Genomic DNA, 57671 nt, shown 5'->3' on the forward strand with positions numbered 1-57671 from the left:
TCGTTGAAACAAACTGCGTTAAAGAACGCATCGTTACCGAACCAAGCTTGGTTTGATTGAGGGTCGTTTAGGTTCGCATGCAGCTCTTCCAAACCTTTTGGTGTGTAAGGCTTAAGAAGACCTTCATCTTTAAGCAGTGCCATTGACGAGCCAGCCAGACCCCAAACCACTTCCGCTTGAGGGTTGTTCTTTTCGGCCAGCAATTTCGCCGTCATGATACCGGTGGAATCGCGAACCCACTTAATCTTGATATCTGGGTTATCTTTCTCAAACGCAGACTTGTATTTAGCAAGAATGTCAGTTTCGAAAGCGGTGTAAACCGTGACTTCCTGTGCTGCCATTGCATTCGTAGCTAGCAGAGAGACAAGTGCAGCCAGCGATCCTTTCATCAAACGGTTTTTCATCATTTTCTCCAGTTAATTTGGCTAAGTTTCAATTTGGTCTGTACCAGTTGACGATAACCACCCTACTGAGCCTTTGTGACGAAATCATGACCATTAAATGGCAGTTTTACGAAAATTTGCGATGAATAATCGTTCAATTGATCCGCCATTTTCTGGATATTAAAGTTTTATGAAATTGGATATTCGCCTATTTACTGCCCTTTTCTTCCTCGCTAGAGTGAACTCGAAATTTGGTGTAGACCAATTAGCCTATTCTGATGGAAATCGAGATGAAAAACGAATACCTACTACTGACTCCAGGTCCTCTATCTACTTCTGAAACGGTACGTGAAGCCATGCTTAAAGACTGGTGTACTTGGGATGATGAATACAACAAAGACATTGTAGAAGTGATCCGCACTAAGCTTGTAAAACTGGCGACGGAGCAAGACGGCTACACCAGCGTACTAATGCAAGGTAGCGGCACCGCATCAGTGGAAGCAACGATTGGCAGCGCCATTGGCAAAGGTGGAAAGCTGCTGGTTGTCGACAACGGTGCTTACGGTGCGCGTATCGCTCAGATCGCTGATTACCTAAATATTCCATGCCATGTAGTTTCCCCAGGCGAAACATCACAGCCACACTTGAACGAGGTGGAAACTGCATTGGCATCGGATCCTGCTATCACACACGTGGCGATTGTTCATTGCGAGACAACCACTGGCATGCTCAACCCAATTGAGGCATTTGCTTCTGCGGCAAAAGCACACGGTAAAGTCGTGATTCTCGATGCCATGTCGAGCTTTGGTGGCATTCCTATCGATATCGCAGAGCTAGGCATCGATTTTATGATCAGCTCTGCAAACAAATGTATTCAAGGCGTGCCGGGTTTTGGCTTTGTGATTGCGAAACAAACTGAGCTAGAAAAGTGCCAAGGTCAGGCGCGTTCTTTGAGCCTTGATCTTTACGACCAATGGCATTGCATGGAAGTGAACCACGGCAAATGGCGTTTTACGTCTCCAACGCACACGGTTCGCGCTTTCTATCAAGCATTGTTAGAACTGGAACAAGAAGGCGGCATTGAGGCTCGTCATCACCGTTACCAAACTAACCAGAAAACACTGGTTGCAGGTATGCGCTCTTTGGGGTTTGAGCCACTACTGAGTGATGACCTTCACTCGCCAATCATCACTTCTTTCTATTCTCCGGCGCACAGTGATTACCAATTCAAAGCGTTCTACACACGTTTGAAAGAGCAGGGCTTCGTGATTTATCCGGGTAAGGTATCGAACGCAGATTGCTTCCGTATCGGCAACATTGGTGAAGTTTACCCAGCAGATATCGAGCGCTTAATCGGTGCGATTGAAAAAGCAATGTATTGGCAAGTTGCGTAAAGCAGCCTTCTGATTGAGAGAGCGTTATGACTCAGAATATCAAACCGACCCATTTCCGCAGCGAAGGTGATGTCAACACGACACCAGCGCGCCAAGCTTGGAATGCATCGATGGACGACGAACGCACGCAAGCATTATTGAAGCGTGATTCGGAAGTCTTTCTTCATCAAGCCATGTCGACGCCTTGCTTAGATACCTTGGAAGCAGCAGAAGGCATCTACATCCAAGATGCTACGGGCAAAAAGTACGTGGACTTCCATGGCAATAACGTCCATCAGCTAGGCTACGGTAATCCGCATGTGATTAAACGTGTGCAAGAGCAAATTGCCAAACTGCCGTTTTCACCACGTCGTTTTACCAATGAAACTGCGATTGAATGTGCCGAAAAACTCACCCAAATCTGTGGCGGCGAATTGAACCGCGTGCTGTTTGCTCCGGGTGGCACATCTGCGGTTGGTATGGCTCTTAAATTAGCACGCCACATCACGGGCAACTACAAGGTGGTGTCTCTGTGGGATTCCTTCCACGGTGCATCGTTGGATGCCATCTCAGTAGGTGGCGAAGCGTGTTTCCGCCAAGGCATGGGACCCTTAATGGCAGGTGTTGAGCGCATTCCACCAGCCGTATCTTACCGTGGCGCTTTCCCAGTTGCGGACGGCAGCGACGTGCATTACGCCGACTACCTTGAATACGTGATTGAGAAAGAAGGCGGCGTGGGCGCATTTATCGCAGAAGCGGTTCGTAATACCGACGTACAAGTGCCAAGCAAAGCCTACTGGAAACGCATTCGAGAAATCTGTGACAAACACAATGTCATGCTGATCATCGATGACATCCCTAACGGCATGGGTCGCAGCGGTGAATGGTTTACCTACCAAGTCTACGACATCGAGCCAGATATGCTCTGCATCGGTAAAGGCTTGGGCGGAGGCTTAGTGCCTATTGCAGCCATGGTAACCAAAGACAAATACAACACTGCCGAGCAAATCTCAATGGGTCATTACACTCATGAGAAAAGCCCTATCGGTTGTGCTGCAGCACTGGCAACCATGGAAGCCATTGAGCATGACGGCTTGCTAGATAAAGCCAAAGCCGACAGCCAGTTCATGCGTGAAAAGCTGCTAGAGATGAAAGCCAAGTACCCTGTGATTGGCGATGTTCGTGGCATCGGCATGTTATGGGGCATTGAACTGGTCACTGATCACGAAAGCAAAGCACGCGCGTATGACGAAGCGGAAGCTGTGCTGTACCAATGCCTCAACAACGGAGTGAGCTTCAAGGTATCGCAAGGTAACGTGATTCAGCTCAGCCCACCGCTGATCATTACTCGCGAACAACTAACAGAAGCGTTGGCAATCTTCGAAGAAGCCATCGCCAAAGTGTGCAAAGACTTTAACTACTTTTAGGGTCAATAGACCTCAACAAAAACCAATTTATCCTGAGCGCAGTTCAAACGTGTAGGCAAGCGCTCTCGCAAGCAAGAAAGAAAAAGGATTGAACATGAGCAACTCACCAATTCAAGCAGTGATCTTTGACTGGGCTGGCACTATCGTCGATTTCGGCTCTTTTGCGCCAACCAGTATCTTTGTGGAAGCGTTCAAACAAGGCTTTGATTTTGAAATCGACCTTGAAGAAGCGCGCGAACCAATGGGGCTTGGTAAGTGGGATCACATTCAAGCTGTGGGTCGTATTCCTGCCGTTGATAAGCGCTGGAATGAGAAGTTTGGTCGCTCAATGACCAGCGAAGACATCGACGCTATCTACGCAGCATTTATGCCGCTGCAAAAAGCAAAAGTGGCAGACCACGCAGAGCCAATCCTTAATGCGATTGAAGTTGTAAACGATCTGAAAGACAAAGGCATAAAGATCGGTTCTTGTTCTGGTTACCCCCGCCAAGTGATGGACGTGCTGATTCCAGTGGCGGCGGATTACGGATACAAACCGGATTACGTAGTAGCAACGGATGACCTGCCTCAAGGTGGTCGCCCAGCACCATTTATGGCACTGAAGAACGTGATTGAGCTGAATGTAACGGACGTTAACGCGTGTATCAAAGTGGATGACGCAGCCCCAGGCATCGACGAAGGTCACAACGCCGGTATGTGGACCGTTGGTTTGCTGCTTTCTGGTAACGAAGCAGGTCTAACGTTTGAAGAATACCAAGCTGCGGACGAAGCAACGCTTAATGCTGCTCGTGAAAAAGCGCGTGCAAAATTGCTCAAGAGCTCGCCGCACTACCTCATCGATACGATCGCTGACTTCCCTGAAGTGGTGGCAGATATCGAACGTCGCCTAGCAGCAGGTGAACGTCCGTAATCTTCATCTTCCACCAATAAGTGAAAACAAACGCCCCTCACGTGAGGGGCGTTTTTCTTTTTGACGCTATCTTAAGGAGGTTTGGCTTATTGAAGCGTGGTTCCGTTAGATAGCAGCTTTCTTGTCGGCTCTTGCTCGGTGTATTCGACCGTATCGTGATCCGCGAGTTTATCGACTTCTGCCTGTTCGCCCACCACAACCAACACGTGCTGTTTCACCAGAGCGTCGACTACTTCAATGTTGTGCTGACGAAGAAGCGCTCTCACTTCGCTCTCTTTCCCTTCATGATACTTAACAAAGTAACGTGCAGGTTGCTGCTCGGCTTGATCTTGGCGTTCATCCACGAGAGGAAATCCTTGATTGTTTGCCAAGCTGCTTGAGCTCAGTCCGATTGCCAATAGTGCGGTAGCGCCTACCACAGACAAAGAAAGTAAGGTCAACTTCTTCATAGTCACTCCTTATTGAAAGGTCAGAGTCCAACTGTTGATGGTACCTGTGTCTCTTCTGGCATTGTCCACCGCTTTAAGTTCCCATGTGCCTTGTGATTCAAAACCAGAGAAATCCGCTTGGAAACTGGTTTTAATGTCGTTCGCACTGCCGCCCGCGTTGTCGTGCAGTACCACTTGACCACCATCTGGCGACGTTAATGTGACATAAAGATCACCAATGTAGGTGTGAGTGATATCCAAATCGATAGTCACTGAACCTGCATCGCCAGAGCGAGCCACATCTAATGAGCTTACAACGCCAGACGCTTTGTTATCAGGAATCGCTACCGCATCCGAGTTGGTGTAGCTAGAAGGTGTAGAGCCGCCACCAGATGAATCACCCGAACCGTTATGCGTCGCGACAAGAGAAACACCAGAGTACGCGCTGTAGCCGTAAACCAATACTTCATATTGCCCTGCGCCAGATACGTTCAAGCTACAGCTTTCGCCATTACCGCCCGCCCATGAACGACAGTCGTAAGTGCTGGTGCTTGGTGTGCCATTAAAGCGCACGTAAAGGTCAGCATCACCAGAGCCACCACTCATGTTGAATGTCGCTTGCGTTGCATCCGCAGGGACGTCAAACACAAATACTGTGCTTGATTTGCTGCCGCCAGAAAGCTGTGTTTTCGCTACACCGTTTTCTAGAACGTTGTCGTTGCCAGAGCCGCCGCCATCCGGACCATTACAGCCAGCGTCTAGGTATTGTTTCGCAGCCTCAGCATTCACAAGACCATGACCAGTGCGGTTATCACGACCTGTTACGTCAATGTCCGTTGCTGTCTTGATCAGCGCGTTACGTACTTGAGCTGCGGTACAGGTTGGATGGTAACTCCATACCAAACCTGCAACACCGGTTACGTGTGGCGTCGCCATCGAAGTACCGTTGTAATACTCGTAGTCTTCACCCTTAGTGGTCGATACCGTGATGTCTTGACCAACGTAGCCCAATAGCTCCTGACCAAAAGCACGATCAACTGTCACCGACACAATACGCGCCGCGTTGTTTTGATCGACAAGGAAAGGATTCTGCAATCCCGGTAGCTCAGAGTTACTGTACACAATCGCTGCACTCGCACCTGCGTTGTAACACGCTTGAACTGCATCGATTTCTGGGTAATTACCAGATGATTGGTTGCCCACACGCTCGGTCAAACAGATCTTGCCCGACATATCGCCACAGCTGAAGCTGCTACCGGATACGTCACAGCTTGCTAGTGTCGCCGTAATAGAACCGACAACAGGATCAGGACCGTAACTGCCGCCCGATTGGATCAAGCGGTTGTGAGGAACGATGCCACGATCGAACTGGCTAGCACCGTTCAAGCGAATGTCTGAAAGCTTACCTTCGCCAACTGTCACCGTAGACAGAATTGCTACACCCGGACCTGCGATTTCAACTTGGTCTGTCGCTTGAGAGAACGCCGCGTGATCACGCTTATCATCCACCGCCGCAACAGACATTACCGAATCGTAAGACGCTGGGTAGCTGTGCGCAGTATTCCCGCTATTACCCGCAGCAGCAATCAGCAGCACGCCTTGGTCGTAAATGGTTTGCAACGCGTTTTTCTCCGTCACACTCGACTGGCTACCACCAAGGCTCATGTTGACGACGTTCGCGCCGTTGTCAGCACAAGTTTGTACCGCTTTCACCAAGCTGGATGAGTAGCCCCAACCCGCTTCATTGAACACCTTTACGATGTGCAAATTCACGTTTTGGTTTGGCATAACGCCTTTGATGCCCTCTGTGTTGGCAATCGCGGCAATCGTACCCGCTACGTGTGTACCGTGAGCGTTGTTGTTCCCCGGAACACTCCAAGAGCCTGTACCGCTGTCGTTTGTACCCGACACTCGGTTACCACTCAGATCGTTGTGTGCGAGGTCGTAGCCTGAATCGATGATACACACAGTGCGGTTGCCTGCACTCGAGTCATCCAAAAGCTGAGCGTTCACCGCCTCATAGCCCCATGGGATAGTCTCACTTAACAGATAACGCGGTGGGTCAATCTCCACGTATTCCACATCACTACGGTTACGTAATTGCCCTAACTCGGAGTCTTCCATCTCCACGCTGTAGATAGCGCGGTTTCCTAGTTTTTCCACTTTACGCGCCTTGAGCTGATCTAAAACCGACTCTTGCGCGATGCGTGGCCCCCAGAAAGAGTTTCCACCTAATGCTGAAGGACTGGACGTATCTTCTTTAAATTTGACGATGTATTTGGTCGGCAAGTTAGATTCGTCGAACCCCGTCAGAGGAGCCGCATGCGCTGACATCGAAAATGTCATCGCAACTGCAACGGCAGACAATGAAAACAAGCCATTTAGTTTATTTGTTGTGTAGTGCATTTGCTCTATTCCTTTTTGAGCTGATTTTTATTCACTTTATGCTCATGAAAAATCATAACCATGAGTTATACATGAGCTAATCAGCTATAGAGCATCTGTTAAAAAATCCAAATAATTCATTTTATAAATATATGATTATTAATAAAGGATCATTTAATCAACAGTTATAGTTAACATTAAAAATTAACAATTTTACTTATAAAGCAATTACTTAATTACACAAAAAGTGCATGTTAAATTAATGTTAGTGAGTAATTATTCTATTTTTTATAAAATTATACTATTTACCAAATCTATTGAAATTCGATTGCGGTACCAAAATTGATAAAATGAATAATTAGATATTTGACTGAATGGCGTATTTACCCAGAATGAGGAGAGTTGATGAGATAAATTCTCATCTAAATCATGACGATTATCATTAAAGAGAGTGAATCATGAATAAGACCATTACGTTACTTAGTGCATTATTACTACCATTAAATCTTGCTCACGCAGCCGACTCATCAGAGCCTTCTTACCAGCTAAATGCCTCAGAAGTGAGAAGCGCACAACAAAAGCAAACATACACCTACGTACGATGCTGGTATCGAACTAGTTATTCACATGATGACCCAGAAACCGACTGGGAGTGGGCAGAAAATCCAGATGGCAGTTATTTCACTATCGAAGGCTATTGGTGGAACGCACTCTCGTTTAAAAACATGTTCTATACCAATACACCACAAAGCGTGATCAAGCAGCGCTGTGAACAAACACTCGATCTTGCGAACGAAAATGCGGACATTACCTACTTCGCTGCCGATAACCGTTGGTCATACAACCACTCGATTTGGAGTAATGATCCTGTAATGCAGCCAGATCAAATCAACAAGGTCGTGGCATTGGGTGACAGCTTGTCGGATACCGGTAATATCTTTAACGCATCGCAATGGCGATTCCCGAATCCAAACAGCTGGTTCTTAGGGCATTTCTCTAACGGGTTTGTATGGACAGAATACATTGCTCAAGCGAAGAACTTACCGCTATACAACTGGGCGGTGGGTGGCGCTGCTGGCGAAAATCAATACATCGCGCTAACAGGCGTTGGAGAACAAGTCTCTTCTTACCTTGCTTATATGCAGCTGGCGAAAAACTACAACCCTGCCAATACCCTGTTCACTCTTGAGTTTGGTTTGAATGACTTCATGAACTACAACCGCAGTGTTCCAGAAGTAAAAGCAGATTATTCGGAGGCCTTGATAAAACTAAGTGATGCTGGCGCAAGAAACTTCTTACTCATGACCCTACCTGACGCGACCTATGCGCCTCAGTTCAAATATTCTAGCCAAGAAGAAATCGACACAATCCGTGCAAAAATCCTTGAGATGAACGAATTTATCAAAGCGCAAGCAGCTTACTACACAGCACAGGGGCTCAACATTACGTTGCACGACACCCATGCACTCTTTGCTAGCTTGACAGCTAACCCTGAGCAACATGGCTTCAGTAACGCAACGGAAGCATGCCAAGACATCAACCGCTCGTCTGCTGCTGATTACTTGTACAAACATTCGCTGCGTTCTGAGTGTGCGTCCGTTGGTTCAGATAAATTTGTATTCTGGGATGTTACCCACCCGACCACAGCAACACATCGCTACGTGGCTGAGGATATGCTAGAAACCACTGACCAACTTTCGAATCATCCATTCTAAGCGGTCTATTAGAACCTAGAACCTCTCAACATTTGAGAGGTTCTATCAATAGCAGTTAGAGACAGACCCAAGCAAAAACGTTCGGCTTGGGTTTATCTTTTTTATCGAGGGGTTACCATCACTTATTGTCAGTCTTGCTATGATGATTTGGTAAACCTATGAGGAGCTACAAATGAATCTAAAACGCTGTGTGTTCTTACCGTTAATGGCTGCAACGCTATTTGGTTGTGCTCAACATCAGTCTGATGACTCCGTGAACATAATGACAATTAACATTGCTCCAGAGCTCGTAGACTGTGTCGGTGTGGCTCCGATGAAATGCATGGTAGTAGATGGTAACTACTTCTATGAACAAATAGACGGTTTCGAGTTTGAACCCGGCTATGAGTACACCTTACAAATAAAGCGCATCCAGCAGTTCACTCCTGAAAATGTGCCTGCCGACGCTAGCTTATATCGATATGAACTCATTGAAGTACTAGAGAAGCGATAACAATACGATTCATCGCCCATTGAAAGGAAACTCCTATGTTTGGAAATTGGAAACGAAACCGCCAAATTCGAGAAGTCGCAAAAGATATCACGCCGAAATTAGCGCTTAAGTATGGTGAGAAAGCAGATTACTCGAAGGAAGAGATCGATTGGGCGCTGAAAGAAAATGGCAAGACAGATGATGCCTTTGCCCTGATCGCATACGGCATGTTGATTAGCCAAGCCGCTTACGTGCCGATGGGCCTAAGCCAAAAGCTAGGTGAGCATGCTGAGTTTCAATCAGAAGTCTCACTTGCCTTATTTGACCAAGCGACGGATCTTGTGAGCGTCAGTGCTTTACTGACTTACGCAGAGATTCAAGACTGCCACAAACAACAGCCCGCTACCGATTCGGATGATTTCGATGCTGATGGCGGAGACTTTGGAGGAGACGGCGGTGGAGATGGTGGCGGTGAATAGCAATTAAGCCAGCATCTGTGGCGATAAGCATCTGAGGCAACAAAAAGCGGCGCTAATTCATCCCTATAATAATCACGAAAAGGCTCATCACGAGCCTTTTACCCTATCACCTGAGTAACTTAAAAGCTTCCTATTGCTTACACCAAGCCTTTCAATTTCGCTAATCCATAAGCAGCGATAGTGACGCAGTCTTTGATTTCACCATCGATCATCATGCGCTCGAACGCTTCAACTGAGAACGAACGAGTGATCAAGTCTTCTTCTTCACTGTCTAGCTGATTGCCCACTTCGGCTAACTCACTCGCGAAATACACATGACAAGTCTGGTTTAAGAATCCATAAGCGATGAACTGCGCACCAACGTACTCCATCTTATTGGCCTGCATACCCGTTTCTTCTCGAAGCTCACCTTTTGCTAACTCAAGATGATCCGCATCTGGATTTGATTCCCAAGCACCTTGTGGGATTTCCCAACAACGTTGACCTACGGTGTAACGAAACTGCTGTACTAAGTGAATCACGCCGTTATCGACCGCCAGAATCGCTGCACAGTCTGGCTTGTCGACCACACCGTAGATGCCTTCTGCTCCACTAGGGCGTTGGATTTTATCTTCACGTACCGTCATCCATTTGTTTTGATACACCACTTTGCTGTCGAGCTGCTTGATGTCTGCCATGAGAGTCCTTACTGCTTGATTCTTCGAAATTAGTTATTGGATTAGAAGCCATTCTAACGCTGTTTGCATGTCAGTTTGTAGACGGTTTTCAAATTCAATACGCTTATTGATGTTCAATATATCCCGTCAAAACAATCATTCATCGCAATGATTACGATGGCGCAAAATGGCAAGTTTTCAATTCGAGGAACTCATATAGTTAACCCATCGACGCAAGGCATGGCTTTGCAAACTTGTTCACTATTGATTGAGGGTTCTTATGAGCGCATCGGATAAAGTCTACGGTTTCAACACTCCACAACGTCTGTTTGTTGGTTATACCTTGGCGGTATTGGTAGACCTTACGGTTCTGAACTTCTATGACGAATACTGGGATTTCGTAACCATTGACTCGTTTACGATTTCTTTCGCCGCGGCATTGCTGCTTCAGTTGCTTTTGAAGCTGTCTATTAAAGCGGAACAAAAAATTGCAGAGTACTTTAAATCGAAGCCGGGTACGGCACCTAAGATTTACCGTGGTATCTCGACTTACATTATCTTGGTCGGTTCGAAGTTCGTGATGCTAGAAGCCATTAACATTATGTTCGGTGACAAGGTTGACTTTAGTGGTCCTTGGAACGGTGTCGTCGCCTTCTTTGCGGTGGTGTTTACCATCCTGATTTCAGAAGTCATCGTCGGTAAGGTTTACTTCAAGCTTGGTGAGAAAGAGCAACAGGCACAACGTGAATTAGCTGAAAACAACGCTAGCTAATAAGCAAGGTCGATGAATACAAAACAGCATCGATAGAAACCAAAAAGCGCGGAGAAATCAGCGCTTTTTTCGTTTGTTTGTTCACATAAGCTTAAGCGACGAGGATGCTCTTAAGCTCGTTCAACGATTCCACCGTGTAGCTTGGTGAAATACGCTCATCTACACTTGCACCTGTGGTGTTCAGCCAACATGTTTCAATGCCAAAGTTGTTGCCACCCAAGATATCAGAATGCAGGTTGTCGCCCACCATCAATACGCGCGTCTTACATGGGTTGCCCATTTGCGTCATCGCATATTCAAAAATACCCAGATCCGGCTTGGCAATACCAACTTGCTCAGAAATCACCACATGTTCGAAGTAATCGCTCATACCTGTGCGCTCTAGGCGAATCGCTTGCAGCTCGGTAAAACCATTAGTGATGATGCCCATTTTGGCTTTACCTTGTAGCGCTTCCATCAGTTCTTTCGCGCCCGGCAACAAAGTACAGATGTCTGCCATCGCTTCTAGGAATGCACTGTTGAGATCCGCCGTTGTGGTGTTGAGCTTTTCTGCCCACTCCGTAAAGCGTTTGTGCTTGAGCTCATCTGCCGTCACTTTACCATCTTGGTAATCCACCCAAAGTGGCTTGTTCACCGTTTGGTAGTGCGCAAAATCTTGCTCGGTAAAATCTACGCCTTTGCGAGAAAACATCAGCTGTAAACCTTTGAAGGCATCAAAGTGAAACAAGGTTTCGTCAGCATCAAACAAGATCCAATCGTATTTCATTTTCTTCTTTCCAATATCCAGGTCGTTTTCTGCCGCATAGTCTAATTGTTTTCTTCTTTAAGATAATCTCTATAATTGGAAAATGATTGTAGCGTTTTGCTCAACAATATAACTAATAATAGATACCCCAATAACCTAGGAGCACACCGTGAATGCCATTGCGTCACTGCCAGTATTTGTCGCTGTCGTCGAATGCGGCAGCTTTTCCCTTGCTGCCAAGCAGTTGAACCTCACCAAATCGGCGATCAGCAAACGCATTAATCAACTCGAAGATGACCTCGGTATTCGCTTGCTTAATCGCACCACAAGAAAGCTCAGCTTAACCGAAGCTGGACGTCGATACTTCGAGTACGCTTCACAAGCAGTGAACCTTGCTCAACAAGGTGTCGATGCCGTTTCCGAGTTGCAAGGCTCACCGCAAGGTAGGCTCAAAATCACTGCACCGATGTCTTTCGGTGTTTTGCACGTTGCGCCACTTATCAGCGAATTTCTTGCACGTTACCCGAAAATTGAGGTCGATTTACAGCTAGAAGACGCCATGGTGGATTTGGTCGAACAAGGCTTTGACTTGGGGATTCGCATTGGCGAACTTGCGACTTCTAACCTTGTTGCTAAACGCCTTGCTCCGTGTAAAAGCGTACTTTGCGCCTCTCCCGAATACCTAGAAGAATTTGGCGTACCAACCAAACCAAGCGATTTGGTGACGCACAACTGTTTGCGTTATTCGTATTTCCGAGGCGGCGTCGAGTGGATGTTTATCAACAGCGGTAGCGAGTATAAAGTGCTACCCAAAGGCAACTTTGTGGTCAACAACAGCGAAGCGATTCGCCAGTTGCTTTTGAGAGGTTCTGGTATCGCTCAATTACCGACTTTTATTGCAGGGAAAGACTTTGCTGCTGGTAACTTAAAACCACTGATGGAAGAGTTCGCATTACCAGAGCATGCCATCTATGCCGTATTCCCCGAACGCAAACACATGCCATTGAAAGTACGTGTGTTCATCGACTTCATCAGCGAAAAGCTTGGCACTGATACACCGTATTGGGATCGCTACTGACAGGTTCTGACACTCCATCACGTTAACCTTATTTCGAACTTAACCAACCCACAGAAATAAGGAAAAAACATGGAAACTGTGATTGAAACTGTACAATTTCGTCTGACCAATGGCGCAACAGAACAAGACTTTATCGCTGCGGCAGAACAGTCACAAAACTTCGTGAAACAACAGCCAGGTTTTTTATACCGCTCATTGAGTCACGAGGCTGCAAGTAATACGTGGACTGATATCATTTACTGGCGGTCACAGGCAGACGCAACGAATGCAAGCAAACTGTTTACTCAATGCGAAGATTGTAAACCGCTAATGAACCTGATTGAGCCCGAAAGTGTTGAGATGAAACATCACAGCGTGAAGATGTGCAGCGAATTAGAAGACTAACCGAGATAGGAACACCATGAGCAAATCAGAGCGACTGTTTGAACTACTGACTTTGTTACGTGCTAAACGTTATGCGGTGACAGCAAAAGAGCTGGCAGACACCATGCAAGTCAGCGAGCGCACTATTTATCGTGATATTCAGTCGTTGCTGAACTCTGGAGTTCCCATTCAAGGAGAAGCTGGAGTCGGTTATATGCTACAAGCCGGCTCTCATTTACCGCCATTAATGTTTAGCGAAAAAGAGATGATGGCTCTAGAGCTCGGTATGCGTATGGTACGCGCTTGGTCTGATGCCGAGCTCGCCGATGCCTCGCGATCCGCTTCTGCGAAAATCCTTTCCGTATTGCCCGACAAACTCAAACAACAAGTGGAAGACTGCCCACTGATTGTACCTGAGTATCACATCCAGTCAGAAAGCGCGAAACGCGGACAATTGCTGCGTCATGCCATCGATAACAACTTTAAAGTCAGCTTGGATTATGAGGACGAGAGCGGGCAAGTGACCGAACGTAAAATCCAACCGTTAGGCCAGTTCTTTTGGGGCAAGGTTTGGACACTCGTCGCATGGTGCGAACTACGCCAAGATTATCGCCAATTCCGCCTAGATCGAATCCAAGCGATGCGAATGCATGATGAAGAATTCTTTGTAGAAGAAACCAAATCTCTCAAGCACTATATTGCACAGTATAAGCCGAGGGATTGAATCTCATGCATTGTACAAAAATGCCTCTGAATGGGGATGTAGTGCAAATCTAAACGCCTTATTAAAGAAAAGCCATTTATTATCTGACACTTAGAGTCCGTGCATATTGCTACACTACGCACATGAACATTTGGTTAATCTAATGTTTCATTTTTAACAGGTGCGCAACCACCATAGGAGCGCTAACTTAAGTAGCACGTCAACCACACCGGAGTGTGAAGCTATGAAAGTACTGATTCAATACACCCAAGCGGGTAAATATCGTGATCAAGCGTGGGAATCTCTGGCTCTTAAGGCAAAAGGCGAGATGCAAGCCGTGACGCCTTCTTATGCCGCGCAGCTTATTGAGCAAAACAAAGCGACGCTTGTAATGACGGAAGACGAGCAGGTGATCTTCCATTCTTAAGTAACAGATATCGATAAAAAATGAGCTCAAATTAGAGCTCATTTTTGTTTGATTGGTGGGTGAGCTATGACGATCAATCTTGAATGATCTTGTTACCGCAGTTTTCGCAGATTAGATGACGAGAGAAGTCATCCATAGACGCAAGGAAAGCACCAAAGACTGTGCTTTTTAGAAAACCAGAAATGAACTCCTTCTTACTGCGATTCTTATCTCCCTCAAAAGCACTTTTCTTTCTGACCAACACCACAACATGATGCGTTTCCACACCACACGAAGGGCACATAACAACTTCCGTCTTATTTGACATATCAGCTCCTGAACTCGCTCTGGTGAATTCATTATTGTTAAAAACGTCATAGCTTTCGATGTAAGTACATGAGATTTATAAATTAATGGAATTGATATGTAAATGAGCGCTTATTGATTATGAGAATAAGCGCCGTGGATATGTGTGATTACTCGTCCTCGTTTAGGCGACGAATCAATTTGGCAGGCGTACCGCCATATAGACAATCTGGTGGAACGTCGCTGTTTACCACTGAGTTAGCGGCAATGACTGAGCGAGCACCAATAGTTACCCCTTGGTTGATGACCGAATTGCCACCGATCCAGACGCTATCTTCAACTGTGATTGGCTTACAAAAGGTTTCCCACTTGAGTCGGCTACGGTAATCCAGAGAGTGCGAAGCGGTATAGAATTGAACACTAGGGCCGATAAGAACGTGGTTACCAATGGTGATTTTAGCGCCATCCAACATGACGACATTCATATTGATGAAGGTCTCTTCGCCGATTTCAATCGTCTTACCAAATTCACAATGCAGCGGAGCTTGGATAATGCTTCGCCCAACTTTACCAAATAGATTCTTTTGCAACGCATCGCGTTGAGATTCATCGGTATTGTTATTAAACGCCATCAACGCATGAGTAGCACTAGAACGCATTGCTTCGATTTCTTTATCAGTACCATCAAATATTTGGCCCGACATCATTTTCTCTAATTCGGTCACTGGATCATTCCTACAACTTTTGACCAAGCTAGATTAGCGTAAAAGAGGAATAAAAAAAGAGAAAAGCACGGGCTTTTCTCTTTCCTATTTTGTCGTTGTGTCACGTCGGAGTTATACGATTTCCCAGCTGTGAGTCATCTCAACACCTTCACCTAGCATTAGGCACACTGAGCAGTATTTTTCCAATGAGTCCGCCGCCACTTTAGCTACGATTTCTGGGTCTAGTGCTTCACCAGAAACTTCAAAGTGAATGTTCACCTGAGTAAAGATGCGTGGCGCGGTTTCACGACGTTCCGTGGTTAACTTCGCGTTAACAGAAGCCACTTTCTGGCCTGCCGTTTTCAGACCATCAACAACGTCTACAGAACTACAACCACCTGCGGCCATAAGAACCATTTCCATCGGACTTGGCGCTGTTGCACCGCCATTACCATCCATCACGACTGAGTGACCAGATTGAGACTGACCTAGGAATTTAAAGTCTTCGACCCATTTTACTTCTGCTTGCATGGTTTCCCTCATTAATGCTTCTGCCTCACCGATGATTGTCTTCCGATGAGCGTGTATTTTATGCCGTTACTGTAGCCCCCTTGAAAAAAAGGGCAAAGAAATTTTCATCTTCACTGTAATTTTTTCGCTCTTCAGTCTGTCCTGTTACGTAAGATTCATTGAGAAAATGACGTTTGAGGAAGTTATGAAGAAAGTATCTAAGTTGTTGGTGGGATTCTCATTCACACTCCCTGTACTGTTCATCTTGTTAAGTAAAACAGGTACTGCCGATACCATGGATAAGATGAACGCATCTGGTAAAACTGACATTGCAACACTTGCAGGTGGTTGTTTCTGGTGTACCGAATCGGATTTAGAGCAATTACCGGGTGTGTTAGACGTGGTTTCTGGTTACTCAGGTGGTGATTTAGAAAACCCAACTTATCGACAAGTCTCTTCTGGCAAATCCGGCCATATTGAAGTGATTGAGGTGAAGTACGATCCTGCTGTCGTGAATTACGAACAAGTATTGGATTACTTCTTCCGCCATATCGACCCGACTGACGACAAGGGCTCATTCGTCGACCGTGGTCCCCAATACCGCCCGGCGATCTTCTATCATAATGCGGAGCAAAAGCAGATCGCTGAGCAGTTTATGATGGAAATCGACAAGGCGATGATCTATCCAAAACCGTTGAAAACAGAGCTGATCGAGTTTGAGAAGTTCTACCCTGCGGAGTCATACCATCAGGATTACTATAAGAAGAGTAGCCTGAAGTACAAATACTACCGCTACGCATCAGGTCGCGATAAGTACCTCGACGAAGTGTTTGGTGAAGACCGTAAAGACAACCCAAAAACGCTGCGTGAACTTATCAACGAAAAAGAGTTGGTGACGAAAGTGAAGGTGTACGAGAAACCTTCAGACAAAGAAATCAAAGCGAAATTGACTGAGCTTCAATACTACGTGACACAAGAAGAAGGTACGGAGCGTCCTTTCAACAACAAGTATTGGGACAACAAAGAAGCAGGCATTTACGTTGATATCGTCACCGGCGAGCCTTTGTTTTCATCAACCGATAAGTATAAATCCGGCACAGGGTGGCCAAGTTTTACCAGACCAATTAACCCCGGCTACATCGTAGAGAAAACCGACTTTAAACTGGTTTATCCGCGCACAGAGATCCGCAGTAAGTTTGGTGATTCGCATATTGGCCATGTATTTAAAGATGGTCCAAAGCCGACGGGATTACGTTACTGCATGAACTCAGCCGCAATGGAGTTTGTACCAGTTAATAAGATGGCGAGTTTAGGCTACGGCGATTACCTGTACCTATTTGATAAGTAGCTAGACAACTGTTTTAACCAAATTAGGAGTGAACATTCAGCGCGATGAAAGGTTTTAAATCCAACCTTCCCATGAAAGTCTGTCCGGTCTGTCAGCGCCCGTTTTCTTGGAGAAAGAAGTGGGCGCGAAATTGGGAGGAAATCGTTTATTGTTCTGAGCGTTGTCGAAGAAATAAATCAACGAAAACGTAGGTCACTCCGAACCTATCTGGAGATCGTTATTTCCTTTGTATCAACGTTTTTACGCGATCTCTTACCAAGGCAATAACGTCCCATCATAAGCCCAAAACGCCCCGCTATCTTGCGGGGATGCTTTTTCTATCAAGCCTAATAAATCCTTAGCAACTCGCTCTGGCGTGAACAACTTTCCTTCTGGCACATTGGTTTGAAAAGGTGCCGACAAAGCGGTGTCCGTAGTACCTGGATGAAGTGAAAGCACCGTGCCATGTTTCACCATTCTTTGCCATTCGATCGACATGGTTTTGAGGAACATGTTTAATGCGGCTTTCGATGCTCGATAGCTGTACCAACCACCTAACTGGTTATCGCTAATACTGCCAACTTTAGCCGAAATGGTCGCAAACTTAGGTGCAGTACTGCGCTTTAGCTTGGGCGTGAAGTATTTCGCCAACAGCAAACTTGGCAAAGTATTAACCATGATGGTTTGCTGAAAAAAGTCTGCGTCGAGCGAGCTAAGATTCTTCTCAGGCCCTTTCTCTTGGGTGTGCAACATACCAACGCAGTTCACCAACCAATCAACGTGTTCAATCTGCTCACTGAACGCTTTTACCTGCTCGTCTTGCGATACATCCACTTGATGCCAAACGACATTTGGATGTTGCCAATCTGGTTGCTGCTTACGATAAGTGGCATGCACGTGCGCTTGAGGGAACCGAACTGCGGCTTCTTGCACCATCGCCAAACCAATTCCACCATTACCACCGATGATGAGTATTTCCATCACAAGTTCTCCACGTTTTCTATGTAATGCTCTGCGGTATCAAGTATCGCTTGGCGTTGCTGTACTTCCATGTTATCCCAAGAGCGGAAAATCATCCCGATTCGTGGATTGGTTGCGAGACGCTTGTCGTGCTTGTTCATAAAACGCCAATACAAGCTGTTAAACGGACACGAGCCTTCGCCACTGCGCGCTTTATTGTCGTAATGGCATCCTTTGCAGTAGTCGCTCATCTTGTTGATGTAAGAGCCACTCGCCGCGTAAGGCTTGGTACCAACAATACCGCCGTCCGCAAACAACGCCATGCCACGAGTGTTTGGCATTTCTACCCACTCAATTGCATCAACATAGATACCGAGATACCACTCATCAACTTGATCTGGGTCGATCTCGGTTAGCAAACAAAAGTTACCAGTGACCATCAAACGTTGGATGTGGTGTGCGTAGGCGTAATCGAGAGACTGACCAATCGCATTGCGCATACAGGCCATTTTAGTTTCGCCATTCCAAAAGAAGTCTGGCAGCTTTCTTTCTGCGCCCAACTCGTTCTTTTTCGGGTAATGAGGCATGTTCGCCCAGTAGACGCCTCGGATGTATTCTCGCCACCCTAAGATTTGGCGAATAAACCCTTCGACTTGAGAAATGTCGATGTCCGCGTTGGAATGAAATGCCTTGAGTGATGCATCAATGACTTCTCTCGGGTGTAGCAATTTGCTGTTCAGCGAGAATGAAATTCGGCTGTGATACAAGCTCCACTTAGCATCGTGCTGACCTGTCATGGCGTCTTGAAAACGTCCGAACAGCGGCAGACAGACTTGGCAGAAATGCGCGAGTAAAGACAAGCTTTGCGCGCGATTAATTGGCCACAACAAGTCTCCTTCGAGATTTCCGATGGTTTTGATGTCATGTCGTGCCAACCGCTCAGTAATATCGCGCACGTCGGTACTGAACATCAAAGGTTGTGGCAGTTGTTCGATGTCTTTGACTTTGAGCTTGTTACGGTTGTTGGCATCGTAATTCCATTTTCCGCCGACGGGCTTTCCGTCTTGCATCAAGATGTCAAAGCGCTTGCGCATACGACGGTAAAAGTGCTCCATCATGATGTGTTTGCCTTGAGGAAACTGCGATTCTATTTCTTCAAACGGCAACAAAAAGTGTTCCGAATCGACACAACGCGTCACGACCCCATCAAGCTTTAGTTTGGCTAACTGCTCTAGTAAACGGTATTCATCGGGGCGTTGATATTCAAACTTACTTGCACCAACTTCGCTCACGTAGTGTTGCAAGACTTGCTCAAGATCGTCGAAGGATTGTGTGTCATCCAATGTGAGGTGCAGAACTTGGTGACCCTTACTCTGACGCTCTTTCGCAAACTGTTCCATTGCAGAAAAGAACGCACACACTTTCTGAATATGGTGCGTGACGTAAGTATTCTCTTGCTTGAGCTCCGCAATCAGGTAAAGCACTTTCTCATCCGGTTGCTGAAACCAAGAGTGCTCACTGTTAAGTTGATCGCCCAAGATCAATCGTACGGTTTCAAATTGCATTACGGTTTCTCCGATGACGAAGCTTTGTCACTGCTGCCCATTACGATAGGCCAATCGACCATGTCTACACTATCCAAATGCGCACCAGCACAACGGCCTTGCCACCTATCGATGAACTCCATGTGCGGATCGTACATTTCAGTTTGCTTTTCAAGGTTGAATTGTCGTGAACCACGCGGATCCGCACCGACGCCCGCTAGGTACTGCCAATTTCCCCAGTTCGATGCTACATCGTAATCAACCAATTGTGATTCAAAGTACGCTGCGCCATAACGCCAATCGAGACCAAGTTCATGCACTAAACAACTGGCGACTAACTGTCTGCCACGATTCGACATATAACCGGTTTCATTAAGTTGGTGCATACACGCGTTCACGATAGGAAATGGCGTTTCACCTTTCTTCCATTGCTGAAAACGATGAGCATAAAAGCTGGTGAGTGGTGCTTGATTTTGGATGCCACCGAATCGGAAAAGCTGTCGTTTGTGTCGACGGGCATACCAATAAAAGTACTCCCGCCATAAAAGCTCGAAGTAAATCCAGTAGGTCGACTCGTTTGCTCCCTTCAAACGTTCATAACGCTTGAGCATGGCATAAATAGTTTTTGGCGAAAGGCAGCCATGAGCTAGCCAAGGTGAAAACTTAGTCGAGTAATCCATACCATCCAAGCCATTGCGCGTCTGCTTATATTCGCTGGCCAATGTCGAGGAAAAATACCGACGAGCGTGCTCAAGCCCTGCTTGCTCGCCACCGGTAAATAGGCAAGGCTTAACGTCGCGAATCAGTCGTAAGGTTGGCAAGGCAAGTCCTAAGGGGGTTGGTGGTAAGGCCGTTACTGTGGCGAATGGTTCCTCCAGCGATACGTTCTCCGCCTTTTTACGAAACTTAGTAAAAGTGTCAGGCAAGTCTTCAAGGGCAAACGGCAGGTCTTCAACGGTAAGTAGGCTGCGCACTTCCTGCTGACAAATCGTTAAATGCTCTGATTCTTGGCGGATATGATCAACCACGTCTTGCTCTTCTGAGCCAGGGAACGCATCACAATACAGATGTGTCACGCCAAGCTTCTCTACAGCATGTTTGATGGCTTGATAAGGATGTAAGTCAACAACCTGTAAGCGCTGATCGAATGCATTCAAGGACAGATTGAGGCAGTGTAATGACTCATCTAAAAATTGCTGCTTGGCCGACCCAAACATCGATTCCTGTGCGAAGTGAGCTAAAAATGGAGACAGTTTCGGATAGCAATAGACACATATTAATGCGTCGACTTCCTCGCTGGCTCGGGTTAGCAGCGGATTATCATGCATCCTCAAATCGTTGGTAAACCAGTACAGTCCGATTGTTTTATTCAAAAGAAGCGTTCCATGTGTCTTTTTGCTTATACAAGTTCTTACGCACAATGCTGCATCACGATCAGACAGTAAGTTGTTATGTTTACAAATTGTTCCGCAAAAGTCCTTGGTAAACAATTTGTTAAAATTAATTCTATAAATTATTTAGTCAAACTCTAATATTCATAGACGTATTTGATTTTTTGCTCATTTTTTTTAAGAAAACCAAGCAAAAATGACAAAAAATAAAGCGATATTGTTTTATATCCGTTACCCTTAACCTAATTCCATTTTGCTTGCCACATTGCAGAAATGACCGACGAATTTAAAAAATCAACCGCGAATCTAAAAAAAGCGGTACCACTAATGATCAAGAACCACGTAGCAGCGACACCAGCAAACTACGCCTTGTGGTACACCTACGTAGACAAAACCATCCCAGAGCTTAACCAAGAGTTAGATATGGTTCTGGAGAATTATGACGTCTGCCCACCAGCGATGCACAAGCAGCTCTACAACAGCTACGTCGCGAGTAAAGCCGAAACCAGTTTAGAAGAACTCAAAACCAACGTAGAAGTACTGTTGGGGGAAGTATCTAGCTCGATGAGTGACACTATTACGGATACCTCCTCCTTCTCTGATATGGTGGACAAAAGCTTTAACAAGCTCGAAAAGGTTGAAGATAATAGCCTGAGTATTGAAGAAGTGATGAATGTGGTTCGTCAGCTCGTCGCGGAATCTCGTGAAATTCGTCACTCGACTCAGTTTCTAAATAGCCAACTAACGACGGCTAGTGAAGAAATTTCTCGTCTAAAAAACCAATTGGCTGAAGTACAAAAAGACGCTCTTTTCGATGGTCTTTCCAACCTGTATAACCGCCGTGCTTTCGACAGTGACCTCCAAATGCTGATCGACAGCAATCAAGCAATGACCTTGGTTATGCTGGATATTGATCACTTCAAAGCATTTAACGACAACTACGGTCATTTGTTTGGCGATACGGTGATTAAAGCCATTGCACGCCGTCTGCAACAAAGCTGCCGTGATGGTATCAGCGCTTATCGTTTTGGTGGTGAAGAGTTTGCTTTGATCGTACCGAATAAATCTTTGCGCATCGGTCGCCAATACGCCGATACGTTACGCCGAATGATCGAAAAACTGCGTGTCCGTGACAAACGTTCGGGCAGCCAAGTGCAAAGTATTACCGCTTCTTTTGGTGTCGCAGAGTATGAAGTTGGCGATACGTTGGATAGCTTGGTGAATAAGGCTGATAAACAGTTGTATGAAGCAAAACAACTGGGCCGAAACCGAGTAATGCCGCTGTAAAGCTTGCTCACCTACTCATACCGTCCCTTTTAAAAGACAAAACCCCAAGCATGTACTTGGGGTTTTGTCTTTCTTGGGCTGGCTCGTTATTAATGATGCTTCCTAAACGATTAATCAATGCTGTAGCAGTAGCTAAGGAAGTAGTCGTCGCCGTTTTTCGCGGTGTACTCTTTGTCTTCACTACACGCCATCGGTTTTCCTTTCTTATCACCTTTAATTAGGCTGATCCAATGACGCATTGCGGTCGGTGCATTACCAATTAGCTCAGGGCTGAAGGTCGTACGTGTTTCCAGTTGAATATCATCAATGTCCATCAACTCCACACACCCCGTGCCTTTATGACAGCCAAACATCACTTCCACGTGGCTGCCTGACTCATCTTTAAATAGGATCGATTTCGGATCTTCTTTCTCACCAGTGTACGCTACAAAATGTTTTGGGCTTTTCAGACCGCTGTGTGTACCGTCTTTGAAGTAGGCCATCACATGACGGTAATCAATCACATAGCTTGATACGTCTTGGTGTGAACCATTCTCCAGTGGGAACATACGGTCCAGTAGTTGCTTCGCCTTAACTTGCTTCTCGCTTTGCTGCTCAGCACTTACCGCCTCGACGGCAAATACGGCTTCAGCGATAAATGGGCGTTCTTGTTGTTGGATGTCTTTTTTATCGAAATTCAGCATATTCATCGTCGTTTCCTCGCACTTAAACACTCTTCCTAGAGTAAAAACTTAAAACCCTTGTTTAAGTTTCAGGCAATTCTGTGAAGTGGATGGTTAATTTCCTTGCCTGCTCATTATGTAGACTAGCGAATTATTGACTACAATTTCACAACAAAAATTTTACAATGTGAATTTTACAAAATGTCTGTGTCAAAAAGTCTTATCCGCCAATCTCATTTTCTCGGGACGAAAATTCGTAACCTGAGGAAGAACAACCATTTAACGATGGAAGATTTGTCTGCACGTTGCGTTAGGATCAATCCTGAGTACGCGCCGTCGGTTTCTTACCTATCGATGATCGAACGTGGAAAACGCGTTCCAAGTATCGATATGCTGGAAGTGATCGCCGAAGTTTTCCAAAAAGAGCCTGCATGGTTTTTAGATGATGAGCCAGAGCTGGAAGCGATCACACCGAATAAAGGTAATCGTGGTGGCATCAATGGAATGGCCCTTGAACCGAGTTTCTTGTTCTCCAATGACATCCTGCAAATCGCAATACCAGAAATGCTCTCCCAAACTGGTATCACTGGACGTCAGTTTGCTCATCTGCTGATACGGGCCCACCAAGAGAACCATCAAAACCACTTCCCAGATCTGGAGCGAGCCGCTGAAGAAGTCGGACTAAAGCGCCTGAACTTGTCAGTGGAAGATCTGATCGACATTGCTAAAAGCATGGGGTTGGACATTCGTTGGGTAGACCGAGCGCCACAGGATGTGATTGATGAGCTTGGCGTGAGTGCGAAACAGCTGATCACCTCTTTTATGGAGGCGCCAAGGACGATTTACCTCAACAAGCGCATGCGCGACTACCCAACACGCCTGAAATACGATTTAGCCGTTTACATTGGCCATCGTGTACTGCACAGCAGCGACGGCATGAGTAATGTATTGTCGATTGGGCATCAGAACAACTGGGAGCAAAGCGGCTCGCAAGTATCGAACTCTGAGCTTAACTCACAAGACATTTTACAAGCGTGGCGTGATTTTGAATCGAGCTTCTTTGCTGGAGCCCTGCTGTGTCCAAAAGTACCGTTTCGCCAATTGCTCGACCGCTCTGGTTATGAAATCGATGTACACAAAAAAGCGGGCGTGTCCCCCTCTGTTGCGATGCGCCGCATGACGGTCGTATCACCTTATCCGCATTGGCATTACTTTGATGCTTATGGCCCGGGTAAACTCAAAGCCGTATATCGTGGTAACGGTATCCCGCTTCCTTGGGGGAATATGCGCAAGGTCAACGACCCATGTCAGCACTGGGCAGTGTTCCGTCGCTTATCACAACCGCTGGACACCAGTTCAGCACAAATTTCGATTCTTAATGTCGGTAACGAGCCACGTATCTATTGCTGTGAGTCAGTCAATGTCTTCGACCCAGCGGGCAACAACCGCGTTCTATGCGCAGGTATTGACCTCAACCCTGCTATCTCAGCTCAGGGTGGAGATGCGATTGCCATTGCAGAAGAGTTGAAATCGCTGTGCGTCTCTTCAGGGGGAAGTACTGTCATACCTCAGCACATCAAGAAAGATCTCACCACGATAGCCAAGATTCTCAATATCAATTGGATAGAAAGGGGAATTCAAACCCAAGCAAGATTGATTTGTTCACGAGGAGCCGTGTGTCCAAGACAACCAAGTTGTTATAACAAGTGCGGTGAATCAGCGGATTCAGGTGACGAGCCGCAAATTATCGAGCTCTAGAAAGAAAAAACGCCAATCACAATAAAGGTGATTGGCGGTATATACTTGTGAACAATGTGTATTCACTAACAACGTCAGTTGGCTAGGTGACCCTCGGCTTAATAAGGGTCAATCTGTATAAAGCACGATGCGTGCCAACTTTTAAAAACGCCTTTTTTCTTCGATCCTGATGCATATTGGTGCTTTATTGAGCACACACTTTGCAAATCGCATTTGCAAAATGCAAATTGATGCAAATATGCCACCATGCGCATTGCTACTAATCCCTTTATCAGCAAAATGGCGTTTTAATAAGAAAGAAATTCAAAATTAAAAAGCCCCGCAAGTGTGCGGGGCTCTAGTTTCATGGTTTTACTGATTATCCACCGTAGTGTTTTTGCTGATACATGCGTTCATCGGCGATTTTCATCATCTGTTGAGGTGATGTCATTTCAGGATCAAACATCGCATACCCAATGCTAGTTCTCAGATAAATCAAGTCTTGTTCATAAATGACTGGATTCGAGCACAGGGCAAAACGAAGCTTTTTCACTAGAGCATGAATGCTGTCTTCCGTTTTCGGATTGTGGACAATCACGAGAAATTCATCTCCTCCCATGCGAGCCACAATATCCGAACGTCGTAAACTGCTTCTAATCCGCTCAGCACAGGCGATCAGCACTTTATCGCCTGCATCATGACCATAGGTATCGTTAATATGCTTAAAGCGATCAAGATCGATGTTCACAAGCGCAAAGCTGTAGCGCTTTTTATAGCGTTTCGCGATCTGAAATTGATGCTTGTAAGATTGCATAAAGTAACGACGATTGGGCAATTGGGTAAGTTCATCATGCAGTGCTCGGTTATCGGCCACAATATACAATCGGTAAATCACAATCAGGGCAATACTTAATCCAAGAACAATCGGATAGCCGACTAATCTCGTTAGCTGCAATGTGTACCATGGTAATTGCTGGTCTAAATCCGCACCGGAATACACCGCTAAGCTCCAGCCTCCGTAGGGAAAATGCACTTGCTCTTTGGCGTAGACCTTCCCACTAGGCTTCGGCTCACCGAAAAATATATCGCCAAGCTCGCCACTGCTGTCATAACCACGAATGGTCATCGGGTAATGAGAAGAGAAATCCATCACCCCGGTTTCTCGGAGCAAACCATTAAAGTCGATCAAAGCACTGATCACACCCCAGTAATCCTTGTTTATTGGGGGATCACGAAATACAGGCACACGAACAATCAATCCTCGACCACCTTGAACGAGCTCGACAGGACCTGCAATGAATATCTCTTGAATGTCTTTGGCTTTTTGGATTTGAACCCACTGCGCTGGCACCGTTCGGTAGTCCAGCCCAATAACACGCTCGTTCCCTCTACGTGGATAGATATGGCTTACCACATCATTTTCCGCGATGCCGATTACCGTAATATGATTGCTTTTATTGAGGATACGATTCGCAGCCATGTTTAACTTGCGGTTTTCATGGTTCGGTAGCAATGTAATAAGAGTCGCAAGCGTGCTAGCTTTGTATATGTCAGCCATCAGGTCCGCTTCTAAATTGGAGCGGAGCATAGAAAGTTGTTCTTTGGCCTCAACTTGAAGTCGCTCTCGGTGAAGGTTGAGCTGATTGTGGTGCAACAACTCAATGACTCCAACGCATAGGGCAAAAAAAGTGAGGAAGAACAATGCAAAGTAGCCTTGCTTCTTCGATGAGTACTGCATCTGTTCCCCACTAACTCTCGGCGTTCCAAGAGTTTTCTTTAATTATTGTTAAAATACTTATTTACCTTAAGGATAACTAATAGCTATCGTAAAGGTAATAAATATCTAAAAATCTTATCTATCAAAAAGGCAAAGTGAGATGCAAGTACAAGGCGATTTATTCAAAAGCTCATTTTGGCAAGAAGTAGCACAAGGGAAGATCTACTATGATCCTCACTTTCTCGGTCACTTGGATGCTGATCACTGCTTTTCGCAGCTTCGCGCAACCTTACCTTGGCAACAAGAAAGCATCATGATGTTTGGACGATCGGTATTACAGCCTCGACTACAAGCGTGGCATGGTGACGCCGCTTACACTTATTCAGGACTAACCATGGCTCCTCACCCTTGGACACCGGAACTGATTGAACTGAAAACACACAGTGAAGCCATTGCTGAGGTGAAATTTAACTCTGTCTTAGCGAATCTCTATCGTCATGGCCAAGACTCTATGGGATGGCATCAAGACAATGAGCCTGAGCTAGGAAGAAATCCTGTAATCGCTTCTATCAACTTGGGGGAAACTCGCCGATTTGTTCTAAGGAATTTACATTGTAAAACCCAATTAGAATATGAGCTTAGCCATGGTTCTCTGCTCATTATGGCCGGAGAATTACAACATCACTGGAAGCATGCCGTCCCTAAAACGGCAAAACCAAAAGGCGAGCGTATTAATCTGACTTTCCGCCATATCGTGACCAACTATTGACTGAGTCATTACATATCAAAAAAGCATTAATGCTAGGATTGAATCTTGGCTCTCAATCGGAATGTGTTTATGCGTATCAGACCTCTCAGCTTAGCCGTGTTGCTCTCCTGTTCACTGGCTTTTCAGGCGCAAGCCTCTCAAGAGGCACCGGTTTTAACCTATTCGCAGTCCGCACAGTTGATCAAAGATACGTACGAATCGCAGCTATATACCTTGCCTGCGTTTCGAGAGGGGCATTTCGGCCTTCGTATGTATCGCCAAACGTTAAATGACAAGTATCTACCCGCCGTATGGACAGACATGGCACAAGTCGCGAACCGTCTCAATCATTTTGCCAATGAAGTCACTGCACCCGAGCAAATTTTTCTCTACTCAGAAGAACGTTTAGCGACTTACCACGATAAAGAAGACGAACGGAGCCAACGTCGCTACACCGTTACCAAGCACCAACCAGAATACCTCTACTTAGGCATCGATCTGATTGGAGCAATGGCAAGAGCTGACGAGTACGGCTTAAAGCACAAACAAGACAAAACGCTAAGGGGTGTCTTACGTCGATACGATTTCACACGTTACGCCACTGACCCAGAAATGATAGAAGCTTGGGCGGCGCAATTGGCGAACCAGGTCTACTGGCTACGTCAGCTCGGCGAACAAGATGTGGTTAATGCATTTACCGATGCGTTTCGCACGACCTACCCAGACAACCAAGATAAAAAACTGTCACCGCAGCAATACAGTAATAAGATCTACGGTATGACTCACATTATTTTGGGTGATTCGCAGTATTACCAAAAACAGGTGAATGAAGCTGACCATCAGTGGATTTATGACTACTTCCGCGACAATATCGACACCATCATTTTGCGTTCCAAAGAGGATGTGGTTGCCGAGGTCGGGATTTCATTTCTCCTTGCGGGGTTGGATAGTGACCCAGTCGTCGAAAAAACTCGTCAAGCAATCCAAAGTGCCATTAATACGCAGCAAGGGATGATCCCTTCCGTGGAAGGGGACTACGACTTGAAATATGGTGAACACCGCAATGTGTTGGCCATCATGCTGCTGGATTGGCAAGGTGTACACCAAGCCCCAACAATACAAAACCAACCCCAAGCGTTTGAATCTCTGCCTTATGGGTTAGTGTCAAAGCCCTGATATCAACGCAGGTTACAGGATCGAGTGGGCAGGCTTAAAAGCTTTACTTTTCAACATTTGCTCGTATCGAACCAATCGAAAATCTTGGAACCCCTGCATAACACTTTTGATCATCGGGTTCTCAAAAAACTGACGACTGGTGCCTGTATAGAAAGTAATGCTGTGACTAGAGCAACACCTTTCTAAGAAGCAATCTTCCATAAACTGATTCAAGCTATGATCTCGGATCGGAAAATAAACCATAAGGCCTTTGCTGATCCCAGCAATGTGATTCAATATTTGAGTTCGAATCGACTTGGTAAGAAAGACCACACTCACCAAATAAATTGAGTTGTTTTTCTGCTCATAGACCACATGCCCTACCAACATTTTTCTATAGTAAAAACAATAGATTTTGGGCTGATGAAGCTCAAGCTCATTAAGAGTATCGATGATATCTCCCCCGTTCATTCGAAGATGAGAATCGATCACTAAAGCCCTATCCTCCTCTTCCAACTTATCAAAAGGCACGTGACCGGTATGAGTGATTTCATAGTCGTATACCGTGCTTAAATTTGGAAAATTGACCGGATGTTGCAGGGCTTTCTTAACGATCTTTAACTCCTGAGAATCATAGTGGTAAGGCTGCTGAAAGAAATGTGCGATACCAAGACGCCTTAGTAGCGTTGGCTCGATTTTTTGCCTTTCCCACTGGCTCAAGGTTGCTTGATTCAAGCTCGAGAATACACGATGCGAAGAAGAAAGCAGCTCCGCTAAACTGTCTTGTGAATATTTATATTTTTTCCTGAAATGCTTCAATGCATCGGCAAATTGAAGTCGGTCGAACTGCATTTTTTCTCCTAGCCAAGCGCCAATAATTGCGAAAAATATGTGTATTTGTAATTAGAATAGACACCAAATTGTAATTGCGTGAGTCAATAACACTTCAACTCAAGATACCTGCATTACACGACGTAATCTGTAATGCCTTCGGGGTAATTTTCATGCAGTGGGGTGGCTTCTTCCTCAAAACCAACGCGGCTGCCCTTTGGAATGACAATTAAGCCACCGTCAGTCATCTCAAAGCGCGCTTTGTCTCTTTTTGGTTTCTCACCGATCACTGTGCCTGGGGCGATCTCAACATCTTCTTCAATAATGGTTCGCGTAATCCGGCTATTCGCTCCGATTTTACAGCGCCCCATTAATATGGATTCATGCACAATGCTGTTCCTGCCTAACTCACATTCCTCACCAATCACGGAGCGAATCGCGCATGCTCCTTCTATCTGACAACCTGAGGCAATGTAACTGTCTTTAATGCGAACTTTGATTTCTTCGATGTTGCAATATTCTATTGGTCTTTTAGATTCAACCCTTTGACTCAACAGTGCATCAGTACCACTCTTACCCTCAACACTCTGTTCCACCAGCATCATCATCTGCAGTCGCCAGTAATCATCAAGATTATTAACGTTATGCCAGTATGTAGGTGCTTGTTTTTCGTCAATCTCGCCAAGGTCAAACAATGCCGTTTTCACTCTACGAGCAAGCAGAGAGACGATATCCTTGGTCAAGTCATGCTTACCATCAAGCTTCTTGGCATTATTAAACAGACCTTTGACCAACACGGGCCGTTGAAAGAGGTAGTTTTCCGTTAGCACCATTGCAAAACCCGGTTTATTCGGAATTTCTGTAGGAGTTTGCGGTTGGTGTTGAATACTAATGACTTGGCGCTGCTCATCGAGCTCAACCACATGATATTGAGAGGCTTGCTCTACAGGGACTTGAGCCACGACTAACGTAAGTTCGGCTCGTTGGATTTGATGATACTGAAGTAAGGAAGTGATGTAATGACGATGGATTTGCTCGCCACCAACCAATAAAACGTGCTCATCAGTGGGTCGATTAAAGGCATCCAAATGCTGCAATAAAACATCTGTCCAATTTTGTCGTAAAACCGGTAATTGCTTAGCCTGAGAATAAATTGGCTCAAGCACTTCGATTCTTGATTTGTAGTCTCCCCATGCATGCTTTAGATGATCCATTAAAGACGAGCAGTGGAACCGACTCAATATGAGATTACGTTTTATCCCTGCTTGAATGAGGTTGGTTAGCGAAAAATCAATTAAACGATGAGAACCTATGAAAGGTATGATGGATTTACAGCAGGTTTGAGTGAGTGGAACTAGCCCATTCCAGCCTCTATCGGTTAATACCACCGATACGATTTTTGACGTCACGTACAACTTCCTTATTCTATTAATAATTTAGAAAGTAAATGCAAACCGTACGCAAGTACTATTCAATTGAGATGTCAATTTACTCAATAATGAATATTATCGGGCAATGACCTACCCAATATTTAACTCACCTCTCATTCGGTAGCTTAATAAAATAAAACCCGCCGGAGTGGCGGGTTTTGAATGGTTGTTTATGTGGTGGCGTTCCTTATAGCGAGATAAAGATGCCAGCCAAACATGCACTCATTAGGTTCGCTAGCGTACCAGCCGCTACCGCTTTCAGACCCATGTTCGCTACGTCTTTACGACGCTCAGGTGCCATTACACCAATAGAGCCAAGTTGAATTGCAATAGAACCGATGTTCGCGAAACCACACAATGCAAACGTGATGATCACTTGCGTATGTTCAGTCAGCGTTGCTTTGTGTTGGACGAAATCGATGAATGCCACGAATTCGTTCATTACGATTTTCTGACCGATGTAAGAGCCTGCCGCTAATACTTCGTGACCCGGAACGCCGATTAACCAAGCGAGAGGGGCAAATAGGTAGCCAAAGATCGCTTGTAGCGTGATGCCCGCAAAGCCGAACATTTCGCCTAGGTTTTCCAGACCCGTGTTCACCATTGCAATCACACTCACGAACGCGATCAGCATTGTACCTACCGCAACCGCGACTTTCATACCGCCCATCGCACCACTTGCTAGCGCGTCGATCACGTTGCTCTCTTCAGACTTATCCAACTCGATGTTGTTGTAATCACTTGGCGTTTGACGCTCTGGCACGATGATTTTCGCCATCAAAAGGCTACCAGGAGCAGCCATGAAGCTCGCTGCGATTAGATACTTAAGCTCTACACCTAGACCTGCATAACCACCTAGAACACTACCCGCGACTGATGCCATACCACCTGCCATTACCGCGAACAGTTCTGAACGAGTCATGTTTTGCAAGAAAGGACGGATAAGAAGTGGCGATTCGCCTTGAGAGAGGAAGATGTTACCTGTCGCAACAAGAGATTCTGCTTTGCTGGTACCCAAGAATTTTTGGATTGCACCACCGATAAATTGAATCACTTTTTGCATGATACCCAAGTAATAAAGGGCAGAGATAAGAGCGCTGAAGAAGATGATGATAGGAAGAACGCGAACCGCGAAGATGAAGCCTGTAGAAGCAAGGTCACCGAAGAGGAATTTGATGCCTTCATCGGCAAAACTTAATAACCCTGCAACCCCATTACTCAAACTGGCTAGCGCCGCTTGTCCCCATGGGAAGTAAAGCACTAAGGCTGCAAAACCCATCTGAAGCAGCAATGCACGAGACACGGTTTTCCAATTGATTGAAGAACGGCTCTCTGACAGCAGGAACGCACAACCTAACAGTGCAACAATACCAAATAGACTAAATAGAACACTCATGAATCGGACCTACTGAACGTTGAAAAAGAAAGGAACGCCAAAAGCATTGGCAGAAGAAAGGGACAACGCATCGAGTGACAGCGCACTCGCAGATCCAGATTGGAGGAAGAACGGATAGTTCGACATCTTATTTTTACCTTATACAAGCAATTGAACGTAGCTGGTCCGGTCCGTGGGGTCATTCACTGCTGGAGAGCTCTCGACTCATCCCGCTCCATGTGACGGCTTGTATGGGTAAGGGTCCTGAACAACGAACCCTAATTCCCGCTTAAACGGGTCGCAAGTATAGCCATCAAAACGAGAGTTTCATCACATTTATTGACGCAAACGTTCAAGCGTTCATTATTTAAGCAAAGATGCCATTTTGTGGTCATACTTGTAGGGAAAATGGGGGTATTGAGAGGACAAGTAATGGTAAAACTGCCAAAAGCGAACAATAAATGTTCAATTGAACACCAAAGACCAAAAATGAGCAATTTTACTCTCGCCAATCTATGGATTTTGGATATACAATTTGGAACGCTTCATTCAGAAGCCTCTGTGTATTCAGAGCATCATGATGCCGAGATGGTGAAATTGGTAGACACGCTAGCATGAGGTGCTAGTGCCTTAGGTGTGAGGGTTCGAGTCCCTCTCTCGGCACCATTCCTTTCTTTCAAAGAATTTAGAGTGTAATGCAAAGTTCTAAACAGGCAAAACAATCCGCTGACGCTAACCAACTACTTAGCGAACTCGCGGTGCACGCCTTATTACACCTGCACTTCAAAATCCACGCATCATCGCGAATGCTTCCCCTTAAAGAACGTAACGATCTATTGCAAAAGTGGCTTAAGCCTAAGCTCAAAAGCAATCGCTACAAACTGATTAAAAAGCCATTAAAGTCTTTGACTCAACAGGCAAAAGGGGAAAATGGCAATTTAGAAGCTTTACTTGAACGTTGTGTAGGTGCCGATAAACCTGGTAACCCGCAGCCTCACCTTGATAGCTACCTGCTGCTGATCAACGAAGTCGAGAAAAAATTAGGCACGACGGTAATGCTATCTCGCCCTGAAGATGTCGACTTATCTCACGACCAACACGGTTGTTTGCTGTGTGTGCTGTCTGATAACTTAAACCAACACTTCGACGATAATAACGCCCTAATCGCACCTATTTCGATGCTTTTCCGTGGCCCTATGAGTCAACGTTCTCTGTTCCTGGGTAGTATATACGCGAGCAACACCTTCAATTACGAAGTGCTGTATCAAGACGAGCAGTTTGTGCGAATCACGCTAGATTTAGCGTAATACGACACTCAGATGAATCAAAAAAGCCGCGAGATTCGCGGCTTTTTGCTTAGTTAACGTTTATCAATGTCATTAACGACCCACAGAGTTATCAATCCAGTTCGCGGAAACGAGCTGTGAAGTGGCGAAGCACTGGTGGTTCGTATTCAAACGTCAATCCTTTTAGTTCATGAGCACGATTCTTCAACTCGATGATCGCATCAGCGATGTAATCCATGTGATCGTTGGTGTACACACGACGTGGAATGGTCAAACGCATCAACTCAAGTTCTGAAGCTTTTTGTTCACCAGTTTCCGGATCGCGACCAAGCAACAGTGACCCAATCTCTACCGCTCGAATCCCCGCCTCTAGGTACAAAGCATTACACAACACTTGTGCAGGGAATTGCTCTGGTAGGATATGTGGCAGAATCTTAGCCGCATCAACAAAGACGGCATGACCACCTGTTGGGTATTGGATTGGAATGCCACCCTCGCGCAGACGCTCACCCAAGTATTGCACTTGGCTAATGCGGTAGTGAAGGTAATCCTCATCAGCGCCTTCATACAGACCACGAGCCAAAGCTTCCATATCACGACCCGCCATACCACCGTAAGTCACAAAGCCTTCCATCGGTACGCATCGTGTTTGAACCGCTTGGAATAGCTCTTGGTGATCGCGAATACAACACATACCACCAATGTTCACCATTGGGTCTTTCTTCGCAGACATGGTGAGCATATCACCGTACTGGTACATCTCACGGATGATTTCCAGAATCGACTTGTTCTCGTAACCCGCTTCACGCTGCTTGATAAAGTAAGCGTTCTCGCAATAGCGAGCCGAATCGATCACCACAGGGATGTCGTACTTGGTTGCGATTTCGTACACGCTGCGCATGTTTTCCATCGACACAGGCTGACCACCAGAACTGTTACACGTGACCGTTGTGATGATCGCGCAGATGTTATGAGAACCATGTTCTTCAATGGTTGCCACCAACTTATTAAGGTCAAAGTTACCCTTCCAGTCGTATGGCGTGGTGGTATCAAACGCTTCTTCCGTCACTACGTTAATCGCTTTACCGCCATTGAGTTCAATGTGGCCCGCTGTAGTATCGAAGTGGTAGTTTGAGATGAACACTGGTGTCTCACCTCCACGGACCTGACGCATACGCTCAATCAAAGCTGGGAATAAGATTTGCTCCGCGCCACGGCCTTGGTGTGCTGGCACTGTGAGCTTGTAACCAAAAAAGTGCTCTACCGCATCACACAAGTTGTAGTAGTTGCGACTCCCCGCATAAGACTCATCACCCATCATGATGCCGGCCCACTGATTGTCACTCATAGCACCAGTGCCAGAGTCGGTCAGCAGGTCGATATAAACATCATCACTACGAAGAAGAAATGGGTTAAAGCCCGCTTGTTTAAGGGCAACTTCTCGGTCAGCCAAGGTCGTCATTTTGATTGGCTCAACCATTTTGATACGGAACGGTTCTGGGATACGTTTCATTGTTAATTTCCTTATACGCATGACCCTACGCATTTAAGCGTAAGATTAAAAACAAACTGATAAATTGCTTTTCAATGCGGGAGCATTGAGGAAATTAACGCGCAGAGATTTTACTAAGAAGAGACAAGCAGTAGTCTAGGTTGTACCAGAACGACAGCACCAAACGGCTATCGAGAATATCCTTAATTCTCATCGTCTTCGTCCTCCTGATAAAAAGAAAAGCCAGAAACCCCATGTCTCTGACCTTTTCAATATAGTGCAGTTTTCAATCAAATTTCAGTGAAGCTTACCTCATTTTACGAAGGTCTCACCCTTTTCATTCTGCGTTTGATGTTGTTCTCTTTGACCATGTAGTCGAACAAAGGAGCAAACAAGTTGGCAAACAGAATCGCTAACATAATGCCTTCCGGATAGGCTGGGTTGAGTACACGGATAAATATCGTCATCACACCAATCAAGATACCGTAAGCCCACTTACCACCATTAGTAAACGCAGCGGATACTGGGTCTGTCGCCATAAAGAAGGTACCAAACGCAACACCACCGATCACGAAGTGCCAGTAGAACGGCATAGAGAACATGGGATTTGTATTCGACCCAATCGCATTAAGCAGTAGCGAAGTTACGGCTAAGCCAACAAAGACCCCTGCAACAATTCGCCACGAAGCGATCTTCATGAAGATCAGCACTAGACCTGTGAGCGCAATAAGTAAGGTTGAGACTTCCCCCATCGAACCGGGCAGATTGCCAACAAACGCATCCATCCACGAGATAGGCTGCCCCGTCATGTTGTTCGTCAAGGCACTCTGACCACCTTCATACCATTGGCTCAACGGTGTAGCGCCAGAGTAACCATCTGCCGCAACCCAAACAGCCCCGCCAGACATGTTAGCGGGATAAGCGAAGTACAAGAAAGCTCGCCCTGCTAGTGCAGGGTTTAAGAAGTTACGCCCCGTGCCACCAAAGATCTCTTTCGCTACCACGATACCAAAAGTGATACCTAAGGCGGCTTGCCACAGTGGAATGGTTGGCGGCAGAATCAATGAAAACAGGATGGAGCTCACAAAGAAGCCTTCATTCACCTCGTGCTTGCGGACAATCGCGAACAGAACCTCCCAAAAACCGCCGACAATGAACACGGTCGCGTAGACAGGCAGAAAGTACGTGGCGCCGACCAGCATTTTACTTGCCCAACCAGCTTGGCTCGCGACTTCTACCGAACCCCAAACCCAGCTTAGCCCCCAAGAGGCATCAATGGCTTGCTGCGCTGCTGCTCGGTCAAGACCGTAGAGCAAAGCGTCGCTGGATTGCTGCCCTATGTTGTACATGCCCCAAAACATCGCGGGGAAAACGGCTAGCCACACCATAATCATGATCCGCTTTAGGTCTATGCTGTCTCGAACATGAGTAGCGCCGTGATTCACTTTACCCGGCGTGTAAAAAAGGGTTTCGACAGCTTCAAAAAGTGGGTAGAACTTTTGGTATTGGCCTCCCGGTTCAAACTTTGGTGAGACCTTCTCAAAATAATGCTTCAGACTCATAACGTCTCCTCCTCTAGAAGTGTTACGAGTGCCACTCAAAAGCGATCTTTTTTACTCTTTTCACTCTTCTGTTCCGTACCTACAAGCTGGTCCGTAATTCCCTGCAATTATGTAAACCGTGAAAGTCGTGCTTATACTCAATCAATAACAAAACAACGGAGTGAATTTATGAAGTTAAGGATGATGTGGACGACCATTGTGGCGATTACCGCGCTTCCATTCGCTAACAGCGCAACAGCAGTCGACAAACAAATGTCACCGGCTTTGAAAAAGAAAATGCAAGCGATATGCGGCGCACAAGGTGGCGTTCCAGGAGGGTGGCAAGTAGCGAAAGTCACCCCTGATGCAGAGCGTTCTCTCAGTATGATTTTGTATCAAATGAATGCCACGGATAAGCTAAAACAAATCAATGATGTGAGAACCCAAGTCGTCGGCGGCATACACTATGCGATGGAGTTTGAACTCAAAGACGGGCAAGTGTGGAATGCGATTGTGTTGCACAGTGCCCGAGGCGATTACATGATTGAAAGACACGCTAAGAAAGGCGAACTCTGCCCTAAAGGTGGAGAGTCCTAACTGCTCTTCCAAATACAGCAAAGGCGACCGTTTAGTCGCCTTTGTTTTATGTCGAGATGACTTTCTTTACGAACTCGGCTTTAGCATCCGTATATTTTTCGATGGTTATTTCAGCTTGCTCCACCAAAGAAAGCTTCAGAGTTAGATACTCGCTTCTAAGCTCAGCACTTCCATTTAATCTTTCTCGAAATTGAATCCAGTCTCGCCACAACTGTCCTTGATACTGAGTGATGTGCAGATAGTGTGTTTTGACTTGATAAGAATCATCGGTGAACTTCGCAAAGACAATCTCATCTTGCTTTTCCACTTTCAACCGCAGAAATCCAACACTTTTCAGTGCATCAATCAGTTTTGGAGAAACATGAGGAAAGTGCTCAATACCTAGCACCATATCGATAATAGGTTTGGCAGGCATATTCATAATGGCAGTACTGCCAATATGCTCGATTTGAGTTAGCGGTATCTCCGTCATTAACGCAAGTTCAAAGCGGCAACGCACAAACTCCTGTCGCCATGTAGGGTCATGTTTAACAACGTCGACTTTGTGATTGGCTAAACCTAATGTCATCCATCCCTCTCCTAATAAACCCAAATATCATAAGAAGGAAATTATCCAATAACCAAAGTAAAAGCCAAACTTCCAGCACACCCGACACTAATAACCTAACAAACAAAGTCATTATTTTTCTGAGGTACTTCTAGTTTGGCTTTTTACTGTTAAACCGCCTCGGTTTTTGCCTCTATCTTCTCATTCACTTTATCGCAAATGTACTCCCCAATCGGCATTGCAGATGTCGCTGCGGGAGAGGGTGCGTTGCAAACATGCAGGCTTCTTGCGCTCTCGGCAAACAAGAAGTCATGAACCAAAGTGCCATCAGATAACACCGCTTGCGCGCGAATACCCGCAGGATATGGTTTGAGATCTTCCACCTTGATGCTTGGGCAGTATTTATTGACCAGCTTGAGATAGCCCGGCTTCCACCACGAGTTCTTAAACTCATCCAGTCCAGTTTTTAGATGCTTTTGCGTCACCTTCCAGAAACCGGAGAAACTGAGCATTTGCATGGTATCTTGTAGACTAAAGTTAACCTTGTCATACCCTTCTCGCTTCCAGCCTTGCACCGCATTTGGACCAACGGTCACACTGCCATCAATCATACGAGTGAGGTGGACACCCAAAAAAGGCAAATCAGGATCTGGGATTGGGTAAATAAGATGATTCACGACTTGGTCGTGCTTACTATCCAAACGGTAGTATTCGCCGCGATAAGGGATGATTTGGAAATCGGTTAGAATACCCATCATCTTAGTCATGCGATCGGCCATCAAGCCACTGCAAGTAACCAAGAACTTGGTATTGAGCTGCATGGTTTGACCGTCTGAAATGCAGGTCAGTTGGACTTCTTCATCCTTCTCTTCGGCAGCTACTACTTTGGTTCTCAGGCTGATTTGACCACCGAGCTTTTGGAACTCTTCCGCCATCTGCTCAGTGACCAAACGATAATCGACAATACTGGTGGTTTTGACATAAATCGCGCCCAAGCCTGTGATGTTTGGCTCAGCCAGCTTGAGTTGAACTTCATCGAGTAGCTTTACGTCGATGCCGTTGACATGGCAGCGCTCATAGAGGGCATTCATACGTTCGACCTCTTGCTCATTGGTAGCAACCAGTAACTTGCCACAGTTCTCCACCGGAATATCGTGCTCGGCGCAGAACGAAATGGTTCGCTCTACCCCACGCTTACAAAAATCCGCTTTTAAGCTGCCCGGTGCGTAGTACACACCGGCATGAATTACGCCGCTATTGTGTCCAGTTTGGTGCTTGGCAAAACCGGACTCTTTCTCAACCAATAAAATGGATTTGTCTGGGTGACGTTGCTGCAGTTGCCATGCTGTCGACACGCCAACGATACCGCCACCGACAATGATATAGTCATAGACTGATTTCATACGACCTCTTATAAAACCGATAGTTGAGATTGTTGCAATTTGAACTTGCGACCACTGTAAATAAAAATCGCGACAAATACTGCGCAGCTTGCTACACGAACCAACATTGGGATGTCGTGCCAAACCAGCAATGTACCCACCACAATCAACACAAGACGCAGCAGAATGTTTAGAGGACCTTCCAAGTAACCTTCAATCGCACCAATCAATGCATAGGTACCGATGATGGCAAAGAAGCCCACGGTAATCACCGACGTCACATCCCAACTGACTAAGCCTGTGTAGGCAATAAGTAGCGGCACAAGATACAAACCTTTGGCGATTTTCCACGCCATCAAACCGGTGCGCATCGGTGGTGTTTTTGCAATGGTTGCTGCTGCAAAAGCGGTCAAACACACTGGTGGTGTTACGTTGCTGTCTTGCGATAACCAGAAGATGATGAGGTGAGCAGCCAGCAGTGCTAAACCTACCGCTTCCATACCCAAACTTTGCTCTAATAGGGTTTCCATAAAGTCCGCAGGTACTAGCGCCACCATTTCTTTCGCGGTTTCCAACGCCATTGGTGCATTAAGCAGTTCCAGCTTTTCTGGCGCCGCCAACATAAATATGGCTTTTGCTTGCTCTGGCAATTGACCCGACACCATTAATTCAAGCAATTGGTTTTCCGCAATCAACTTGTACAGCGCAGGAGCAGATAGTGTACCCAAAACAATGTAAGCCGCCGTTACTGGTAACCCCATGCCTAATACCAGAGAGGCGAGCGCAATAAGAACGATCATAATGAACAAGTCGCCATTCGCCCAGCCGTCGATCATCAATGAGAACGTGTTACCGATGCCCGTGGTGCTGATCACGTTTACCACCAAACCAATACCCACAAGCAATACGGCGGTTGTCGCCATGTTTTTCGCGCCTTGCGAAAGCGCTTCGATGATCGCTTTTGGTCCCATTTTGTGATCTTTTGAGAACCAAGAAGCCACCACAACAGAAATGATCGATAGACCCGCCGCATAAGTTGGTGTGAAGCCTTGGACCAAAAGAGTAACCAACACAGCCAGCGGAATAAGGTTGTGCCAGCCGCTAACCACGACTTTAAGTAGAGATTCATCACTGGTCGTGATCTTCTGAACACCGCTGCGTTTAGCTTCGATACGCACAAAGAACGCCACAGACAAGAAGTAGATAAGAGCTGGAATGAAAGAAACCGCGATGATATCAACATAAGGAATTTGCGTGTAAGACGCCATGATGAAAGCACCCGCCCCCATCACTGGTGGCATCAACTGACCACCTGTCGAGGCCGCCGCTTCAACGCCCGCAGCAAAGCGCGAAGGGAACCCCGCTTTTTGCATCAAAGGAATACTGATAACACCGGTTGAAACCGTATTTGCTACGCTAGAGCCCGATACAGAGCCCATCAAACCCGAGCCAATTACCGCGATAAAACCGGGACCGCCAATGATTTTGCCTGCCGCCGCACGTGCCACATTGATGATGTAATCGCCGACGCCAGAGCGAACAAGAAACGCACCAAACAGAATGAACATGAATACAAAAGTCCAACTGATGCGTGAAATAGAACCGAACATGCCCTCTGAAGAATAGAAACTGCGGTAAAGTAAAGTTTCCATACTCAAACCCGGGAAGTGGAAAATACCGGTTGCCCACTTACCCCAAAGCACAACGTAGCTTAAACACACCACAATCAGCACTGGAATAAACCAGCCCATAGTACGTCGAATCAGTTCGATAACAATCAAGATGGCCAAGATGGCGAACACCCAATCGCTGGTCACGAACTTCACACCGCGTTCGTACAGCGCGTCTTCGGCATAAGGAATGTAGAGCAAGCACGCGACGGCCCCCATGGCAATCAACACATCGACGCCCAGTGCAATCTTACTCTGCTTGAGAGAGATATGGGCCGGGTACCAAAGCGCACAAATTACTGCAAAACCAGCAAAGTGAGTGGCAGAAATCCATAACTCCGGTAACGTCGATAAGGTATTAAACCAAATGTGCAAAACAGATAGCACCACGGCAAACACTGTGATTGTGGTCGTTACCCACGGAAAGTCTGTGCGCGTGGGCAGCTCAAACTTCTGCAATTCCTTCTCTATTGAGTCGCTCATCTTATACTCCAAGCTCTAGCGGCTTTTTTCATTTTAAATCGTTTGTAGGGATTAAATGCCCCAAGCCAACGCTCGGGGCGAGCTGACGTTATTTCGCCATTAGGTCTGATGGGATTTCGATACCCATTTCTTTGTAGTAACGCGCGGCACCTGGGTGAAGAGGTACTGGCAAGCCAGCAATTGCTTTTTCCATTGCCATTGCTTTTGTTGCTTTGTGGATGCCTTGTAGGAATGGCAAGTTCTCGTATATTGCTTTCGTTAGCTGGTATACGTCTTCTTCCGAAATATCTTCACGAACGGCCAAGAAGTTTGGTTGTGCGATAGTCGTGATCGGCTTGTCTAGACCTGGGTAGGTGTTGGCTGGGATCTCGTATTTCGTCCAAAGTTTGTAGTGGCCATTCGCCTCTTTGATTTGTTCGTCAGTAAACGAAAGAATCGAGATGTCTTTACCTAGCGCAGCAAAAGCTTGAGTGACCGCCCCAACGGGGACTCCCGCTGGCGTGTTCATGCCGTCAATAGTGCCGTTTTGAAGCGCACTCGCACTACCGCCGTAGCCCATGTAGGCTAGATTGAATTTATCTGGGTCGACCTTAAGGCCTTTCATGATTTGACGACCAGAGTTTTCAGTACCTGAGTTTTTCTTACCGATAGAGAACTTCTTACCATCTAGATTATTCAGGTCAGTCACCGTACCCGTTTTTGCTAGGTCAGAGCGAACAATAAAGTGCTCAACGTTTTGCCACAGCATAGAGACTGAACGCAGCTGCTCTTGGCGACCGCTTTTCTCATAAGGACCTTCACCAGACCAAGCCCATGCACCGTAAAGACCTTGCAGAATCGCGAACTGTGCTTCATTTTCGTTCAGCAGTTTGACGTTTTCACCAGATCCAGCAGAGCTAATAGCAGAAAGGGAGAAGTGATGTTTAGGTGCCAATTTCACTTTACTTAATGTCGCCAGTGCTACACCCACTGGGTAGTAAGTTCCGCCTGTCGATGCCGTTGCAAGAATGTAGCTACGTTCTTCCGCCACTGCATTAGCAGCAATACCAAAAGAAGTCACAGCGACAGCTAAAGCTTTTACCAGCTTATTCATTTTCATTATTACTCTCCGTGTAGTCGTTTCACGATTTGGATTTACAAGGCATTAAACCTTGATTAACAACAAATAGCCTAGAGCAATAGAAATGCCAACTTTTAAGTCATTGTATTTATTGAGATAAAGATCAAGACCCCACATAAGTGAGCAAAATCATGCTGATTTAACAGCAAAGCAATAAGCAAGATATTGCCTATTTCTGAGGATAAATTTGTTCAACTACACAGCAAAAGGTTAATGAAATGTGATCTGGAATGAAAAAATGCTCCGTTTGCCGATGAGCAATATTTTGCCGATGAGATCTTGGGCTGAACCGGAGCTAAAGCGTCTCAACAATAAGAAGAAAAAGCGCATCATTCTAAACTGCTCACTTTATCGGCGGAGATTTGCAGCCTAAATGACTACAAATAGCGCAAAAATACAGCAAAACAATCAATGTTACAGAAATGAAAAGTCATTTATTCTAATTTTGAATTTAAAAACCAGTTCGATCCACCAGTTCAGAAACAAACATTGACCGTATCAACTTATTTTCTTCTTCGGGGTTGTGCCAATGGCCCCATGTTCGTTAGGGTAACAACACGCCAAGGCAAACGTATTCCTTGGTATTTTTTCGTCATTAAGGATCATCCATGTCAGCAACTGCGCAATCACAATTCGCTTTAAAACGCCTATCTGGCGTTGCTGCTGCGATCCTCCTGCTCTCTCTGGAACTGATTCAGAGCTGACAGGCTATATCTAAACTTTCTGTCAGCTTGAGAAGAAGCTGACGGGAACACCACATACTCCTCCCATTCCTTTCAGTTTCTTCCAAGCGAAACATAAGAGGAATAACAATGTTAAGCGCACGCAATATCGCCGCTTTGGGCTTCATGACTTTCGCCATGTACTTAGGCGCGGGTAACCTGATCTTCCCTCCATTTTTGGGTTATCAAGCAGGTGAAAACTTTCTGAGCGGGATGTCTGGCTTCCTCTTGACGGGCGTAGGTCTGCCTGCAATGGCACTGGTAATGGTGGCTATCGTTAACGGTTCAGACAAACTAACCGCAGCCCTACCTAAACCTTTGGCAACCAGTTTTTGGGTGATGGTGTTTATCGTGATTGGCCCTGCGTTCGTAATACCACGTGCGATTACAGTGGCTTACCAATTTAGCTTTGCACCAATGTTTGGTGATGCCGCTTTGGTGCCTTTCACTGTTGCCTTCTGCGTTATTACCATTTTATTCGCCCTATATCCGGGTAAGTTGGTCGACAACCTAGGTAAGATCTTAACTCCTGCTTTGATGGCTATCTTGGTGATCATGTCTGTGACCGCATTGGTTTACCCTGCTGGCGAACTAACCACAGCAACAGGTCCATACGTATCTGGCGCATTTGCTGAAGGCTTAACCCAAGGCTACATGACAATGGACGCGCTAGGCTCTATAGGTTTTGGTTGGATTATTTTCCGTGCGATTCGCAGCATGGGGGTAGATTGTCCGAAAGCCACCGCAAAATACACGCTAATCGCCGCTTTGATGTACGCGGTTGCGATGGCATTTGTTTACATCTCATTGGCTTACATTGGCTCGACGAGCTCATACTTAGGTTCTGAATTCAGTAACGGTGGCGATATCCTAACGGCGTTCACCTTCAACCACTTTGGTGCGTTTGGTTCACTATTGCTAGGTGCCGTAATGGTATTGGCTTGTTTGACTACTGCTATCGGCGTAACCACAGCAGGTAGTGAGTTTTACGACAACACTTTCAGCAAAGTGAACTACAAAGGCTGCGTTATTACGACCATGGTGTTGGCAGGTTTGATTGCTAACGTAGGTCTGGAGCAACTATTGGCTATCACATTGCCTGCGGTTGTGGTGCTTCACCCAGTGGCGATTGCATTGATGATCATGGCACCCGTGCGCAACAAGATGTCACAGTTCATGGTGGTAGCGACGGCGTTCACTGCTCTAGTGTTTGGTTGTGTTGATGCGCTGCACATCCTAGGTTACATGCCAGAAGCGGCAAACCAATGGTTAGACAGCAACATGCCACTGTACCACTACTTTGCAAGTTGGATTGTTCCGACGATCGCTATGGTGGTTGTGGGCGTAGTATTTACCCGCAAGGCAAGCCAACAACGCGCCGAATTGGCAAACCAAGCCTAGATTGGCGAGTACCTTAACAAATAAGTACCTCAACAAAAAACGGCTTCCTAAGTGAAGCCGTTTTTTCTATGTGTAATCAGAGCGATTCAGCCCAAACTTCTGCATCTTTTGGTTGAGGGTTCGGCGTGGTAAATCTAATTCGACCATCACATCCGTAATTCTTCCTTGGTTTCGAACTAACGAATCATGTAGCACCTTGCGTTCAAAATTATGCAGCTGAATAACCAACGGCACCCCTGCTTGCGTTTCTTCGTTTGTCGAGGAAGGGCGACTAGAGAGAATTTCCATAACCGAAATTGTGTTGTCTAACGCGAACCTTATGGCCACGTTTCTTAGTTCCCGCACATTGCCCGGCCACGCATAAGCAAGAATGGCTTTTCTATCGGCTTCACTCACAGGTCGGCAGTTTGGGTTGTTCTTCAATGTGAAATGTTCGAATAAGATCAATGCGTCTTCTTCACGCTCTCTCAGTGGCGGTAGATAGATCTGCGCCACATTAAGGCGATAATATAAATCCTGACGAAAATCGTCATGATCATTGAGATCTTCTTTCGCCGCAGCGATCACCCGTAAATCAACAGAGATTTGTTGGTTGCCACCTACTCGCTCTATGGTGTGTTCTTGAAGAGCGCGCAATACTTTCACTTGCATTGACAGAGGCATGCTTTCTACTTCATCAAAAAACAAGGTGCCCTTATCTGCGTATTCAAGTTTACCAATGCGCTTTTTGGCCGCGCCGGTAAATGCACCAGCTTCATGGCCAAATAATTCGCTCTCGAACAGTGTTTCAGGAATTGCGCCACAGTTGATGGGCACAAAGTGATGGGCTCTCCGTTGGCTCTCATTATGCAAACTGGTGGCCACCAGCTCTTTACCACAACCTGTTTCACCATAAATGATCACGTTAGTATCAATTCGCGCTAGCTTGGCAACTTGCTCCCTCAGTTTTTGCATCACTTTACTTCGCCCAACCAACACTTGTTCTAAGCCGCTAATGCTAGAAAGATACTCTTGACGATCTTGAGTAGAAGTTTGTGCGCGATAACTCTCAACGGCCTCAGTCACGCGTTGAGATAGACGCTCTGGCTGGAAAGGCTTCTCAATAAAATCAAACGCACCGCGTTGTAAAGCACCAACGGCCATATCGACATCACCGTGGCCAGTGATCAAAATAATCGGGGTTTGAATATGGTTGGCAATCAGGCTTTCTAGTATCGATAAACCGTCGATGTCTGGTAGGCGAACATCACTCACAATGGCATCAAATTCTTGGCTAAGAATGGCGGCTTTGCCCTCTTCCCCCAGACTGAATGCCGATACATCAAATCCCGCCAGCTGTAACCATTGGCTAGTTGCCTGACGAACAATATCGTCGTCTTCGATAAGTGCAATTTTAGGGGAGTCGTTAAAAGCCATACGTTACTGCCTGATTTATAAGTATAGGAATTCATCGTGGTGTGCTAACGGTAGCAAAAACCACTGTGGAGAAAAGGAGCTAGATCTCACTTCTTGCTTACAAGTCTTTAACATCCAACCGGTTAGGCGCACTCTTTCATCGTCGAAAAAGATCAATACCAGTATGGGGTCGGTATGCAGCGTAGAAGAATTGGCAAAACATGGCTTATAGTCGCACTTGCATCCATGCTGATTCTGTCTTGCTATATCGCCAGTCGAGAGGTTGCTCGTCAATGGTTGAGTGTCGAGACTCAAAACGAAGCTCAACAAAAGTTGCTCGACTATATCGGTGAAGTTCGCCGAGCTCTAAAACGCTTCTATCACCTGCCATACCTTGTTACCAATAACCCGGAAACCATCGCGTTTGTAAAAGGGAATCTAACTTATTACGAGCCGCTACAAACCCAACTGACTCAACTGGATAAAGCCGCTAACACAGAAGGTTGGCTGATCCTGTCTAACTCTGGCGAAGTGTTGGTATCGAGCTTAATCGAAGAGCGCTTCAGCCTGTCTGACCGAAAAGCGATTGTGGAACAAATTCACAACCAAGGCGGCGGTGTCTCCTTGGTGAACAAAACCAAAGGCTCCAGCCCACTGTATTATTTGGCCGCTCCTATCTATGACGGCTTAGATATCGCTGGCATTGTGGTAGTACAAATCAACCTGAGCCTATTGACTGAGCAAACCATTACCAGTCAAGACATCATCACATTGCAAAATCGCCAGCAGCGTTTCTTCCTATCGAGCAGCCCAGTCTATAACGCAGACTGGTTTAACGAACCGAACAACACAGTCCAGTTAGAAACTCAGCGCTTATACGACAACACCAATATCAGAGCATGGACACTCAACCATCAACGCTATTTTGCACATACCGTGAAGCTGGATGACTTGAATTGGTACGTCAGTTACCTCACCCCTTCCAAACCGATTCAACAAACTATCAATGTGATTGGTTGGAGCGTAGCGGCGCTGCTCCTATTGATCGTCTTGCTTGTCATCATTGGCTTGCAACGTCGCCAAAAACACATCAACCAACAACGGATTCAAGCCCTTTTGGAAGAGTCCCAACGCCGCTTGAAGCAAATGATCAATAAGACTCACGTTGGTTTGTTATTGATTGACGAACAAGGGCAACTGTTTGACCTCAACCCGATGGCGAAGCGTTTGTTTTGTTTGCCAGAGAGTGTTAATCGACACACTTTTGCTTGGGAGCTATTTGATGCCGGTAACCCAAATTCCACCACTCTCAAGTTACTTAAAGATCTACCTAAACATAAAGAGCTAGCAGAGATCAGCACGGTCGAAACCATCGCCAAAAGGAGTGATGGCAGCGTCTTCCCAGTTCTGTTCTCCCTGACCAGTTTCCCTTGGCATGGCGAGCAGTATTTTCTTGCAACGATCATAGACATCAGTAAGCGGAAAAAAGCCGAGCAATCACTACAACAGGTCAACCAAGAACTGGCACAACGTGTAGAAGAGCGAACTCAAGCGCTGAAAGAAGCACAAAGCCAGTTAATTGAATCGAGCAAAATGGCAGCCTTAGGTCGTATGTCGAGCGCGATCACTCATGAACTTAATCAGCCACTAACGGGCTTGCGTACTCTGCTCACCACTAATGAGCTATTGGCTGAACGCGGTGAAACCGACATGATGAAAGCCAATAACGTCTTGATACAGAAACTGATTGATCGCATGGCAAGCATGACCAGTCAGCTAAAAACGTTCGCTTACAACAAACCAGAACGTTTACAAGCGATTTCCCTTACCTCTGCACTCGAAGAAACATTGCGTGTTTACCAATCTCAACTAGACAAGGTGGATGTGCGGATCCGTGTTCCTCGAAATTTAACCAAGATCATGGGAGAAGAACAACGACTGCTGCAGGTGCTTGGCAACCTAGTATCGAACGCATTGGATGCGATGGGCAACACCACTAATCCTCAGCTCAACTTGATCGTCAATCCAACGGCAAATCAGGTAGAACTAACGGTGAGTGACAATGGCTGTGGCGTGTCGGATGAGATGCTCGAATCGATGTTTGAACCCTTCCAAACCTCAAAGAAAATTGGTGAGGGACTAGGACTGGGTTTGGCGATTACGGCCAACAACATGCGTGATATGAATGGACAAGTTACCGTGCATAAGAATGAACAAAATGGACTGACTTTCACTTTATTGTTCAAATCAGCTTAAGTCGGTATTGATTACAAAATCATCATCAGAACTCGGCATCTCCCACCGTTTGAGAAAAACACGATCTCGATACAAGAATCCCGCCTTGACCTACACTATTCTCAAACACAGAAACACATACTGCAAAACAATAAAGAGTGAGAAACATGATTACGTTTCCTGAACATTTTCTTTGGGGCGGTGCTATTGCTGCAAACCAAGTAGAGGGGTCGTACAACCTTGGGGGTAAAGGGTTATCGACGTCAGACATGCTGCCAAACGGTATTTTGAGTCCGCATCAAACCCGTGAAGAACGTACGCCGGGCATCAAAGACGTGGCGATCGACTTCTACAATCGCTATCCAGAAGACATTGCGCTATTCAAAGAAATGGGCTTTAACTGCCTGCGTCTGTCTTTGGCATGGAGCCGCATCTTCCCGAACGGCGACGAACTTGAACCTAACGAAGAAGGTTTAGCGTTCTACGATAAAATTTTTGATGAACTGGCGAAGCACGATATCCAACCTTTCGTGACCTTATCTCACTACGAAATGCCTTACGCACTGGTCGAGAACTACGGTGGTTGGGGCGATCGTCGCGTGATCGAATTCTTCGAGCGTTATGCTCGCACCGTGCTTGAACGCTACAAAGACAAAGTGAAGCTGTGGTTAACGTTCAACGAAATCAATATGTCTCTGCATGCGCCATTTACCGGTGTTGGTTTACAAGAAGACGCTAGCGAACAAGAGATTTACCAAGCGATTCACCACCAGCTAGTGGCAAATGCGAAAGCGGTAAAACTGTGTCAGCAAATCGTACCAAACGGCAAGATTGGTAACATGCTGCTTGGCGCGATCAACTACCCATATACCTGTAACCCTGATGACGTGCTGGCAGCAATGCACGAAAACAACAAATGGTTGTTCTTCGGTGATGTACAAACTCGTGGTCAGTACCCTGGCTACATGAAGCGTTACTTCCGCGAAAATAGCATTGAAATTCAGATGGAAGCCGGTGACCTAGAAGAGATCGCATCAGCAAGTGTCGACTTCATCTCATTCAGCTACTACGCAAGTGGCTGTGCAAGTGCGGATCCGAAACAGAAAGAAGTAGGTAACATCGTCGATAGCGTGCCAAACCCATATCTTGAGAAGAGCCAATGGGGTTGGTTGATCGATCCAAAAGGCCTGCGCGTTCTGCTTAATTTCCTACACGATCGCTACCAAAAGCCACTATTCGTCGTAGAAAACGGCTTAGGTGCGCGTGATGAAATCGATGAAAACGGTGAGATTCAAGATGATTACCGCATCGCTTACTTGAACGACCACCTTGTGCAAGCACACGAAGCGATCCTTGATGGTGTTGAGTTGATGGGCTTCACGAGCTGGGGACCAATCGATTTGGTCGCGAACTCAACTGCTGAAATGAGCAAACGTTACGGTTACATCTACGTTGATCGCCACAACGATGGCCAAGGTACGTTAGAGCGTAAACGTAAGAAGAGCTTCTTCTGGTATCAAGATGTGATTCGCACTGCAGGCGGTTCTCTCAAAAGCTAGTCTTAATAAGAAACTCATCAGAAACAACAAAGCCCTGCAAACGCAGGGCTTTTCTTATTCCCGATATTCAGTCGTACAACCTAGTGGCTACACACCAATTTCACCACCGTCTTCACGGCGAATCACCACCGTTGCGGCACGTGGGCGCAGTGTCATCCCTGCAGGTGTCTCTTCCGCAGCATTGTCGCTATAAGGCCAGTTACCTGGGTGCTGAATGTTCACGAACAAAGACTTGTAATCTGGGCTGATGGTAAAGCCCGTCACTTCACAGCCGTTAGGACCAACAAAGAAACGCTTCAGCTCAGCTTGGTTTTCTGCGCCGATCACTTCTTGTGTGCCGTTTTCATCCGTCAGCTTTGAAGGTACAACCGCAAGCATTTGGTCATTAGTGTAAGACGTCACTTCATCTGCACCGTTATCCGTTTGAATCCACAGAATGCCACGAGGATCAAACGCCAAGCCGTCTGGGCTCGCAAACTGGTTGAGCTCGGTCAAACTCGAACGGTTAGTGTCCGCATCACCGTTTGCTGGAGAGCCAAACACGAAGATATCCCACGTGAAGTCTGTTGCTGCTTCGCCTTCATCCCAACGGATTACGTGACCAAACTTGTTGTTTAAACGTGGGTTTGCAGGGTTAGTTTCCTCTGTACGCTTGGTGTTGTTCGTTAGCGTCAGGTAAACCGAGCCTGTGAATGGGTCAACGGTACACCACTCAGGGCGATCCATTGGCGTCGCACCAACAAGGTCGGCTGCGCCCGCCGTATTCAGGATGATTTCTGCCAACGAATTGAAGCTATCTGCCAAAGTGCCACCAGAAACTGTCGTGCTATCTAGTGTCAGTGGCAACCAAGTACCAGAGCTGTCTTCGTTGAAGCGCGCCACATACAGTGTGCCTTCATCCATATACTTATCGCCCGTCGCCAAACGGTTTGCTGGATTAGCATCTGCTGGATCCCACGCTGCCGCTGACTCAAATTTGTATAGGTACTCAAAGCGAGAGTCGTGGCCTGAGTAAAAGACCACAGGTTTGCCTTCTTCAAGCTTGCCGAATGTACAGCCCTCGTGACGGAAGCGACCTAGTGCAGTACGCTTCTTAGCACGTGAGTTTTGCGTGTAAGGGTCGATCTCAACGATGTAACCATGGCCGTTCGCTTCATTACGGTAATCATCTAATGCACTTGCGCCCGTAGGCTCAACATTGAAGCGCGTAAACTCGTCCAAACGTTCTTCAGCGTTGCCCGCCAACGTTTCCCATAAGTAGCGAGTGCGTTCATCATCTACACCAATACGATCTTGCTCTTCAGTGCGAACACCTGCGTTAACAAAATAACCCGGCCAGTTCTCTTCACACGTTAGGTACGTGCCCCAAGGCGAGAAACCATTACCACAGTTGTTTAGTGTGCCACGTGCTTGGCTGCCATCTTGAGAGAAGCGAGTCACAGCCAATTCTGTATTTGCCACAGGACCAGATAAGTCCATAACTGTCGCGCCAGTGTAACGGCGGTTTAGTGGGTCGGTATCCACCAGTTTCCACATGTTGTCTTCCAGTTGAACGCGAACCACGGATACACCGTGCGCGTTAATTTCTTTACGAACTTCGTCGACGATAGTACGCACACCGCCCGCAACGGTTGGACCGCTAGGATGCAATGCTGAAGTATCAATGTACTCGTGGTTAATACACAACAAACCATCAGTATCACTGTCATTTAGTGAGAAGAAATGCATGCCGTCATGATGCATACCAAGCGCATTGAGCTGATCAGCACTCGTATTGCTGCCATCGTCTTTCCAAGCATTACCTTGTGCATTTAGAGGTGTGCCCCAAGGTACCAAAACTTGTGCGACATAACCTTGCGGAATCGAAACTGCATCCGTCAGAGAGCCCGGAATAGAATCAAAATTCAATACTGCGCTAGACACGTTAGACCCATTGCCAGCTGAAGTGCCAGAGCTAGAATCGTTGCACCCAGATAAGCCAAACGCACCAAAAGCGGTCATCGCACTGATACCTAGGCCACCTTTTAGGATACTGCGTCGAGATAGACTCGCTTCCAGTACTTCTTCAAAAGGCTTGTTATTACTCTGGTTGTAACGCGTCGCGTCGAAGGTTTCCTTACTCATGGTGTTGCTTTCCCAGTGTTAGGTTGAATTATAAGTTTGTTAATTATCAAGCGAGAGGAAGTTTGGAAGAGAAAAGTGACAGAAGTAGTCTATCTTTATGAACTTTGTGTTTAGAAAATGTTATAAAGCACCCATCTATTCTATGTACTCCCGATTTTGCTTGGGCAAAGCCTGTTTTGGGGGTATAAGGTGTACTCAAATCATCCACGAGAGATAATCATGAAACTAGATAAAATCGATAACAAAAATCGTCGTCTACGCAAAAAGCTATTCCTAGGTGAATTCGCAATCCTAGGTTTTGAAATCAGCTGTGAAACAGACATCAACGACTTCGACCGTTACGATGCATTCGTTGATGAGTTTATCGACTACATTGATGGTCTAAACCTATGCTTTGGCGGCGGCGGTCTAGAACTGTTTGAAGGCTTCCTATGTTCAACAGAGCGTTACGAAAGCGCAACTGAAGAACAAAAAGCACAGGTTCTAGCTTGGCTACAAGCTCGCCCAGAAGTAAGCAGCGCAAAAGCTGGCGACTTGGTTGACGCAAACTACCTGTAATTACGGAATCACTCTGTAATAAGCAGAGTTGAACAAGTAATAAGAAAGCTGGTCTTCGGACTGGCTTTTTTGCATTTAAGGCTATGGTTTTTTGCTGAAATGTTGAATCTAGAAAGAGTGGAACGTTTGGTTGTTTTGGAAGCTTTGTTCAGGAAAGCGGGAAGCTTAGAGTCTTGGAAAGTATGGATGTGCCAGATAATTTTAGAGCTGGCATGTTATGGAAGGTAATTCGTCCATTGCCAGCTCAGTGTCACGAGTGTGGTTAACTATGCTTTTTTGGTAGCGTCAGTTTTTGTGTCTTTCCAGTATTGAATACGTACACGATGCAACTGTGCTCTTCTCATCTTTTTCATAGCAATCTCCCTCATCTATATAGGTAGCGCTCATCATGAGCTTATTGTCTAAGGTTGTTTCCCCTTCAATCTATCGGGGAACGAATAAATTAACCGTGATTGATTTCACAACATAATGACAAAACATGCCGTGTTGCAGTCAATTTTTGAACAGTTCGACTGTGTTTTATCGTATGGCAAGGGTTAACCTATCCACTGAATATGACAAATTAATGGCAATCAAGTTCCCTATTTCATCTGTCATTGAATCTTAATAATGATTCTTGAATAACCTAGCAAATAATATACCAGTTGCACATTAATTCCCGTTCAGCGCTCAGCTATAATGCTCATTAACTCTGGCTAAGGCTGAATCCGCTGCTGATAGTGTTGGCGGTAATCTCTCGGAGTAAGCCCTTTATAAGTCTTAAAATGGCGATTAAACAAGGCTTGGTTTCGATACCCTACTCGTTCAAACACTATCCCAATCGGTAACTCTGTCGATTGCAGTAAGTCCGCTGCGTGATTAATACGTAGCTTCATCAAGCGCTGGCTAAAGGGTTCTTTAAAGTGCTTTTGAAATAATCGAGTCACGGCACTTTCACTAAGCGATAAATCGTTCGCTAAGTCGGCAAGGCTTATTTTACGAGCAAAGTGCTGCTCAAGGTACGCATTGACCTTAGCAACCCGCTCTCTTTCTTGTTGCTCATGTTCACTCAGCGAGAGGTAAGAATGCGTCATCAGTGTTTTTGCGGCTTCATCATGAGCAAGCAAAGAGAGAACGTGAATAAAACGAGCAAGTTGTTCGATTGCAGGAACTTTCATCAGCTCATGCATCAAGTCCACCACTTGTTGGGCCGTTCCCTCAGAAAAGACCACACCTTTATTGGCCGCTTTTAATAACGGGTCCAGTTTACGTAGCTCCGTGCAATAAAACATGAGATTGGAAATCCACTCACGCTTAAACCAAACCACGTGTGTCTCACAATTGTCTTTCGAAGACGTAGAGCAAAAAGAATGCGGAACGCCAGGGGCAATCAACAACATCTGATTATGTTCGATATCCATCTCGCAATGGCCGACATTTAACACTCCATCAAAATGACGATGAATAACCAACTCATACACATCATCATGAAAGTGTAAATCAGACTGCTTTGTTGACTCATCAATTCGACGATAACGCCAAGAAAAGCCTGGTCTCTGAGGTATTTTTTCAATGTACGCCATTCATCACCCAGCTAGATAATATTGCTCTACGCGTAAATAGTATCAATAATACAGGTCGATTCTTCATTACGCCTCAATAGTATTGATATTGAGCGGCATACTATCAACTTGGCCTCACTTCGATCCTTATTCTTGCCTCGTAAAGACAAGCTAATTAAGGAGCGGCTATGAGTAACTTAAAAACCAAACTACGACAAATCATTCGAAAAACTCGCGATGAATGGGCCATATTTGCAGTAAAAGAGATGGGGATATCATCTGAAACTGTCGCTAAATCTTATGGCTACCGTTCGAGCTGTGATCTTGAGCAAACTCTTAAACAAGGCGAAAAAGACGCCACTTCGTACATTGACTCGGAGTCTTGTGCGAGATCTCTTACAAGCAATGTAAGTAAAACGACCATTTTTGACTAAGAATAAATCGAACAATCAACCTAACCATCTGAAAATTAATAACTATCCTTTTTTAAGCAATATTCACTGCCAAAGTTTTTTTATCTAGCTGATTGAGAGTAATCAGCAAAACAACAATACTAAATGTGTCGACAGGATGTTGGCGGGAACAGGAAAAAAGCCTAAAGGATTGGGTATCTTCAGGATGAAGATTTGGTAGCTTAGGATGAGTTATCAGCAAGGATGTAGTTAAACTCTAGGACAGAGTTCGCCCGTCAGGATGATAGGCAAGAATGGACACCGCTAGGAAGGCGATGAACAAGGAACTCGGTTAAAGGATTTAGCCACAATCAAGGATAGATGCAGGGAGCACCTATTAGTAGCCGGATTGCTGCGAAAAAGAATAAGCCCCGTCTGGGAAACCAGGCGGGGTTTTATTTTGCCTGTCATTTATCTGCCATTCTGCGTTCCGCTATGCATCATGCTATTATTTCAGCAATTTCTCTAGCAAACGACGTCCTATGCTGAATCCTGTTTGGTTACATACATTCAAAACTCTTGTCGAAGTCGGTCACTTTACTCAGACGGCAGAAAAGCTCTACATGACCCAGCCCGGTGTCAGTCAGCACATAAAAAAGCTTGAGCAAGCTTGTCAGCACCCATTGATTAAACGCGAGAACAAAAGCTTCGAGCTCACTGAACAAGGTCGCATGGTGTATACCTACGCGCTAGAACTAGAAGAAAAAGAGAAAAGCCTACTAGAAGACTTAAGCTTTGATGACCCACACGCAGGATACTGCAAACTCGCCTGTTCTGGCGCACTTGCTTTGATGCTGTTTGATCCACTACTTGAAAGGCAAAAACGACATAAAGGCTTATCGATTCACCTAGAAGCAGCGCCTAACCAATCTATTCTTAATGGGGTTGCAGAAGGGCGAATTGATTTGGGCATCGTGACTTACTCACCGAATAAAAGCGTGTTCCAAAGCGAGCAAATTGGGCGAGAGACATTATGTTTGATCTTGCCTAAATCCTACCAAGGAAAAACGCTCACACCGGAACTACTAAAAAACTGTGGTGTGATTGGACACCCAGACGCCGAACATTACATGACGCTCTTTTTCGATCAATGCGCAGAACCCTTATTAAAAGAGATCAAAGTCAGTGACATGCCACTCTCAGGGTACGTGAACCAGTTAAGCCAGATCTTATTGCCAGTGAGCAAAGGACTCGGCTTTACCGTTTTACCGCGCAGTGCGGTGGAGAGCTTTTCGTTAAAAGAAGAGTTGTATGTCGCCGAGTTAAAACAACCGGTGTATGAAGATTTATTTTTGGTGAGAAAACGCAGCCGCACATTGCCACTGCGCTACCAAACCATCAAACAGGTCTTACTGAATGTAATGAGTAGCGTTGCAAATCAATAAAAATAGCCACCTAAACGGCTGAACTCTTTCCAAATAACTCTCAATGCCAAGAGAAGTAAGCGGTCAAATGGCCGCTTTTTTCAGTTTTCCTACTTCGAAAAGTGATGAATTTTTGGTTCAATTTTCTTTTTCTCACCCTTGACAGTCGCACGCAGTAAGGCGTGAGAGTTCAATAAATTATTTTTGTCGTGTCGACGATATTTTTTCGTTTTCATATAGTGAGAAAACGCCCTAAGGTGCGCACCTCTGACGACGTGGTTGTCCAACCACAATTCTAAATCGTTGAAGCGAGTGGATGCTGTCACATCAATTAAACCCACTCACTATACTCTATGTTTATATTTTTAATTTGGTACTGACTTACTAAGGAATTGCCATGCGTATTGCTATTCTTTCTCGTAATGAGAATCTATATTCAACCATGCGCCTAAAGCAGGCGGGTGAAGAGCGCGGACATCAAGTTGATGTTATCGATACTCTGCACTGTTATATGGATATTACGAGTAACAACCCTAAGATTCGTTACAAGGGTGAAGAATTGCCAAAGTATGACGCGGTTATTCCACGCATCGGTGCATCTATCACTTTCTACGGTACAGCGGTTGTACGTCAATTTGAAATGATGGGCACATTCTGTGTAAACGAGTCAGTAGCAATCAGCCGCTCTCGTGACAAGCTACGCTCTATGCAGCTGCTATCGCGCAAAGGCATTGGTCTACCTCGCACAGGTTTTGCTCACCATCCTGACAACATTCAGGACGTGATCAAAAACGTTGGCGGTGCACCTTTGGTTATCAAGCTACTTGAAGGTACTCAAGGTATCGGCGTTGTACTTGCTGAAACAACAAAAGCGGCAGAAAGCGTAATCGAAGCATTCATGGGTCTAAAAGCGAACATCATGGTGCAAGAGTTCATTGAAGAAGCAAATGGTGCTGATATCCGCTGCTTCGTTGTAGGTAACAAAGTTATCGCAGCAATGAAGCGTCAAGCTAAAGAAGGTGAGTTCCGTTCTAACCTTCACCGTGGTGGTTCTGCTGAGCTAGTAAAACTAACCAAAGAAGAGCGCGCAACCGCGATCAACGCAGCAAAAGTCATGGGTCTAAACCTATGTGGTGTTGATATTCTTCAATCGAAAAACGGCCCTGTTGTGATGGAAGTGAACTCTTCTCCTGGTCTTGAAGGCATCGAAAACGCAACAGAAAAAGACGTTGCAGGCATGATCTTCGACTTCATCGAGAAGAACGCAAAACCAAACGCTAACCGTACACGCGGTAAAGGCTGATAATTGTTTGAGTGAGAGCCTATAAACTGGGCTCTCTTTATCACTCATCGCTAGGATGACACTATGAATCAGAAAATGATCATTGGGAACGCCGAAGCAATTTGCTTACCTGAGTTAGGGATTACTCACCTTGAAGCGCGTATTGATACAGGCGCACAGACTTCTTCTCTGCACGTAGATAACCTAGAGTGCACTGAACAAGACGGTCAGTCATACGTAGAGTTCGATCTACACCCAGATGTTTACCACTTAGAGCAAGTCGTTCGCTGTAAAGCTCCACTGAAGGCGAACCGCAAAGTGAAATCATCAAACGGTACTTTCGAACACCGCTGCGTGATCACAACGATGCTACGCATGGGCGACCAAGAGTGGCCAATCGACATCACGCTAACTAACCGTGAAAAGATGACTTACATGATGTTGTTAGGTCGTCAGGGTATGGCAGACAAAGTTCTGGTAGACCCGAGCCAATCTCACTTATTGGCTCCATAATCCCCGTAGCTTCAGATGAGCGAACTCCGTGGTCGCTCATCTGGCTCTTCTCTGATTTTCTAGCTGCCCTTCTCCTATCTATCGTTCTTCCTTTTCAGAACAGAACGCATTAATCCTTTAAGCTTTATCTTCGTTACTCGCCAATGGGTAATGGGTCTAACCGGTGCGGTATTGATGATGTGTTGATACGCGTCTTCATCAAACTCAACCTCTCCCCCATGTGCCGCCAATAAACAGCTTGGTTTCATCTCAAAAACGCGCTTTAACGAACTACGATATTGGTTGGGATGAAAGATAGGAAATGGCGCGATCAAATGGCTTTTTACCTGCACCATTAAATCCGCTACATACAACACACTCTGTTCGGCGTGATAAACCGATAAATCCCTGTCGGTATGCCCCGGTGTTTCCAATATCTGCCAATCAGC

The 57671-nt window shown here is 45.9% G+C and carries 53 protein-coding genes and 1 tRNA gene (2 of these 54 cut by a window edge); 28 read left to right on the forward strand and 26 right to left on the reverse strand.

Annotated elements, in window-relative coordinates; translation table 11 throughout:
• Positions 1-407, reverse strand: the 5' end (the start) of a protein-coding gene (locus tag KIO97_RS11290; RefSeq protein ID WP_038890633.1) for a putative 2-aminoethylphosphonate ABC transporter substrate-binding protein. 604 nt of this gene lie to the left of the window's left edge; only the first 407 of its 1011 coding nucleotides appear in the window; it begins with the start codon at positions 405-407; its stop codon lies off the left edge, out of view.
• Positions 408-673: 266 nt separating this feature from the next.
• Here KIO97_RS11290 and phnW point away from each other — a divergent pair, with 266 nt between their 5' ends.
• The 3 genes from phnW to phnX all read left to right on the forward strand — a co-directional run bounded on the left by phnW (position 674) and on the right by phnX (position 4093).
• Positions 674-1777 (forward strand): 2-aminoethylphosphonate--pyruvate transaminase, encoded by a 1104-nt coding sequence (phnW, locus tag KIO97_RS11295; RefSeq protein WP_285382525.1) that lies wholly within the window; start codon positions 674-676, stop codon positions 1775-1777.
• A 26-nt stretch (positions 1778-1803) separates the two neighbouring features.
• Positions 1804-3183, forward strand: a complete 1380-nt coding sequence (locus KIO97_RS11300) for an aspartate aminotransferase family protein (RefSeq protein ID WP_285382527.1) — start codon at positions 1804-1806, stop codon at positions 3181-3183.
• A 94-nt stretch (positions 3184-3277) separates the two neighbouring features.
• Positions 3278-4093 (forward strand): phosphonoacetaldehyde hydrolase, encoded by an 816-nt coding sequence (phnX, locus tag KIO97_RS11305; RefSeq protein WP_213966666.1) that lies wholly within the window; start codon positions 3278-3280, stop codon positions 4091-4093.
• A gap of 86 nt (positions 4094-4179) precedes the next feature.
• Here phnX and KIO97_RS11310 read toward each other — a convergent pair whose 3' ends face one another.
• Complete coding sequence (locus KIO97_RS11310; RefSeq protein WP_285382530.1) at positions 4180-4542, reverse strand: ATPase; 363 nt, start codon at positions 4540-4542, stop codon at positions 4180-4182.
• Positions 4543-4551: 9 nt separating this feature from the next.
• On the reverse strand, positions 4552-6927 hold the full coding sequence (locus KIO97_RS11315) for a S8 family serine peptidase (protein ID WP_285382532.1): 2376 nt from the start codon (positions 6925-6927) through the stop codon (positions 4552-4554).
• A 437-nt stretch (positions 6928-7364) separates the two neighbouring features.
• On the opposite strand from KIO97_RS11315, the gene KIO97_RS11320 reads away from it, so the two are divergent.
• The 3 genes from KIO97_RS11320 (at position 7365) to KIO97_RS11330 (ending at position 9572) form a co-directional block, all read left to right on the forward strand.
• On the forward strand, positions 7365-8621 hold the full coding sequence (locus KIO97_RS11320; RefSeq protein WP_045375937.1) for an SGNH/GDSL hydrolase family protein: 1257 nt from the start codon (positions 7365-7367) through the stop codon (positions 8619-8621).
• Positions 8622-8793: 172 nt separating this feature from the next.
• Entirely contained in the window at positions 8794-9114 is a 321-nt protein-coding gene (locus KIO97_RS11325; protein WP_045396683.1) for a DUF4377 domain-containing protein, read from the forward strand.
• A 35-nt stretch (positions 9115-9149) separates the two neighbouring features.
• Complete coding sequence (locus KIO97_RS11330) at positions 9150-9572, forward strand: hypothetical protein (RefSeq protein WP_285382534.1); 423 nt, start codon at positions 9150-9152, stop codon at positions 9570-9572.
• A 137-nt stretch (positions 9573-9709) separates the two neighbouring features.
• On the opposite strand, the gene KIO97_RS11335 is transcribed toward KIO97_RS11330, so the two are convergent.
• Complete coding sequence (locus KIO97_RS11335) at positions 9710-10249, reverse strand: NUDIX hydrolase (protein ID WP_050905783.1); 540 nt, start codon at positions 10247-10249, stop codon at positions 9710-9712.
• 259 nt (positions 10250-10508) lie between these two features.
• Here KIO97_RS11335 and KIO97_RS11340 point away from each other — a divergent pair, with 259 nt between their 5' ends.
• Complete coding sequence (locus KIO97_RS11340; protein ID WP_285382536.1) at positions 10509-11000, forward strand: hypothetical protein; 492 nt, start codon at positions 10509-10511, stop codon at positions 10998-11000.
• A gap of 91 nt (positions 11001-11091) precedes the next feature.
• Here KIO97_RS11340 and yjjG read toward each other — a convergent pair whose 3' ends face one another.
• Positions 11092-11766, reverse strand: a complete 675-nt coding sequence (gene yjjG / locus KIO97_RS11345; RefSeq protein WP_285382537.1) for a pyrimidine 5'-nucleotidase — start codon at positions 11764-11766, stop codon at positions 11092-11094.
• Between the two features lie 148 nt (positions 11767-11914).
• On the opposite strand from yjjG, the gene KIO97_RS11350 reads away from it, so the two are divergent.
• The 4 genes from KIO97_RS11350 to KIO97_RS11365 all read left to right on the forward strand — a co-directional run bounded on the left by KIO97_RS11350 (position 11915) and on the right by KIO97_RS11365 (position 14316).
• On the forward strand, positions 11915-12823 hold the full coding sequence (locus tag KIO97_RS11350; RefSeq protein ID WP_038890623.1) for a LysR family transcriptional regulator: 909 nt from the start codon (positions 11915-11917) through the stop codon (positions 12821-12823).
• Between the two features lie 69 nt (positions 12824-12892).
• Complete coding sequence (locus tag KIO97_RS11355) at positions 12893-13207, forward strand: antibiotic biosynthesis monooxygenase (protein ID WP_010645364.1); 315 nt, start codon at positions 12893-12895, stop codon at positions 13205-13207.
• Positions 13208-13223: 16 nt separating this feature from the next.
• Positions 13224-13910, forward strand: coding sequence for a YafY family protein (locus tag KIO97_RS11360; protein ID WP_005432517.1), 687 nt, complete (start codon positions 13224-13226; stop codon positions 13908-13910).
• 223 nt (positions 13911-14133) lie between these two features.
• Positions 14134-14316 carry a hypothetical protein gene (locus KIO97_RS11365; protein ID WP_005432518.1) on the forward strand — a complete coding sequence of 61 codons (183 nt, stop codon included), beginning with the start codon at positions 14134-14136 and terminating at the stop codon, positions 14314-14316.
• Between the two features lie 73 nt (positions 14317-14389).
• Here the strand turns inward: KIO97_RS11365 and KIO97_RS11370 are convergent, their stop codons facing one another.
• The 3 genes from KIO97_RS11370 to KIO97_RS11380 form a co-directional block, all read right to left on the reverse strand.
• Positions 14390-14623 carry a hypothetical protein gene (locus KIO97_RS11370; protein WP_038868564.1) on the reverse strand — a complete coding sequence of 78 codons (234 nt, stop codon included), beginning with the start codon at positions 14621-14623 and terminating at the stop codon, positions 14390-14392.
• A gap of 148 nt (positions 14624-14771) precedes the next feature.
• Positions 14772-15326: a sugar O-acetyltransferase gene (locus tag KIO97_RS11375; protein ID WP_005432520.1), complete on the reverse strand. Its 555-nt coding sequence runs from the start codon at positions 15324-15326 to the stop codon at positions 14772-14774.
• Positions 15327-15437: 111 nt separating this feature from the next.
• Positions 15438-15836, reverse strand: coding sequence for an OsmC family protein (locus KIO97_RS11380; RefSeq protein WP_005530136.1), 399 nt, complete (start codon positions 15834-15836; stop codon positions 15438-15440).
• Positions 15837-16020: 184 nt separating this feature from the next.
• On the opposite strand from KIO97_RS11380, the gene msrB reads away from it, so the two are divergent.
• Together msrB and KIO97_RS11390 are read left to right on the forward strand one after the other, a co-directional pair.
• Positions 16021-17163, forward strand: a complete 1143-nt coding sequence (msrB, locus tag KIO97_RS11385; RefSeq protein WP_027726693.1) for a peptide-methionine (R)-S-oxide reductase MsrB — start codon at positions 16021-16023, stop codon at positions 17161-17163.
• A gap of 44 nt (positions 17164-17207) precedes the next feature.
• Positions 17208-17354, forward strand: a complete 147-nt coding sequence (locus tag KIO97_RS11390; RefSeq protein ID WP_005374142.1) for a DUF2256 domain-containing protein — start codon at positions 17208-17210, stop codon at positions 17352-17354.
• A 61-nt stretch (positions 17355-17415) separates the two neighbouring features.
• Here KIO97_RS11390 and KIO97_RS11395 read toward each other — a convergent pair whose 3' ends face one another.
• The 3 genes from KIO97_RS11395 to KIO97_RS11405 are packed head-to-tail and all read right to left on the reverse strand — an operon-like array spanning position 17416 to position 21019.
• Positions 17416-18123: an SDR family oxidoreductase gene (locus tag KIO97_RS11395; protein WP_285382542.1), complete on the reverse strand. Its 708-nt coding sequence runs from the start codon at positions 18121-18123 to the stop codon at positions 17416-17418.
• A complete protein-coding gene (locus tag KIO97_RS11400) occupies positions 18123-19667 on the reverse strand; it encodes a cryptochrome/photolyase family protein (RefSeq protein WP_285382544.1) in 1545 nt (514 codons plus the stop codon). Before KIO97_RS11400 ends, KIO97_RS11395 begins: the two co-directional genes overlap by 1 nt.
• Positions 19667-21019: a DASH family cryptochrome gene (locus tag KIO97_RS11405; protein WP_285382546.1), complete on the reverse strand. Its 1353-nt coding sequence runs from the start codon at positions 21017-21019 to the stop codon at positions 19667-19669. Before KIO97_RS11405 ends, KIO97_RS11400 begins: the two co-directional genes overlap by 1 nt.
• A gap of 291 nt (positions 21020-21310) precedes the next feature.
• Between KIO97_RS11405 and KIO97_RS11410 the strand changes: the two genes are divergently transcribed.
• Positions 21311-22324, forward strand: a complete 1014-nt coding sequence (locus KIO97_RS11410) for a GGDEF domain-containing protein (protein WP_045374990.1) — start codon at positions 21311-21313, stop codon at positions 22322-22324.
• 110 nt (positions 22325-22434) lie between these two features.
• Here KIO97_RS11410 and KIO97_RS11415 read toward each other — a convergent pair whose 3' ends face one another.
• Positions 22435-23013, reverse strand: a complete 579-nt coding sequence (locus KIO97_RS11415) for a malate synthase (RefSeq protein WP_005432536.1) — start codon at positions 23011-23013, stop codon at positions 22435-22437.
• A 174-nt stretch (positions 23014-23187) separates the two neighbouring features.
• On the opposite strand from KIO97_RS11415, the gene KIO97_RS11420 reads away from it, so the two are divergent.
• Positions 23188-24744 carry a DUF3612 domain-containing protein gene (locus KIO97_RS11420; protein WP_285382549.1) on the forward strand — a complete coding sequence of 519 codons (1557 nt, stop codon included), beginning with the start codon at positions 23188-23190 and terminating at the stop codon, positions 24742-24744.
• Positions 24745-25102: 358 nt separating this feature from the next.
• On the opposite strand, the gene KIO97_RS11425 is transcribed toward KIO97_RS11420, so the two are convergent.
• Positions 25103-26461 carry a diguanylate cyclase gene (locus KIO97_RS11425; RefSeq protein WP_285382551.1) on the reverse strand — a complete coding sequence of 453 codons (1359 nt, stop codon included), beginning with the start codon at positions 26459-26461 and terminating at the stop codon, positions 25103-25105.
• A 139-nt stretch (positions 26462-26600) separates the two neighbouring features.
• Between KIO97_RS11425 and KIO97_RS11430 the strand changes: the two genes are divergently transcribed.
• Entirely contained in the window at positions 26601-27209 is a 609-nt protein-coding gene (locus KIO97_RS11430) for an alpha-ketoglutarate-dependent dioxygenase AlkB (protein WP_285382553.1), read from the forward strand.
• A 69-nt stretch (positions 27210-27278) separates the two neighbouring features.
• A complete protein-coding gene (locus KIO97_RS11435; protein WP_285382554.1) occupies positions 27279-28364 on the forward strand; it encodes a DUF3541 domain-containing protein in 1086 nt (361 codons plus the stop codon).
• Between the two features lie 12 nt (positions 28365-28376).
• Here the strand turns inward: KIO97_RS11435 and KIO97_RS11440 are convergent, their stop codons facing one another.
• The 3 genes from KIO97_RS11440 to KIO97_RS11450 form a co-directional block, all read right to left on the reverse strand.
• Entirely contained in the window at positions 28377-29195 is an 819-nt protein-coding gene (locus KIO97_RS11440; protein WP_285382556.1) for a helix-turn-helix domain-containing protein, read from the reverse strand.
• Positions 29196-29308: 113 nt separating this feature from the next.
• Entirely contained in the window at positions 29309-30583 is a 1275-nt protein-coding gene (locus KIO97_RS11445; protein WP_182052536.1) for a sugar phosphate nucleotidyltransferase, read from the reverse strand.
• 208 nt (positions 30584-30791) lie between these two features.
• Positions 30792-32000: a NupC/NupG family nucleoside CNT transporter gene (locus KIO97_RS11450; protein WP_005432553.1), complete on the reverse strand. Its 1209-nt coding sequence runs from the start codon at positions 31998-32000 to the stop codon at positions 30792-30794.
• Between the two features lie 561 nt (positions 32001-32561).
• Here KIO97_RS11450 and KIO97_RS11455 point away from each other — a divergent pair.
• Both KIO97_RS11455 and KIO97_RS11460 read left to right on the forward strand, forming a co-directional pair.
• Positions 32562-32645: transfer RNA gene (locus KIO97_RS11455), tRNA-Leu, on the forward strand.
• A gap of 29 nt (positions 32646-32674) precedes the next feature.
• The gene (locus tag KIO97_RS11460; protein ID WP_005432556.1) at positions 32675-33286 is read left to right on the forward strand and encodes a DUF2913 family protein; all 612 of its coding nucleotides are present in this window, start codon (positions 32675-32677) and stop codon (positions 33284-33286) included.
• Positions 33287-33377: 91 nt separating this feature from the next.
• On the opposite strand, the gene KIO97_RS11465 is transcribed toward KIO97_RS11460, so the two are convergent.
• Together KIO97_RS11465 and KIO97_RS11470 are read right to left on the reverse strand one after the other, a co-directional pair.
• Positions 33378-34778, reverse strand: coding sequence for a tryptophanase (locus KIO97_RS11465; RefSeq protein ID WP_285382558.1), 1401 nt, complete (start codon positions 34776-34778; stop codon positions 33378-33380).
• Between the two features lie 296 nt (positions 34779-35074).
• Positions 35075-36319, reverse strand: coding sequence for an NADH:ubiquinone reductase (Na(+)-transporting) subunit B (locus KIO97_RS11470; protein WP_285382560.1), 1245 nt, complete (start codon positions 36317-36319; stop codon positions 35075-35077).
• A gap of 168 nt (positions 36320-36487) precedes the next feature.
• On the opposite strand from KIO97_RS11470, the gene KIO97_RS11475 reads away from it, so the two are divergent.
• The gene (locus KIO97_RS11475; RefSeq protein ID WP_005432571.1) at positions 36488-36895 is read left to right on the forward strand and encodes a hypothetical protein; all 408 of its coding nucleotides are present in this window, start codon (positions 36488-36490) and stop codon (positions 36893-36895) included.
• Positions 36896-36941: 46 nt separating this feature from the next.
• Here KIO97_RS11475 and KIO97_RS11480 read toward each other — a convergent pair whose 3' ends face one another.
• The 4 genes from KIO97_RS11480 to KIO97_RS11495 all read right to left on the reverse strand — a co-directional run bounded on the left by KIO97_RS11480 (position 36942) and on the right by KIO97_RS11495 (position 42076).
• A complete protein-coding gene (locus tag KIO97_RS11480) occupies positions 36942-37463 on the reverse strand; it encodes a GrpB family protein (protein ID WP_285382562.1) in 522 nt (173 codons plus the stop codon).
• Between the two features lie 149 nt (positions 37464-37612).
• Positions 37613-38845, reverse strand: a complete 1233-nt coding sequence (gene lhgO, locus KIO97_RS11485) for an L-2-hydroxyglutarate oxidase (RefSeq protein WP_038890605.1) — start codon at positions 38843-38845, stop codon at positions 37613-37615.
• A gap of 8 nt (positions 38846-38853) precedes the next feature.
• On the reverse strand, positions 38854-40977 hold the full coding sequence (locus tag KIO97_RS11490) for a TRAP transporter permease (protein WP_012130108.1): 2124 nt from the start codon (positions 40975-40977) through the stop codon (positions 38854-38856).
• 88 nt (positions 40978-41065) lie between these two features.
• Positions 41066-42076 (reverse strand): TAXI family TRAP transporter solute-binding subunit, encoded by a 1011-nt coding sequence (locus KIO97_RS11495; RefSeq protein WP_285382564.1) that lies wholly within the window; start codon positions 42074-42076, stop codon positions 41066-41068.
• 833 nt (positions 42077-42909) lie between these two features.
• Here KIO97_RS11495 and brnQ point away from each other — a divergent pair.
• The gene (gene brnQ / locus KIO97_RS11500; protein ID WP_005432578.1) at positions 42910-44220 is read left to right on the forward strand and encodes a branched-chain amino acid transport system II carrier protein; all 1311 of its coding nucleotides are present in this window, start codon (positions 42910-42912) and stop codon (positions 44218-44220) included.
• 66 nt (positions 44221-44286) lie between these two features.
• Here brnQ and KIO97_RS11505 read toward each other — a convergent pair whose 3' ends face one another.
• On the reverse strand, positions 44287-45636 hold the full coding sequence (locus KIO97_RS11505; protein WP_134976298.1) for a sigma-54 dependent transcriptional regulator: 1350 nt from the start codon (positions 45634-45636) through the stop codon (positions 44287-44289).
• A gap of 174 nt (positions 45637-45810) precedes the next feature.
• On the opposite strand from KIO97_RS11505, the gene KIO97_RS11510 reads away from it, so the two are divergent.
• Together KIO97_RS11510 and KIO97_RS11515 are read left to right on the forward strand one after the other, a co-directional pair.
• Positions 45811-47871, forward strand: a complete 2061-nt coding sequence (locus KIO97_RS11510; protein WP_285382566.1) for a sensor histidine kinase — start codon at positions 45811-45813, stop codon at positions 47869-47871.
• 146 nt (positions 47872-48017) lie between these two features.
• A complete protein-coding gene (locus tag KIO97_RS11515) occupies positions 48018-49409 on the forward strand; it encodes a glycoside hydrolase family 1 protein (RefSeq protein WP_134976300.1) in 1392 nt (463 codons plus the stop codon).
• Positions 49410-49496: 87 nt separating this feature from the next.
• Here KIO97_RS11515 and KIO97_RS11520 read toward each other — a convergent pair whose 3' ends face one another.
• A complete protein-coding gene (locus KIO97_RS11520) occupies positions 49497-51533 on the reverse strand; it encodes a PhoX family phosphatase (protein WP_050913287.1) in 2037 nt (678 codons plus the stop codon).
• Positions 51534-51752: 219 nt separating this feature from the next.
• On the opposite strand from KIO97_RS11520, the gene KIO97_RS11525 reads away from it, so the two are divergent.
• The gene (locus tag KIO97_RS11525) at positions 51753-52091 is read left to right on the forward strand and encodes a YggL family protein (protein ID WP_005432583.1); all 339 of its coding nucleotides are present in this window, start codon (positions 51753-51755) and stop codon (positions 52089-52091) included.
• Positions 52092-52786: 695 nt separating this feature from the next.
• Here KIO97_RS11525 and KIO97_RS11530 read toward each other — a convergent pair.
• Entirely contained in the window at positions 52787-53653 is an 867-nt protein-coding gene (locus KIO97_RS11530) for a helix-turn-helix domain-containing protein (protein ID WP_285382570.1), read from the reverse strand.
• A gap of 167 nt (positions 53654-53820) precedes the next feature.
• Between KIO97_RS11530 and KIO97_RS11535 the strand changes: the two genes are divergently transcribed.
• The 4 genes from KIO97_RS11535 to KIO97_RS11550 all read left to right on the forward strand — a co-directional run bounded on the left by KIO97_RS11535 (position 53821) and on the right by KIO97_RS11550 (position 57243).
• Positions 53821-54066, forward strand: a complete 246-nt coding sequence (locus tag KIO97_RS11535; protein ID WP_285382572.1) for a hypothetical protein — start codon at positions 53821-53823, stop codon at positions 54064-54066.
• 500 nt (positions 54067-54566) lie between these two features.
• Positions 54567-55469: a LysR family transcriptional regulator gene (locus KIO97_RS11540; RefSeq protein WP_285382574.1), complete on the forward strand. Its 903-nt coding sequence runs from the start codon at positions 54567-54569 to the stop codon at positions 55467-55469.
• Between the two features lie 376 nt (positions 55470-55845).
• On the forward strand, positions 55846-56751 hold the full coding sequence (gene rimK / locus KIO97_RS11545) for a 30S ribosomal protein S6--L-glutamate ligase (protein ID WP_038890593.1): 906 nt from the start codon (positions 55846-55848) through the stop codon (positions 56749-56751).
• A gap of 63 nt (positions 56752-56814) precedes the next feature.
• Complete coding sequence (locus KIO97_RS11550; protein WP_005432588.1) at positions 56815-57243, forward strand: RimK/LysX family protein; 429 nt, start codon at positions 56815-56817, stop codon at positions 57241-57243.
• 74 nt (positions 57244-57317) lie between these two features.
• On the opposite strand, the gene KIO97_RS11555 is transcribed toward KIO97_RS11550, so the two are convergent.
• Positions 57318-57671, reverse strand: partial view of an MBL fold metallo-hydrolase gene (locus tag KIO97_RS11555; protein WP_285382608.1) — the final stretch only. It continues 381 nt past the right edge of the window; 354 of the gene's 735 nt are visible here — the last part of the coding sequence; the start codon falls outside the window, past its right edge; the stop codon is at positions 57318-57320.

It is taken from the genome of Vibrio sp. B181a, assembly GCF_030248375.1.
In the GTDB taxonomy this organism is placed as follows: domain Bacteria; phylum Pseudomonadota; class Gammaproteobacteria; order Enterobacterales; family Vibrionaceae; genus Vibrio; species Vibrio campbellii.

What these genes read in the sequence shown, in the direction of transcription:
- phnW (WP_285382525.1), top strand. Translation starts at nt 674, where the DNA reads ATGAAAAACGAATACCTACTACTGACTCCAGGTCCTCTATCTACTTCT.
- KIO97_RS11300 (WP_285382527.1), top strand. Translation starts at nt 1,804, where the DNA reads ATGACTCAGAATATCAAACCGACCCATTTCCGCAGCGAAGGTGATGTC.
- phnX (WP_213966666.1), top strand. Translation starts at nt 3,278, where the DNA reads ATGAGCAACTCACCAATTCAAGCAGTGATCTTTGACTGGGCTGGCACT.
- KIO97_RS11310 (WP_285382530.1), bottom strand. Translation starts at nt 4,542, where the DNA reads ATGAAGAAGTTGACCTTACTTTCTTTGTCTGTGGTAGGCGCTACCGCA.
- KIO97_RS11315 (WP_285382532.1), bottom strand. Translation starts at nt 6,927, where the DNA reads ATGCACTACACAACAAATAAACTAAATGGCTTGTTTTCATTGTCTGCC.
- KIO97_RS11320 (WP_045375937.1), top strand. Translation starts at nt 7,365, where the DNA reads ATGAATAAGACCATTACGTTACTTAGTGCATTATTACTACCATTAAAT.
- KIO97_RS11325 (WP_045396683.1), top strand. Translation starts at nt 8,794, where the DNA reads ATGAATCTAAAACGCTGTGTGTTCTTACCGTTAATGGCTGCAACGCTA.
- KIO97_RS11330 (WP_285382534.1), top strand. Translation starts at nt 9,150, where the DNA reads ATGTTTGGAAATTGGAAACGAAACCGCCAAATTCGAGAAGTCGCAAAA.
- KIO97_RS11335 (WP_050905783.1), bottom strand. Translation starts at nt 10,249, where the DNA reads ATGGCAGACATCAAGCAGCTCGACAGCAAAGTGGTGTATCAAAACAAA.
- KIO97_RS11340 (WP_285382536.1), top strand. Translation starts at nt 10,509, where the DNA reads ATGAGCGCATCGGATAAAGTCTACGGTTTCAACACTCCACAACGTCTG.
- yjjG (WP_285382537.1), bottom strand. Translation starts at nt 11,766, where the DNA reads ATGAAATACGATTGGATCTTGTTTGATGCTGACGAAACCTTGTTTCAC.
- KIO97_RS11355 (WP_010645364.1), top strand. Translation starts at nt 12,893, where the DNA reads ATGGAAACTGTGATTGAAACTGTACAATTTCGTCTGACCAATGGCGCA.
- KIO97_RS11360 (WP_005432517.1), top strand. Translation starts at nt 13,224, where the DNA reads ATGAGCAAATCAGAGCGACTGTTTGAACTACTGACTTTGTTACGTGCT.
- KIO97_RS11365 (WP_005432518.1), top strand. Translation starts at nt 14,134, where the DNA reads ATGAAAGTACTGATTCAATACACCCAAGCGGGTAAATATCGTGATCAA.
- KIO97_RS11370 (WP_038868564.1), bottom strand. Translation starts at nt 14,623, where the DNA reads ATGTCAAATAAGACGGAAGTTGTTATGTGCCCTTCGTGTGGTGTGGAA.
- KIO97_RS11380 (WP_005530136.1), bottom strand. Translation starts at nt 15,836, where the DNA reads ATGCAAGCAGAAGTAAAATGGGTCGAAGACTTTAAATTCCTAGGTCAG.
- msrB (WP_027726693.1), top strand. Translation starts at nt 16,021, where the DNA reads ATGAAGAAAGTATCTAAGTTGTTGGTGGGATTCTCATTCACACTCCCT.
- KIO97_RS11390 (WP_005374142.1), top strand. Translation starts at nt 17,208, where the DNA reads ATGAAAGGTTTTAAATCCAACCTTCCCATGAAAGTCTGTCCGGTCTGT.
- KIO97_RS11395 (WP_285382542.1), bottom strand. Translation starts at nt 18,123, where the DNA reads ATGGAAATACTCATCATCGGTGGTAATGGTGGAATTGGTTTGGCGATG.
- KIO97_RS11400 (WP_285382544.1), bottom strand. Translation starts at nt 19,667, where the DNA reads ATGCAATTTGAAACCGTACGATTGATCTTGGGCGATCAACTTAACAGT.
- KIO97_RS11410 (WP_045374990.1), top strand. Translation starts at nt 21,311, where the DNA reads ATGACCGACGAATTTAAAAAATCAACCGCGAATCTAAAAAAAGCGGTA.
- KIO97_RS11415 (WP_005432536.1), bottom strand. Translation starts at nt 23,013, where the DNA reads ATGAATATGCTGAATTTCGATAAAAAAGACATCCAACAACAAGAACGC.
- KIO97_RS11420 (WP_285382549.1), top strand. Translation starts at nt 23,188, where the DNA reads ATGTCTGTGTCAAAAAGTCTTATCCGCCAATCTCATTTTCTCGGGACG.
- KIO97_RS11425 (WP_285382551.1), bottom strand. Translation starts at nt 26,461, where the DNA reads ATGCAGTACTCATCGAAGAAGCAAGGCTACTTTGCATTGTTCTTCCTC.
- KIO97_RS11430 (WP_285382553.1), top strand. Translation starts at nt 26,601, where the DNA reads ATGCAAGTACAAGGCGATTTATTCAAAAGCTCATTTTGGCAAGAAGTA.
- KIO97_RS11435 (WP_285382554.1), top strand. Translation starts at nt 27,279, where the DNA reads ATGCGTATCAGACCTCTCAGCTTAGCCGTGTTGCTCTCCTGTTCACTG.
- KIO97_RS11440 (WP_285382556.1), bottom strand. Translation starts at nt 29,195, where the DNA reads ATGCAGTTCGACCGACTTCAATTTGCCGATGCATTGAAGCATTTCAGG.
- KIO97_RS11450 (WP_005432553.1), bottom strand. Translation starts at nt 32,000, where the DNA reads ATGAGTGTTCTATTTAGTCTATTTGGTATTGTTGCACTGTTAGGTTGT.
- KIO97_RS11460 (WP_005432556.1), top strand. Translation starts at nt 32,675, where the DNA reads ATGCAAAGTTCTAAACAGGCAAAACAATCCGCTGACGCTAACCAACTA.
- KIO97_RS11465 (WP_285382558.1), bottom strand. Translation starts at nt 34,778, where the DNA reads ATGAAACGTATCCCAGAACCGTTCCGTATCAAAATGGTTGAGCCAATC.
- KIO97_RS11470 (WP_285382560.1), bottom strand. Translation starts at nt 36,319, where the DNA reads ATGAGTCTGAAGCATTATTTTGAGAAGGTCTCACCAAAGTTTGAACCG.
- KIO97_RS11475 (WP_005432571.1), top strand. Translation starts at nt 36,488, where the DNA reads ATGAAGTTAAGGATGATGTGGACGACCATTGTGGCGATTACCGCGCTT.
- KIO97_RS11480 (WP_285382562.1), bottom strand. Translation starts at nt 37,463, where the DNA reads ATGACATTAGGTTTAGCCAATCACAAAGTCGACGTTGTTAAACATGAC.
- lhgO (WP_038890605.1), bottom strand. Translation starts at nt 38,845, where the DNA reads ATGAAATCAGTCTATGACTATATCATTGTCGGTGGCGGTATCGTTGGC.
- KIO97_RS11490 (WP_012130108.1), bottom strand. Translation starts at nt 40,977, where the DNA reads ATGAGCGACTCAATAGAGAAGGAATTGCAGAAGTTTGAGCTGCCCACG.
- KIO97_RS11495 (WP_285382564.1), bottom strand. Translation starts at nt 42,076, where the DNA reads ATGAAAATGAATAAGCTGGTAAAAGCTTTAGCTGTCGCTGTGACTTCT.
- brnQ (WP_005432578.1), top strand. Translation starts at nt 42,910, where the DNA reads ATGTTAAGCGCACGCAATATCGCCGCTTTGGGCTTCATGACTTTCGCC.
- KIO97_RS11505 (WP_134976298.1), bottom strand. Translation starts at nt 45,636, where the DNA reads ATGGCTTTTAACGACTCCCCTAAAATTGCACTTATCGAAGACGACGAT.
- KIO97_RS11510 (WP_285382566.1), top strand. Translation starts at nt 45,811, where the DNA reads ATGCAGCGTAGAAGAATTGGCAAAACATGGCTTATAGTCGCACTTGCA.
- KIO97_RS11515 (WP_134976300.1), top strand. Translation starts at nt 48,018, where the DNA reads ATGATTACGTTTCCTGAACATTTTCTTTGGGGCGGTGCTATTGCTGCA.
- KIO97_RS11520 (WP_050913287.1), bottom strand. Translation starts at nt 51,533, where the DNA reads ATGAGTAAGGAAACCTTCGACGCGACGCGTTACAACCAGAGTAATAAC.
- KIO97_RS11525 (WP_005432583.1), top strand. Translation starts at nt 51,753, where the DNA reads ATGAAACTAGATAAAATCGATAACAAAAATCGTCGTCTACGCAAAAAG.
- KIO97_RS11530 (WP_285382570.1), bottom strand. Translation starts at nt 53,653, where the DNA reads ATGGCGTACATTGAAAAAATACCTCAGAGACCAGGCTTTTCTTGGCGT.
- KIO97_RS11535 (WP_285382572.1), top strand. Translation starts at nt 53,821, where the DNA reads ATGAGTAACTTAAAAACCAAACTACGACAAATCATTCGAAAAACTCGC.
- KIO97_RS11540 (WP_285382574.1), top strand. Translation starts at nt 54,567, where the DNA reads ATGCTGAATCCTGTTTGGTTACATACATTCAAAACTCTTGTCGAAGTC.
- rimK (WP_038890593.1), top strand. Translation starts at nt 55,846, where the DNA reads ATGCGTATTGCTATTCTTTCTCGTAATGAGAATCTATATTCAACCATG.
- KIO97_RS11550 (WP_005432588.1), top strand. Translation starts at nt 56,815, where the DNA reads ATGAATCAGAAAATGATCATTGGGAACGCCGAAGCAATTTGCTTACCT.